The organism is Acinetobacter sp. YH12102, assembly GCF_013419125.1.
GTDB classification, from domain to species: domain Bacteria; phylum Pseudomonadota; class Gammaproteobacteria; order Pseudomonadales; family Moraxellaceae; genus Acinetobacter; species Acinetobacter pseudolwoffii.
Map to the genome: position 1 here is coordinate 57,672 of NZ_VPAS01000004.1, position 57,671 is coordinate 115,342.

Consider the following 57,671-nt stretch of genomic DNA (forward strand, 5'->3'; position numbering starts at 1 on the left):
GTTGCTGGGTCTGCGATACACGGCTAAATGACAATGCCCGAACCAGTCCCACATAAAAGCGTTCCAGGTAGTCAAAATTGAGAATGTCATAAATTCCTTTATGAATATACTGGGCATAGTGTTCAGCCTGATAGTCATCCGGTTTAAGCAAAATCATCGGCAGATGAGACTGCTGGGAAAGACGCACCAGACTTAAGGCCTGTTCATATTTCAGATCATAAGCACGGCCAAAGATAATCAGATCCCAGTTAAAATTTAACTGTTTTTCAAAAGATTGCAAATCATCAAGCAGGACAGCATCGACCTGATAGTCATTGCTGGTCAGAAGATCACGGATTTGATTATATCTAATTTGATTATCATCAATAATCAGTAAACGTGTTTCGGTACGTTTTAACTTTTTAGACAATAATGGATTTCTCACTTCAATGCTTCCCATAAATCATGATTTCTGCTTTCATTCATGTGCTGACCGATAAAGTTTTCTATCATTTCTTCTTCTTGATCATTCAATAATTCATAATCAAAACGGATAAAACTCTGCGTAATCAGTTGTGCTTTGGTCAGATAGATTTTTAATTCTTTCTGACCGAGGCGTAAATGAATGGTTTGTTTTTCCCTAAACATCTGTGAACCAGAGACAATCACACTGGTCGTGACCTGATCCAGTTGCGTCATTTTTACCAGCAGTGCAGGCTGATAATTGACATGATGGCGTTCGGTACGGCTATAAGCCGCGCAAGGGAATAATTCCTGAGCCAGAACTTCCAGACCAATTTCCAGACTCTTGTCGGTCGATTGCTTGATCCAGCGAATCACACCACCACGCCACTGACGCTGTGATTTTTCCTGAACCAGAATAAATTCACCGGTTTTTAGATTGGCAGGGGTAATACCAGTCCATTTAATCCGGTAACCATTGACACTAATATCCAGAACTTCAGCACTATGAATCTGTTTGGTTTCGCGATCGAGGGCCTTGATGCTGCTAAAACCACTTGGAATGGCATTTTCCATTGAGCTGACAAAACTGCTTTCACTCTGGAAATTATAATTGGCCTCAAGTTCCAGGGTCTCGTTAAAGTTTTTACCTTTGGATAGATAAAAATGTGCCACCGTCAAGCCAAAGCAGATATTGATCTGGGCTGAATATTCATAACGTTCGTGACGGCGTTCGATATTATTCGAGAGCAGATTATAGATATGAAAATGTAGTGCAGGGGTCAGGAACAGTTTTTCATTACGCGACAGATACTGGGCATTTTTGCTTTGAGTATGGGTCAAATGTTCCATCAGATTCTGGGTGGAAATATAGAAGCTTGGCTGAAAATTTTCACCCTGATGCGAATTAAAGATCGGGGGGTGATCTTTGCTGGCATCCACCACATAGCGGGACAGTGTGGTTTCTTTCGGTAGAATCTGCACCAGTTTGGCCCAGTCAAAACTGCATAGGTACAGCCCCTGAATTTCTGCAGGGCGAATCTGATGGGTATTAAAAATATCCAGTAAAATTAGTTGAGCATAAGCATGTGCAATATTCTGGATCTCGTGCTGGGTGCCTAAAACCTGATTGATATTGCTTTGGTAGAAATTATTTTCGATTGCACATTCAAGCAGTTGATGTGCAGCCAACCATTGCCCCATATCCGGTGTGCTGTATAACATATGCTGTTGATATAACAGCAGGCTGAGCTGTTGCAAAGCATAATAAATCGACACCATACGCGCGGTTTGAATGCTTTTCTTTTTACCCAGAGAAAACAGGGAAAATTTTTGATGGGTCAGTTGATGATTACAGCGTTTGACGATATCAATATAAATTTTGGCAAAATGGCTACGCAGCAGCATGGCCAGTTCAATGATTTGGTCGTTACGATCTGAAGTAATCAGCCCCTGATTGACAAAATGCTTTTCCAGACTGGTCAGAACATTTTCAAGGGTCGGATGCAAGACCTGAATCAGGTCAAAGCGCAGGGTTTCTGTGCATTTCAGCTCAGAAATTTCTAATAAGGCATTAAACAGGGATTTGGATGAATTTCCCAGTTGCAAAATTGAAATACCGGAAACCCACTCTTGCAAAGCTTTGGCAGTCGTCGGGCAAAAGCTCAGCTGATCCCGTGTGAGTTCCGTCGGTGTCTGAAAAATGTCGGACGTATGCTTGCTCATCTTTATTATTTAACTCAAAAATGTTGAAACCCCAAAAAGCGGTGTCTTATTGTTCTCGCCCGCTATTTCTCGAACCAGTTTAGGAACCAAATACCCCGGAAGGTTCGCTAAAACTTCAGTATAAATCTCATAAATGTCATCAGGTGGTAAATCAAAATGATGTGCACCTTTTACTTTATCAAGTACATGTAAATAATACGGCATCACCCCGGCATCAAACAAGCGATAGCTTAAATCTGTCAAAACCTGAGCAGAATCATTCACACCTTTTAATAAAACTGTCTGATTCAGCACAGTAATCTGTTCTTGAACCAACTGGTTCAAACGCTTGCAGGTGAAGTCATCCAGCTCCGATGCATGGTTGGAGTGTACCACCAGAATAATACGTAGCCTACTGTTTTTTAACATGCTAAGTAGCTCTTCGTCCACCCGGTTAGGGATCACAATGGGAACTCGTGAATGTATTCTTAAAAATTTGAGCTGTGGTAGAGATTCTAGCCGCTCGATCCAGAGTTGCAATTTCCGGTTGGATAAGGTCAGTGGATCACCACCGCTCAGAATCACTTCATTAATATCAGGCTGGCTTTCCAGATATTGCTTGATATTGATCCAGTCTTCATTTTTAGGCAGGTTGTCCTGATAAGGAAAATGCCGGCGGAAACAGTAACGACAATGCACGGCACAGGCACCGGTCAGCGTCAGCAAGAAACGCGATTTATATTTATGTAATACGCCGGGCTGCTGATTGGCCTGCTCTTCGCCCAAGGGATCGGTAACAAATCCCGGATGATCTTCCAGCTCCAGATGATGCGGCAGGACTTGTAACAGTAGCGGGTCTAAAGGATTGCCTGGCTGCATTTTGCCGACAAAAGCACGTGGCACGCGTAATTTGAACTGTTCACTGGCCAAAATGGCACCTGAGAGCAGCTGCGCCGGTGCGAGTTGCAGCAGTTCAAGCAGTTCGTGCGGATCGGTAATCAGGTCGCTAAGCTGTGATTGCCAGTTTTGTTCTTGATATAAATAATTCGTCATGCTGGAAGATTAACAGTAGAAGTGGGAGGGCAAGGCCAGAGGGTTGCAGTTTAACAGTTTGTCGAGAACCAGAATAATCTGCTGTGCGATAAAATTTGTCGTCATGACTATATGTCAAAAATGATGACAGCCGGATGGCATTTTAGCGTCCAGCAAGACATGAATAAACAAAGGATTTTCATGCCTGATGCTAACTTAGGCAGTGTGAAGGGCTGAAAGCGGAATTTTTCATTGCGGCGAGCGCCATTGCTCATTTAGAATACGTAACATTAAATGAATGTGCATGTGGCAACTTAATGTTCGTGTCAGACTTGCTAAATGACATTGCAACAGCCCTTAGCATCGATAGATTAAAGTTAGTAAGTTTGGAGAGCGCCAGTCATGGCCTATTATTCTACGAATGATTTCAAGTCAGGCCTTAAGGTTATGCTTGATGGTAACCCATGTTCAATCATGGAAAACGAATACGTAAAACCAGGTAAAGGCCAAGCCTTCAACCGCGTAAAATTACGTAACCTTAAATCAGGTAAAGTTCTGGAAAAAACATTCAAATCAGGCGAGAACCTAGAAGCGGCTGATATCGTTGAAGTAGAAATGGAATACTTGTACAACGATGGCGAAATGTGGAACTTTATGGATCCTGTATCGTTTGAACAGATCGCAGCTGATAAAACAGCGATGAGCGATGCTGCAAAATGGTTAAAAGACGATTCAAATGAAAAATGTACCATTATGCTGTTCAATGGCGTGCCGTTAAACGTGACTCCACCGAACTTCGTGGTACTTAAAATCGTTGAAACTGATCCAGGCGTTCGTGGTGATACTTCTGGCGGTGGCGGTAAGCCGGCGAAACTTGAAACAGGTGCTGTGGTACGTGTTCCATTATTTGTACAGCAAGAAGAAAGCGTTCGTGTAGATACCCGTACTGGTGATTATTTAGAACGTGCATAATGGTTTTAAAATAGACTATTATCGAGAGGGATGATCTAGATCATCCCTTTTTTTATGCCAAAGTCTTAGAGGAAAGTGAAAAGAACAGGCGTAAAGTCGCAAGGGAAAACAGCAGTACTTCGAACAACAACAACCGCGCTGATTTGTATGCATCACAATATGAGGGATTGAATGGAAACTTTACAAAAGAAGTCCACGCTGACTTCGAAAATAATTTGGCTTTTGGTAGCCATAGTGGGTGCAGTCTCCTTTGGAGTGCTGGCCCTGAGTCGGGGTGAGCATGTCAATGCAGTCTGGCTGGTACTGGCAGCTGCCTGTGTCTATAGCATTGCTTACCGTTTCTATAGCTTGTTTATTGCGACCAAAGTATTTGAGCTGAATGAACGCCGTTTAACCCCTGCGCATCGTCTGGCCGATGGTCTGGACTATGTGCCAACCAATAAAAGTGTTTTGTTTGGCCATCACTTTGCTGCAATTGCCGGTGCAGGCCCGCTGGTCGGTCCGATCCTGGCCGCGCAAATGGGTTATTTGCCCGGAACCATCTGGCTCTTGGTCGGTGTAGTACTGGCCGGTGCGGTACAGGATTTTCTGGTGCTGTTTATTTCGACCCGTCGTGACGGTCGTTCACTCGGTGAAATGGCCAAGCAGGAACTCGGCACCTTTGCCGGTATTATCGTCATGCTGGGTGCCTTGGGTGTAATGATTATCATCCTGGCTGTACTGGCACTGGTGGTCGTCAAAGCCTTGACCAATAGTCCGTGGGGTGTGTTCAGTATTGCTGCCACGATTCCGATTGCGATCTTTATGGGCGTGTATATGCGTTTTATCCGTCCGGGTAAAATTGCAGAAGTCTCGATTATTGGTTTTGTATTGATGATGCTCGGGATCATCTACGGTGAAAACATCGCGCAACATCCGTACTGGGGGCCGTTCTTCACACTATCGGGAACTGAGCTGACCTGGGCATTGATTATCTATGGATTTATTGCATCAGTATTGCCGGTGTGGCTGTTGCTTGCACCACGTGACTATCTATCCACTTTCTTGAAAATTGGTGTAATTGCGGGTCTGGCGATTGGTATTCTGTTTGCCATGCCTGAAATGAAACTGCCAGCGGTGACCAAGTTTATTGATGGTACAGGCCCGGTATTTGCAGGCTCCATGTTCCCATTCCTGTTTATTACCATTGCCTGTGGTGCTATTTCCGGTTTCCACGCCTTGGTCTCTTCGGGAACGACACCGAAACTGGTCAATAACGAACGCGATATCCGTGTGATCGGTTATGGCGGTATGTTGATGGAATCTTTTGTGGCGATCATGGCTTTGATCTGTGCCGCAGTTCTGGATCCGGGAATTTATTTTGCGATTAACTCGCCAGCCGCCTTACTCGGGACTACCGCAGAAAGTGCGGCAGAAGCAGTGCGTACCCTTGGTTTTGTGGTAACTCCTGAAGCCTTGACTTTATTGGCTCAAGAAGTCGGTGAAAACTCGATTCTGTCACGTACAGGTGGTGCACCGACTTTTGCGATTGGTATGGCGCATATCATCACGGAAATTTTTAATAGCCGTGAAATGATGGCGTTCTGGTATCACTTTGCGATTCTGTTTGAAGCTCTATTCATTCTGACAGCGGTAGATGCCGGTACGCGTGCCTGTCGCTTTATGGTGCAGGATACAGTCGGCATCGTGATTCCTGCGGTGAAAAACTCGCATAATTTCTTTGGTAACTTGCTGGGTACTGCGGTTGCAGTCGCAGGTTGGGGCTTCTTCGTCTATCAGGGCGTGGTCGATCCACTCGGCGGCATTAACAGCTTATGGCCGCTATTTGGTATTGGTAACCAGATTCTGGCTGCGATGGCGCTCATTCTCGGTACAGTCATTCTGTTCAAAATGAAAAAACAGAAATATGTCTGGGTCACCATTATCCCGACCGTTTTCCTGTTCATTACTTCCATGACTGCCGGCTGGCAGAAGATTTTCCACGAAAATCCGAAGATTGGTTTCCTGGCACAAGCTGATCGTTTCAATACGGCCATTGCCAATAATGAAATCCTGGCGCCGGCTAAAAGTATTGCAGAAATGCAGACTGTGGCCATGTCGAATCAGATTAATGCCGCACTTTGTGCCTTCTTTATGATCGTTGCTTTTGTGATGCTGTTCGCCGCGATTCGCGTGATTCGTCGTGCTTTAGCAGATCCGAATCCTTCTGTGCATGAAGCGGAAGCCATCTATCGCGATCCTGAAGACATTCAGCCAGCGAAAGGTCATTAAGGAGAGTCTTATGAATCTGAAATTTGCCAAAAGCGGAAAAACCATGATTTATAAAATCATCAAAATGACCGTGATGTCACAAAAGGATTTGATTCTGAATCCGAAAAACTGGTCACGTATTGCGACCTTGTGGCAACGCTTGCAGCAAAGTTTCCGCCTGATGGTTGGGGTGCCAGATTACCAGACCTATGTGGAGCATATGCGCAAGCATCATCCAGACCTGGAAGCGATGGACCCGAAAACATTTTATCGTCACTGTGTGGATTCGCGTTATCCATCGGCAGGCGGCGGGATGAAAAAGTGTCCGTGTTAATCATTGAGTAAAACAAGCGCCTTTCGGGGCGCTTTTTTATGCCTAAATATCGGTCTTAAAAATGGCCGAGCGAATGACCTCTCATTTCATTCACTCAGTTGTTTCAGAATATTCTTGATTCAAATCCAGGATAAAAATAAATCTGCATACCTTTTAAGTATGGTGTTTTAACTATCATAAATAAAATGTATACGAGGTATTAATACTCGCACTCGAAGAAAAAATGATTTCTTCTTGAACCGGTTTTTTTGCCTGTTTTCTATGTTGCCATTTTCTCCGTACTTGATAAAACCCACCTATTTTTATTTGAATTTTCGCCATTTTGTCGCGGGTATTCTCATTCAGTTACACAGATAGAGAATTGATCTTTTGGGGAAATTAAAATTTCAGTGTATGTTAATCCTAGACCGTGTTTTATTAGGAAAATTAGTGTGATCTGGGGCATGAAACAAAAGGAAAATAACGATACTGCACATCTCAATACTGTGCTTGAACAAAAGATTGCAAGTTATGCGCCCAAGATCCAGCATTTTTTTGAAGAGGTCAATGCCATCGTACTGGACAAGCAGGCCCAGACCAAGTTGGCGCTGTGCTGTCTGATTGCAGGTGGTCATGTTCTATTTGAGGATTTACCGGGTCTGGGGAAAACCACATTGGCGAGTAGTCTGGCACATCTGGCAGGGTTGAAGTTCCAGCGGATTCAATTTACCAACGATATGCTGGCCAGCGATGTCATCGGTATTAATATGTTTAACCAGAAAGAACATCAGTTCGAGTTTAAACAAGGCCCGATTTTCACCCAGATTTTACTGGCAGATGAAATTAACCGTTGTAGCCCCAAAACCCAGAGTGCCTTACTTGAAGCCATGGAAGAGGGTTATGCCACCATTGATGGCGTACGCTATGCCTTGCCAAAACCATTCTGGGTGATTGCCACACAGAACCCGCTGTTTCAAAGCGGCACTTATGCCTTGCCGGAATCGCAGCTGGATCGTTTTCTGATGCGTTTGTCTTTGGGTTATCCATCGCGTCATGCCGAGAAGCTGTTATTACAGCAGGAATCCCGTTTTGCCCTGATTGCCAGTCTGGCGCATATTTTTACTGAAGATGAAATTCTGGATCTGCAAAGTCTGGCGCATCAGGTCTTTATGAGTGAAGCGATTCAGGAATATCTGCTGGATCTGGCGGAAGAAACCCGCAAGAACCGTCATGGCCTGTCCACCCGTGGTTTATTGGCACTCAAGCGTGCAGCACAAGCGCATGCGCTGATTCAGCAACGTGTCTTTGTCACAGCGGATGACGTACAGGCCGTATTTGTGGCGGTGACTTCACATCGTCTGGGTTTGAGTGAAGCAGAAACTTTGAATGTCATGCAACAGGTTGCGGTCAGCTAAAGGAGTTCTCTCTTGGATAAAACCTGGCAAAAATGGCTGGCCAAACGCTTTCAATTTTCTCAGCAGAAACAGCTCTCGCAGAAAGACGTCTTGGTATTTATTTATCAGCAGGGCTATCTGTATCTGGTGTTGATCTTGATCACCTTTGTGGCAGGGGTAAATTATGCCAACAACCTGATTTTAGGTTTCTGCTTTTTAATCAGTGCTGTGCTGTGTATCAGTTTTTATCTGACGTTTAAGCAGCTGCATGGCTTGAAGATTGAATTGATCGCAGATGATGTGGGGCAGGTCGGTCATAGCGTGAATCTGCATCTTTATTTTCAACAACAGCAACTTCGCCCGCGTTATTTGTATATCAAAGCAGGGAATCAGCTAGCGAAAGTTTATCTGAATGCGCAAAAACAGCAATTTATTCTGCCATTTTATGCAGAGCAACGTGGCAAGTTTGATTACCCGGTGATTCAGATTTATTCAGTCTATCCCTTTGGTTTAGTTCGGGCCTGGACCTATCTTTATCATCAGCATTCGGCCTGGATCGCGCCCAAAGCTGAAGTTTTTAGCACAGAAAATAAATATCATCTCAACCGATTTGAACCAGATATGGATGAGTTCCGTGAATTACGCAATTACCAGTCAGGTGATTCCTTGCAGGCGGTGTCCTGGAAGCAGTTTGCTCGTGGACAAGGCCTGTATGTCAAAGTTTTTGAGCAATATCAGGATGAACACAATATCGAGATTCATTATGCGCATATGCCGAGTCAGTCACATGAAGAAAAACTTGAATTTGTGATGGGGCTGGTCGAGCAATGCGAGCAGCAGCAATGTGCGTATAGTCTGCATTTGCCACAGGCCGAATTGCCTCAGGGCGCAGGTGAAGAACAACTGCGGAAAGCCAAACAATTGTTGGCGCAGGCCTAAGGCGGGTAAATTCATGATCAATGCAAAAATCCGTACCTCGATTGTGCTGACTTTGGGCCTGATTCTCATCGCCCAGATGGCATTTATTCCGGTTCTACTCAGTATTATTTTTGCGATTAGTATTGTATGTATCTGGAATTTCCTGAAACGTCAGCAGCCATTTCCTAAAATTGGCACCTTCTTGCTCACAGTTTTGGCACTGGGCAGTATTTATTTAAGTTATCAGAGCTTTATTGGTGTTGAAGCTGGAGTGGCAGTTTTATCGACATTTTTATTTGCCAAATCACTGGAAAGTAAAAACAGGCGTGACTTAATTATTTTGTTTAATTTTGCCCTATTTGTCGCTGCCAGTTCATTTTTATACAGTCAGTCATTTGGCATGGCGATCGTGATTGTGCTGTGTTTAATCAGCTGTCTGATTGGCCTGTACCGGATTCAGACCAGCGAGTTTGAGCAGGAGCCGACCACCCAGCGTGCCGCCTTACAACAGGATGCCAAGCATGTAGCGAAGTTTATCCTGTACGCCATTCCATTTTTCCTGCTGCTGTTTATTTTCTTCCCGCGTTTGCCACCACTTTGGCATATTCCCATCCCAGAAAATAAAGGCGTGACCGGTATTAGCGACAGCATGTCGCCTGGTGATATTGCTGAATTATCGCAGTCTAGTGCATTGGCTTTCCGGATTATCGGTGATGTCAGCAAACTCCCACCGCGTTCAGAGCTGTATTGGCGCGCCTTGGTACTGGATGAATATGATGGTCAACGCTGGACCAGCAGCTTCGTCAATCAGCAACCTTTAATGCGACAGCCCATGGATAGCTCGCCAGTGCCGGTTGGATGGAACTATCAATATCTGGCTGCGGATCCTTCGGTGTTCTGGATCATGGGGCTGGAAAAATCGATACCTGTAGAGCGCCGTTATTATAACCGTCAGGACTGGAGTATTGTACCGCGACGACTCACGCAACGCGTTGAACCGATTCCGCTGCAGTGGATTGGGACACAATATGATCCTCAGGCTGTAGGTCAATATCTCGCGCGAATCAATAGCCAGGTACAGCGCAGATTCGACCCTCGAGCGCAGCAGCTGGCACAACGCCTATATACGCAAAGTGCTGAAGATCCACGCCGTTATGTGCAGAACGTTCTCAACTGGTATCAGCAGAATAACTTTGTTTATACCCTGAAACCGGGCCAGTTGGGACAAAACCGGATTGATGAATTTCTATTTAATTCGCGGCAAGGGTTTTGTGAGCATTATGCATCGAGTTTCGTCATGCTGATGCGTTATGTCGGGATTCCTGCACGTGTGGTGACTGGTTATCAGGGTGGAGAACTGGCACCGGATCGTAAGAGTTGGGAGGTCCGGCAACTGGATGCTCATGCCTGGACAGAAGTCTGGTTAGATCAGAAATGGCAGCGCTTTGATCCGACTGCCATGATTGCGCCACAACGTATAGATAGCGGAATGCAAAACCTGATGTCTCAAGATGAAAGAGTTTGGTCAAATAATTCGACCTGGACATCGCAGAATAATCAGTGGATGACCAAGATGCGGGTCTGGAGCGATTATGCCAGCTACCAGTGGCAAAGCAAGGTGGTGGGTTATAATGCAGAATCGCAACAGAACTGGCTATCAAAATTAGGTCTGAGTTCGGCTTATTCGAGTATTATCGTTTTGCTCGGCAGTATTGCACTACTGATTCTAGCCTATGGACTCAGAATTTATCTAAAAGCCCGACAGGCTCAATCCCCATTTGATCGTGCTATCCAACAGTTGAATCAATCTTTAGCTGACGATCTCAAAAAACAGCCTGCTGAAACTTTTCATCACTGGATGCAGCGTTTATCCCAACAGGTTAAGGTCGAAAATCAGTCTGCATTTATAGAGGCAATCCGGATTTTTGAAAAATATCTTTATTCAGGAGCAGAACTTACTGATCAAGAATTGAAAAAATTCAAGTATTTGCTTAAAACTTGTGCTGATAGTTTAAAAATCAAATGAAAAGACTTGTCTTCAGTCAGAAAAATTTATAATATGCCATGCATTCTAGGTGTATAGCTCAGTTGGTTAGAGCGCTACGTTGACATCGTAGAGGTCTCCAGTTCGAGTCTGGATATACCTACCAAAATTATGAATTAGTATAAAGTAATATGACTGTATACTAAAAAAAAGCCTCAAAATTCAATGTTTTGAGGCTTTTTTATTGCGTTTAATAACGATATATAACGCTATATACCGCTGGTATTTTTGTATCACAGTACGTATCATTAAAATAAATCGAACTCGTGATACAAAATTATATGAAAAGAAGTGAAATAAAAAAGATACCTTTATCGGATACCGCATTGGCTAATCTAGAACCTGAGAGTGTTGATTACAGGATTAGAGATAGTGGCAAGTTATATTTTTTTGTGAAGAAAGATGGAAGTAAGTCTTGGCAATATCGCTCTAAAAATGAATTGGGAAAGGACGGTTATCAGGGGTTAGGTAGCTACCCAAACGTAAGTGGACAATATGCTAGAAAAAAAGCTAGTGAATTAGCACTTAAAGAATCAAATGGTGAGATTGTTAGATTTAGCAAACATTATAAAAAACATATTGATAGTAAAAAAAACTTAACATTTGAAGTCATTATCAATGATTGGCTTGAAACTAAAAAAAATACTTGGGATGAAGAAACGTTTTATAAAGCTAAAAAATCAATCCAAAAACATGTGATAAAGGAATTTGGTTATAGAGAATGTATATCAATTAAAAAGAAAGAATGGTTTGATTTCTTTCAAAGATTAAGAACAGTTAATAAAATTAATAATCAAGTTGATAAACTAATCTCATATTGTACAAATGCCTATGATTTAGCAAATATCAAAGGACTAATTGAGGAGAATCCACTAGTAAGAATGTCTAGGCATATTACTCGGTTTACACAGGGGAATATGAGTCATGTTGAATTACATGAATTGCCTGAGTTAATAAATAAAGTAAGAAATTATCCAAGTAGGAGAATGGTTATCGGAATTGAATTAGCTATTTTACTCTCTCCAAGACCTTCTGAATTACGTTGTGCCACTTGGGAGCAGTTCGATTTTAAAAAGAAATTATGGAATAGACCAGCTGAGGTTATGAAAGGGGGTATAGCACATACAATCCCTTTACCTAAACAAGCAATTACACTTTTGAAAGAGTTAGAGACATATAAAACTGAATCACCATATCTATTTCCTAGTCGTACGACTTATCAAAAGCCTATATCAGATGGGACGTTTAATGCCGTGCTAAACCGTTGTGGTTACAAAGGAAAGCAAACTATGCATGGATTTAGGCATATAGCGAGTACGGCGCTAAATAACCAATTCAGCGATAAAGAACAAGTGATTGAGGTATGTTTAGCACATAAGAAAAAAGGTGTTAAAGCTGTATATGACAAAAGTAATCATCTAGAGGAAAGAAAGTTAATCATGCAATGGTGGGCAGATCACATAGAGCATATATCAAAATGAAATTACTATCATATTATAAAGATAAGGACTCGAATGAATTTGGATTAAGGGTCTTAAGTCTTGAATATAGCGCTGAATTTGAAGATCAGATGAATGAGTTTGAACCACAAGTGTTAGTTGCAGAACTAGAATCTGAAAATTTACGAGTTATTAAATTAGCAGAAAAAAATTGGTATGGATTTGGATTGTATCAACCAAAGGATGAAATTATAGGTGATCTGGAAAAGTTAAAAGATATACCAAAGGTTATTTTTCTAAGTACAAATAGTGACTTAAAATCCAAGTGGAAAGAGAATGGATGTTTAGTTTGTACTGATGAAGAATATTATAAAGAATGTAGAAATATGCTATTTAACTCATTACTATGAATTTGATTTTTTGGTAATAAAGTGTTATAATAAGATATATTATATGTTAAGACCACATTTGTATAAAAAATATAATTTATAAATTAAAAATAATATTTAAATTTTTTTCATCTAACTATTTTGATGAATTTATTTTTTTCATAAGTCTAAAAGATCATTTTATTTTCTATTTTTTGAAAAAATTTTTTTTTAAAATTTTTATGTATTTTATTTTACCTTTTTTATTTCCTTTATATAAATGTTTTCTTAGATATTTTTTTATTAAAAATTTAAAAAAGGGGAAATTATGTTAGAGAAAAATTTTGAAATTGATATGCTTGAGGTGAATTTATATGTAGATCATGATGCAGAAAAACTTTCAAATGGAACTTATATTTATTCAAAAAATTATTTAAAAAATTTGAATGAATTAAAAAATATTTCAGATAATGATGTTGTGCTTAAAAATAAGCCAAAATGGTTAAGCTCTGAAGATGGAAAAAATATTAAAATCACATCATTAAGTAGTAGTTGTATTAATGTAAGTGGTAATATTTATAAGTGGTTGAAAAATGAGAATATTCTTGGTGAAACAGACTTAATTAAATTGGTTTATGAGTTTGTACAAGTTTTACAAACTATGAATTTAGTTCATCCTACATCAGCACAAATTCAGAGAATCATTAAAGGTGATTATAGAGTTTATAAAGCTGATGTTAAAAGGGATTTGATATTTGAAAACAAGGATCGTTCATTAAGATATTTAGACCACATTCAACGTATTGGTTATTTTCCCAATAAGGCTAAAGAGAAGTATCCAAATGGCGTATATTTCGGTAAAAAAAGTAAAACAAGATGGTCGATTTGCTACTATCATAAATCTACTGAATTAAAAGCCAAATTACAAAGGTTTAACACAGAACCAAAGCTCTTTGAATTAGCAGAAAGAATGATCAGAGCAGAGGCTAGTGTTTATAATGATCAACTTAAAGAATGGAAGTTATCATATGGATATCAATGGGGAAACAAATCGTATGTAAATAATTTGTTTAAGGAAAAATTTTCAAGACTACGCTTACCTGATCAAGATAAAAGAGACAAAGTTCTTGATATTATAGATAAAAATGACAGAAAATTTTATACATTATTAAAAGAGGGGTGTATAGAAGATTATTATAGTAGATCAACAATACATAATAAAAGAATGAAATTTTATACAGAGTATGGTGTAGATATTGATTTAATTAAGAAGTATAAAAATGTATAAAAAAATCAATAATAAAAACAAATTTGAAAATAAAAATAATTCGACACATGCAGTAATAAAGGAAATGCATTTTATGAAAAATTTAGATATTAGGGGGAATAATAAGAATGAAAAAATTAAGATTAACAAAAAAAGAAGTATGCCATATTTTGTCTATAAAGAGTGATAAACTAGATAAGTTGATTAAAACTGATATTTTATTTCCTAAGCCATATAAAGAGGGAAATCAAAGGCAGTCACCAGTATATTTTGACGCTGTTGCAATAGAAACATGGTGGAATCAAAAAATAAATTTTAATTAGATATGACATTCAAAGCGATACTTTATGTATCACTTTTTTTTATCTATTTTTTAACACTCTATAGACTGTTGCAATTCCACACCCAACAGCTTTAGCAATTTCTTCTTTTGTTAATCCTTTAATATTTAGTTCTTTTATTCTTTGGTGTTTAGTTAAGTCTGCTTTTTTGCCTGTTGGGATATATCCACTTCTTTCTAAACCTTGTTTGATACGTTCTCTACGTTTGTCATTGTCTAGTCGTGCCATAGTAGCAAGAAGATCAATCAACATGTTATTAATCAAATTTAAAATAGAGCTAGTTATGCTTTGATCTTCATCAAATTTCATATGTGTTGTGGGTAAATCAGCCACAACTAATCTTAAACCTTTTTCTTTAATACGATTTTTCAGAATTTCAAAATCATTTTGTGATAAGCGTGACAAACGATCTACACTTTCAACAAGCAAGGTGTCTCCGTTCTCAGATTCTTCTAATAGTTTGTTTAGGATAGGGCGATTTAGTTTTGTACCTGATTCATTCTCTATGTATTCCACATGTTCATGATCATTGTAATTTTTTGAGAACAATTTTAAGTCATCTAATGCACGCTCGGCATCCTGATCTTTAGTACTAGCTCTTACATAAATTCGAATAGTCATTATCGTATACCTATATACTTTTAAGTCTTATGATAAATCTATCTTTTAGTTATTACCAGAGCTTAAATGAGAGAAAATTCATGATGATAAGAAATTATTTTGTAGGTATAGTTAAAAGATAAACTTTAAAGTTAAAGTATTTGGAAAAGTTCTAAAAGAATACTAGTAATAGATTTTTAAGAGGGAATGATGGATTACATCGAGAAACAAGTCTTACAAGGGAAAGCTGTATTATTTTTAGGTGCGGGTGCTTCTTATAATTGTACTAATAGTAAAAAAGAGAGAATAGGTTTTACTGGAAATGAGTTATTAAAAAAAATAAATGAAGAGTTTCTAGGAAACACTGATGAACCATTGACATTAGATTTTGCATCAACAATGGCTATACAGATTTCTGGTAGAGAAAACTTTGATCATTTTATTAAAAGCCTTGTCAGTGATTTTGAACCTACTGATGAACATAGACTAGTCACAGAGTTCAAATGGAAAGCAATTTTTACTACAAATTATGATGAAGCAATTGAAACAGCATTTAAAGAAAACAAATCTTCATTGCAAAAAGTTGAAAAAATTATTAGTGATAATGACTCTATACAAAGAGTGATAGTCAATCCTGAAAAGTTGCCAGTAATCAAAATTCATGGTTGTATTTCGAGAATTAACGATAACAGAGTTCCATTAGTAATCTCAAATAGTGACTATAGAAGGCATTTAGAAAATAGATCAAGTCTTTATCAGTATTTGAGAGAATGCCTAACAAGTGATTTAGTAATTTTTTATGGTTATGGGCTAGCTGATGCAAATATAGTAGGTATTTTGGATGATTTAGAAAAAGAAGGTATAAGTCGAACACGTCATATATGGTTAGATCCTTATATGAAAGAATTACAAAAGGGTTTTTGGCAAACTAAAAATTTAGAATGTAAAATTAATAACTTGTATGACTTTCTAAGTGATATTAAAAGTAAGCAAGATAGTAACTTATTGTCATTGAGTAGCGTTTTAAAAAATGACTCAATCATTTCAAAATTAATACCATCGAATGATAGACCAAATGAGGCGTTGGAATCCTATCTTTTAAAGCAGTTAGTTTATGCTGAAATGACTGATGAAATTCAAAAAGAGATAGAGAATTATAACGATGAGATTTTTTATAGAGGAAATGCTCATGGCTTTAGTTGGGTTGCTAAAAAACTAGACTTTCAAAGAGCTATAGAAAGAACATTAGAAGAGGAATTATTCCAAAATTTTGAAATATCAAATCATTTTTTTAACTTCTTAATTGTAAATGGTTATGCGGGTAGTGGAAAAAGTGTTCTTTTAAAAAGATTGGCATGGAATGGGGTTTCAAAGTTTAATAGTAACTGTTTTTATCTTAATGAAGGAGCTACATTAAATACAAAATTAATTTTTGATTTAATGAGATTGGTTAAAGACCCTATAATAATTTTTGTTGATGATATTTTAGAACACCAAAATGAAATATTAGAAATAAGAAACTATGCTATTAAAGATTGTGCAAAAATATTTATTGTTGGTACAGCTAGGACTAATGAGTGGAATAATAGTGAAAATATATTAGATAAGCTAAATCCAAAATTCTTTGGCTTAAAAGATTTAAACGATTTTGAGGTTAAAAATCTAGTAAATAAATTAAAGGAATTTAAAGCAGAAGGGAATTTAAAGGATTTAAATGATTTAGAGAAATATAAGTTTATTAAAGAGAAAAGTAATAATCAACTTCTTGTAACATTATTAGAAGCTACTCATTATGGTCAAGAATTTTCAGAGATTATCAAGGATGAGTATGAAGGTATTTATGATAGATCTGCAAAAGACCTTTATTTAAGTATCTGTTGTTTTCACCGTCATGGTCTCGAATTAAGAGCAGGGATGATTAAAAGACTAAGTGGGATAGATTTTGAACAGTTTAAAGAGAAATTTTTGCAACCTCTTGAACTTTTAGTTGTTAGTTATTTTAGTTATAAAGTTAATGATATTGTATATACAACTAGGCATTCGCATATAGCTCAACATGTTTTTAAACAAGCATTTTTATCAGAGATGGATAAAGCACAGCAATTAATAAAAGTAATTAGATATTTAAATATAGGTTTTGACACAGATTCAAAAGCTTTAGATTTTATTTTAAAAGGGAAAGTTTTAGCTGAAGAATTTAGTAATAAAGAGTTAGCACATTCTATCTTCAATGTTGCTCAAGATATTGGTGTTAACAATGCATTTATATTACATCAAAGAGCTATTTTTGAGATTAACCATCAAAATCCAAATTATGAGCTAGCTTTAGATTATTTAAAGCGTATTAATAGCATTGAAGGATATTATGATATGCGTACTGTAGAGCATACAAAAGCAAATGCCTATAGAAAGATTGCATTAAATTCATCATCTAAACAAGATAAAATAAAATATAGAAATTTAAGTTTAAAATTATTAAATGAAAATATTAGAACATCTAATAGAACATCAATGCCTTATCATACAAAAGGTTTAGTTTTACTTGATGAAATTAGAGATTGTGATAATGAAAATGATCTTGTAGATATTATAAAAGATTTTGAAAATAATTTATCCGCTGGATTTAAAAAATTTCCATATGATGAAAGTTTGACTGTACTAGAACATGATTTTTCTGATGAAATCGATAATTCACCTAGAGCGATTGAAAAGATTAAAGAAGCTCTGAGAAAAAATAGTGATAATATTTACATTGTACAAAGGTATGCAAAATTTTATATTAAAAAGAAAAATTTTTCTGAAGCTAGAGCCTGTATGCTAAATTTTTTAAGAAATGATGTTAACAATCGTGCTATCAATTACCTGATGGCTTCCTCTTATGTTAAAGAAAATGAAAGCTTAAATTTTCAACATGCTATTAAATATTTAAAAAAATGCTATTCACCAAAAGATACTAATTATGAACCTAAATTTTTACATGCTTGCCTTGAATATATATATCAAAGTGAAGAAAAAGCGCTGAAAATATTTGTAGATCTAAATCAATCAAATGTAAGTCCAAAAATTAAGAACAAACCTACACATGTAATTCGAGATTCAGAAGGTAATGAAAAGTTCTTTGATGCCATAATCGTAACTATTAATGATCAGTTTGGATTCGTGAAAACGACCAAATACACTGAAAACATTTACGTACATAAATCGACTATATCTGATGAGGAGGATTGGGAGGCTTTAAGACCTGGCGATCCTCTAAAAATATCGATTTGGTTTAGTTTTAGAGGTCCTAGAGCTAAGACAGCTATCATATAGTAATTTTTAAGGTGCTTTTATACAGCACCTTATTTTTTATTCAATTTCTCATTTAATATCATATTATTTGTTATCGCTTCATCTAGCGCTTTTTTTCGTCTGTAATCTAATTCATTTACTTCAACATTTCTTACATTGATACTTATACTCGGATACAGCTTTTTCAGTTTTGGCTCTACATGGTTTAGGAATTTTTGAGCTAAATTTTTATCTGCAATAAACTCACATTTACTTTTTTTAAGTTTTCCGTTTAGGCTGATATAGGCATGAGCTTTGTCTTCATCTTTAATGCCATATTTGCCTTGTTCAAGCCCAAAACTTGGTGTCCAATCATCACGCATAGTTTTAGGTAGATCGCCATGTTTCAAAAAAGCTTCAATGGTATAAAGTTTTTTTAATTCTTCGTCTTTCATCATTACTCCATGATCATTAGACTGATTTAATGATGTAATCTACACCTAGTACCATTTCTCTAGACCAATATTCTGCTGTTTCTTTTGCTTCTTCATATTCATCAAATTGCCCATCAGAAATTGCTTCTTTTCTTGAGGATGTAGTGACGATTTCTCCTCCATCACCAACAAAATAATTTCCTGATTCTAATAGTTTTACAATGTACCCCATGATTACACCGTTAAAGCTAGACTATAATTTTAAATTACAATAATTTAAAAGCTATCACCATTAAAAAATACGATTTTTCAGATTTATATAACTCAATATTATTAGACAAGGAAACACAATGAAGTTAAAAGATGCGGTTGACTATATGCTTGATACAAATAATACGCTAAGTGATTTCGATGCATATATGATAGGGGTAGCATATGAAGGTAATGATTCTTTCTTATTCGTAAATCTCACCATAGATGATGAAATAGAAAATAATGCTCTGTATTACCATGCCCATGTTACAAGTGGAAAAGTTGGGAGTTCAGAGGGGGAGGAGGATTTTTATAGTGCAGACACTATCGAAGATTTACTTGATCAATTGCCTCTGATTGCTTCTGATTTGAGCTATCATGTCTATAAGCTAGATGAAGATGTGTTAGGATTGAGTAGTGAATATGCATTAAAAGCACTATTTCCAAGATTACCAAACCCTGATGTATGTGATCTTAAAGAGTTCAAGCAAGAAGCGATTAAGCTTATTACTATGTTGAATAAGTAACAAAAACTTATTTAGGACGTTTTATTTTGTATCACAGTATGTATCACAAAATAAATATTTATATATAAATTTAATAAAAACAATTATTTGATTAAATTTTTGGTAGTGGATATACCTACCAAGATTCAAAAAAGCCCATTCAAAGAATGGGCTTTTTTATGACTTAATTTTAATGTAATAAATTTAATTGTTTCATAAAGTCCAGCCTGCCCTCAAAAATACAAAAAATAGCAGGACTAAACTCTTAAAGCATATAAGGATTATGTCTGGTATTTTTTAGGTCATTTTAAAATCAAGATAAAATATATTTTATAAAAAATCTTTATTTAAACCTGACATATTTTAACTGAACTATTTAAAGTATCTAGTGTTCTGTATTCCGATCTAAACAAATTTAAAGCATACTCCAAGGATGTTCATCTGGCTTCATTTTAACTCAGGATGCATAAGTGAAATATTCATTTATACAACAGGCTTTCACTGGCCCCGTGGATATCGTTGGGGATATTCATGGCGAGATTGCAGCACTGGAACAACTGATTCATGTGTTGGGTTATGACCGACACGGTCGTCATCCTGAGCAGCGTAAACTGATTTTTGTTGGTGATCTGTGTGATCGGGGGCAAGACAGTGTTGCGGTGATTAAACGGGTCAAACAACTGGTAGATGAAGGCTATGCACAATGTGTGATGGGTAATCATGAATTGAACCTGTTGATCGATACTTTTCGGGAAGGCAATGGCTGGTTTTTTGGTTCACCGCATCAGGATGATCTGAAACCTTTTGATTCCATACAGGCTTCAGCCACAGACCATAAGTGGATTCTGGATTTTTTAAATCGCTTGCCGGTGGCGCTCGAGTCTGAGCAGCTGCGTGTGGTACATGCCTGCTGGCATCAGCAATCCATTGATCGATTACGTGATTCTCATTTCAATTCGCTCAGAGAAGCCTATGCTAAATTCGTTGAGCATACAGCGCTGGATTTGCAAGCCTTAGGTATTAATGAATTAATACAGAATGAACAGCAACAATACCAACACCAGTTCAAAGACCCAGCTGCAACTTTACCTTTATTGCAACACCTCGCAGAAAAAGAGCTGCGTGAGCAGATGCATAATCCAATTCGGGTCATCACTTCAGGTGCAGAACAGATCGCGGTGCAACCCATTTACGCCGGTGGCCGATGGCGCATGATCGATCGTTTGCCATGGTGGGACAGCTATACCGATCAAATTCCAGTGATTACTGGGCATTATTGGCGAAACTTTAAAACTACTGAAGAAAAGGCCGGACTATTTAAATCGATCGATGCATTGCAATGGTATGGACAGCAACAAAATGTATTTTGTGTAGACTATTCAGTGGGCAAACGCTATCTCGATCGTCAGCAGGGCGTCGCGTTCAGACATCGACTTGGCGCTTTAAGATTTCCAGACAATATTCTGATCTTTGAAGATGGCACCCATTACCTGGTTCAAGGGACTTAATCAGATAGAGTCTTCAGAAGTTTTGCTCGGCAATTTGTTGGGATAAAAAAGCAGCCATTCAGGCTGCTATTTTTAGAAGATTTCAGGTTTATTCTGCTTCGATAATGTCATAATCATGGGTAATTTCAACGCCGCCATCCGAAAGCATTTTGCTGGCAGAGCAATACTTTTCTGCAGAAAGTTCTACGGCTTTTGCCACCTGTTTCTCTTTAATGGCTTTGCCTGTCACGACAAAATGTAAGTGAATTTTCGTGAAAACTGCCGGAATTGTATCCGCACGTTCAGCCTTTAACTCACAACGTACATCGCTAATATCCTGACGGGCTTTCTTCAAAATGGTCACAATATCAAAAGATGCACAGCCACCCAGACCGGTTAAAAGCAGTTCCATTGGACGGGGACCACGGTTTTCACCACCATATTCCGCTGAACCATCCATAATGATGGTATGACCACTTTGAGTTTTTGCTTCAAAAGCAACATTCTCTAACCAATGAACGCTTGTTTGCATTGCAACTACCTAAAAAAAGCTATAAATTTGTCAAGTAACTGTACACTAACATAAATTGGGTTGATACGGAATTTCAATCCCACTGTGTGACAAGTTCACATTAGGTCTTGTGCGATCTATACATTATCCATATTCGGAACCGTAAGCATGACTTCAAACTTTTCACAATTGAGCACAGATGCGCTTTCTCCGGGGCAATTACCAGAATCCGTGAAAGCACTGTTAAAACGTGCATATATTAATCGTTATCCAAAACGTACTACGATCATTGATGCAGGATCAGAATCTAAATCTTTGTATTTGATTTTGAAGGGGTCTGTATCCATCATTCTTCGTGAAGATGATGATCGTGAGATTGTCGTGGCATATTTAAATCCAGGTGACTTTTTTGGGGAAATGGGTTTATTTGAGGTAAATCCACAACGTACTGCAGAAGTTCGTACACGTGATGTGTGTGAAATTGCTGAAATCACCTATGAAAATTTTCATGAAATCAGCAAGCAATATCCTGATCTGAGCTATGCGGTATTTGCTCAGCTGGTACGCCGTCTGAAAAATACCACACGTAAAGTGACTGATCTGGCATTCATTGATGTTTCAGGCCGTATTGCACGTTGCCTGATCGACTTGTCTTCTCAGCCTGAGGCGATGATTTTACCAAATGGCCGTCAGATTCGTATTACCCGTCAGGAAATTGGCCGTATTGTCGGTTGTTCCCGCGAAATGGTCGGCCGTGTACTGAAGACACTTGAAGAACAGGGTATGATTGAAACTGATGGTAAAGCCATTCTGATTTTCGATGTTTCTCTGGAGGAGCCAGAAACGGTCAGTGCCGGTGAGCTCGAAGACGAATAAGTCAAAAATAAAAAAAAGCAAATCTTCTGATTTGCTTTTTTTATCCCTACTTTAAAAGCACAAATTCATTCGAACATAACAATTTGGCACAAGCTTTTTAGAAAAGATAATTTAAGTCCCCTTATCATTCCGATAGGCTATAGCGCATGTGATCGCAATAAACGACCGATAAATTTTAAGGATATTTTTTTATGCAGTTCAGACCATTGGCAGATACAGGCATTCTTTTGCCGGAAATTTGTTTGGGCACCATGACATTTGGTGAGCAAAACACACAGGAAGAGGCTTTTCAGCAACTGGATTATGCTTTGGATCAGGGACTGTATTTCTGGGATACTGCTGAAATGTACCCGGTACCGCCAAAACCTGAAACGCAAGGTGCAACCGAGCGTATGATTGGTAACTGGATTGCCTCTCGCGGTGGCCGTGACCAACTTTTTCTGGCCTCAAAAATTGCCGGTCCTTCACAAGGCGGCAGTCATATCCGGGATGGCAGAACCCGTTTCGTTGCAGATGAAATTGCATCAGCGATTGACCAGTCCTTGGCACGTCTGCAAACCGATTATATCGATTTATATCAGCTGCACTGGCCGCAACGTCCAACCAATTTCTTTGGCAAGCTGGGCTATGGTAATGTAGAAGCGGCAGAAGATCGTGCAGTAACAGGTCTGGAAGAAACCTTAACCGCTTTACATCAAGAGATTCAAAAAGGCCGCATTCGTTATATCGGCCTGTCCAATGAAACCCCATGGGGCACCATGAAATTTTTACATCTGGCTGAAAAACTTGGTTTATCTAAGTTTGTCAGTGTGCAAAATCCCTATAGCTTATTGAATCGTACTTATGAAATGGGCATGTCAGAAATTGCCAAATACGAAGGTGTAGGCCTGTTGGCTTATTCACCTTTGGCATTCGGTTATCTGACCGGTAAATTCCGTCATGGTGCGCGTCCTGCCAATGCTCGGGTTACTTTATATTCGCGCTTTAGCCGCTATAGCAATCCGGAAAGTGAATGGGCGACCGAACAATATGCACAACTGGCCGAGCAGCATGGTCTGACTTTGACGCAATTGGCTTTGGCCTTTATCAAACAGCAGTTCTTTGTAACCAGTACTATTATTGGGGCCACCAATCTGGATCAGTTAAAAGAAAATATTCAGGCCTTTGAAATCAATTTATCTGAAGACGTACTGAAAGGTATTGAAGCGATTCACTGTCAGCAGCCAAATCCGGCTCCATAATTTTTATCGTTATTTAGACGCACCCTTGATTGAGGGTGTTTTTTTATTGTTGATTACACGCTTATTTTAATGAAAAAGAGTATGGGAAAGGATCGTCAAATCCGCATAATTAAAACATCATCCATAAAAGATGCTCTTATAAAAATGAATCATGAAACTACTTTGTCCCAAACAAAAGTATGAGCGAAAGCCATACGGAAGTTGCTGAACTAATTTTTCTTTATCAGTGATAAGGCCATTAATCACCTCGAGTATTGATTCAAACTGAACAGAAACTCTCTGAAGTTCTTCATTTGGTAGAAGGGTTAGGACAGCATATGTAAGCCAATTTTGTTTTAAATTATCCCGATACAACTAAATAGCTTAATCAAGATGATGAGTTAGCGCTAGTCTTGGGGTCTCATTAAAAATTCTCTTTCGCTTACTTGAAATATGATTTGACTACACCAATATTATAATTGAAATCTGTATATTTTTTGATAATAAGTTTTTGAAAAATATACAAAAATAATTTGAAATCTGATTAATCGCACCCATATATCCATCAAGTAGAAAATTTGTTGTGAGGAATAACAAAAATGCGTTTTGAGAAATTTACCAATCGCCTGCAGCAAACCCTTTCCGATGCACAATCATTGGCCATGACTAAAGACCATAGCTCGATTGATGGGATTCATATTCTGGCCACCTTGATGGATGAAGCATCCAATGTCAGCTTGCTGCAGCAGGCCGGCGCCAATCTGCGTGAATTGCAAACCAAGCTGCAAACGGCCCTAAGTAATGCAGCAACCCTGAGCAATCCCTCCGCGGATATCAATCTCAGCCCTGAAGCGGCAAAAGTATTACATCTGGCAGACAGCTTCGCACAAAAAGCTGGAGATGAGTTTCTATCTACAGATTGGGTACTGTTGGCGCTGGCAGAAACAGGTAACACAAAAACCTTATTAAACAGTGTTGGCCTAAAGGCAGAAACCTTAGGCCAGATCATTAATCAATTTCGAGGCGATGAAAAAGTCATGAGCAATAATCATGAAGATCAGCGTGATTCACTGAATAAGTACACCATTGATTTAACTGAACGTGCTTTGGCAGGCAAGCTTGATCCTGTGATTGGCCGTGATGATGAAATCCGCCGTACCATTCAGGTTCTGTCACGCCGCACCAAAAATAACCCGGTACTGATTGGTGAGCCGGGTGTGGGTAAAACGGCAATCGTCGAAGGTCTGGCACAGCGGATTATTAATGGTGAAGTACCTGAAGGACTGAAAGGTAAACGTGTTTTATCGCTGGACCTGGGATCTTTACTGGCCGGTGCCAAATACCGTGGTGAGTTTGAAGAACGCTTAAAAGCCGTTCTGAAAGATATTGCCAAACACGAAGGCGAAATCATCTTATTCATCGATGAGCTGCATACCTTGGTGGGTGCCGGTAAGGGTGATGGTGCGATGGACGCCGGTAACATGCTGAAACCGGCGCTGGCACGTGGCGAGCTGCGCTGTGTCGGTGCGACCACACTGGATGAATATCGTCAGTATATTGAAAAAGATGCAGCGCTCGAGCGTCGTTTCCAGAAAGTCTTGGTGGATGAACCGAGTGTGGAAGACACCATTGCGATTCTGCGTGGTCTGAAAGACCGCTATGCAACGCATCACGGGGTACAGATTCTGGACTCTGCGATTATTGCTGCAGCGAAAATGTCACATCGTTATATCACCGATCGCCAGTTGCCGGATAAAGCCATCGACCTGATTGATGAAGCAGCATCACGCATTAAAATGGAACTCGATTCCAAACCAGAAGCTTTGGATAAACTGGAGCGCCGTCTGATTCAGTTAAAAATGCAGCTGGAAGCGGTGAAAAAAGATGAAGACTCAGGTGCCAAAGCTGAGATTCAATATCTGTCTGACCAGATCGCCACGGTTGAAAAAGAGTATCAGGACCTAGAAGAAATCTGGCGTGCAGACAAAGCCTTGGTTGCTGGTAATAAAGACATTCAGGTCAAACTGGATCAGGCCCGTATTGCACTGGACAAAGCGCAACGTGAAGGTGATCTGGCTGAAGCAGCACGGTATCAATATGGCGTCATTCCAGAGTTGCAAAAACAGCTGGAACGTATTGAAGCAGCTGAAGAAAGTGAAGCACCGAAACTGCTGCGTGACAAAGTCACCGACAATGAAATTGCCGAGGTGGTCAGTGCGGCCACCGGTATTCCTGTGGCGAAAATGTTGCAAGGTGAACGTGACAAACTGCTGCATATGGAAGAGTTCCTGCATAACCGTGTGGTGGGGCAAGAAGAAGCTGTGGTTGCGGTGTCGAATGCAGTGCGCCGTTCACGTGCAGGCCTATCAGATCCGAACCGTCCAAGTGGCTCCTTCCTGTTCCTGGGTCCAACGGGTGTGGGTAAAACAGAATTGACCAAAGCATTAGCCAACTTCTTGTTTGATAGTGACGATGCCATGATTCGTATTGATATGTCTGAATTCATGGAAAAACATTCGGTCAGTCGTTTGGTCGGTGCGCCTCCGGGCTATGTGGGTTATGAAGAAGGCGGGGTGCTGACGGAAGCGGTACGTCGTAAACCCTATAGCGTGATCTTGTTCGATGAAGTCGAAAAAGCGCATCCGGATGTGTTTAACATCTTGCTACAGGTGCTGGATGATGGACGTTTGACTGACTCGCAAGGCCGGGTAGTGGACTTTAAAAACAGCGTGATCGTTATGACGTCGAACCTGGGTTCACAGGATGTACGTGAACTGGGCGCTAATGCAACACGTGATGAAGTTCGTACAGTAGTGATGAATGCGGTCTCGGAACATTTCCGTCCGGAGTTTATTAACCGTATTGATGAACTGGTGGTCTTCCATGCGCTGGAAAAAGACCAGATTCGCGGTATTGCCGATATCCAGTTGAATCGCTTGCGTCAGCGCCTGGCAGAGCGTGATATGCGTCTGTCGGTAGATGATAGTGCTTTCGATCAGTTAATTGATGCCGGTTTCGATCCGCTGTATGGTGCGCGTCCGTTAAAACGTGCGATCCAGCAACGTATTGAAAATGGTCTGGCTCAAAAAATCCTTGCAGGGGAATTCCAGCCGGGTGATACGATTCTGGTCCAGGCCGAAGCGGGTGATTTAATCTTCGAGAAAATGAAACTTAGCTAATATTGCCTGTCCTTTTAATTTTCAGAAAACCTAGCTTCGGCTAGGTTTTTTGATGGCTGACAATTCAGGTCATATCAGTAAAAAAATTGCTTAAAAGTGACAGCTATTTTTAATATTTTGTGATGAATATTATGTTTAAGTGATTTATTTGCAAAACAATTATCTTTATTTTTTAAGATTAACTATAATTTATGTTCAATAAAAATAGATAAATTCTGAGCAAAAACTATGTCGAAAATAGTATGGGGTGGAATTGGTGTCGTGGTGTTGGCGGGGGCTGTAAGCACGGGTAATTTATATGCAGATAAGAGCTTGAAAGCGCATTATCAACAAAATTTAAAACCAGCGCCGAACATTAGTGTGCAATATACTGACTACGCTATGGGGGCTCTACAAGGCACGGCCAAGTGGAGCATGAGCATTGTGCCAGACGCGTGTAATGCCAAAGAAAAATTAGTATTTAATGGTCAAGACCAAATTCAGCGTACCTGGAAAGGCTATACCATTCATTCTCAACTCGATTTAGCACAAGGACAGGGCGCATATGCTGAATTTTTTCAGCAACCTTTAAAAGTGATGACGCAAGTCAACTGGTTGGGTGTATCGACCACACAATTACAAACCCCTGTCATCGAAAAAAAAGAAGCAGGTTTATATACCAGAATTGACCCTATACAGATCAAGTTTCAGGCAAAACAGAGTCAGGGACAACATAAAATTTTAAATATGAGTTTTGATGTGCCAGAACTGTCTATTCGTGATCAGTCTGGAAATACACAACTCAAGGGTGTGCATTTTAAAACCAATCAGGCCCTGAATGCGCAGTATTTAGAACCGGGTTATTTCGAGTTCAATATTGTCAAAATGCAGCGCCAGGATGCTAAGGCAGAAGGCTCAGGACAACTGAAAGACCTGAGCTGGCGTATGGATACCCAACTGCATGAGCGTACAGTAGATGTTCAATCAAAATTTAAAATTGCCGAAATGGGCTTAAATAATGTCCCTGCGATGCAAGACTTAGAACTCAATTGGGAGCTCAAAGACTTACAGCGTCAAAAAATGCAGATATTATTTGATATTCTGCAAAAGCAAAATAACTCTTGTCTGGAAGCAGGAAATTTTGAAAAAGATGCGATACAAGCCATGCTGGCGGTGATTAATGATGGCTTCAAGTTTGAATCGAAGCAGAATCAGTTAAAGTTAGGCACAGGCAGTATTCAGGCAGATTTAGTCGGAAAAGTAATGCCAGGCCATCAAACCACCTTGGAAAGCTTGGCAAAAATGTTCCCAAATCTGTTAGAAGTGCAAACCAATATCAGTTTCAATAAACAGGTAGTAAAAACCTTCACTCATCATTATATGCGTGCCGCAGGTAAAAATATGTCCGATCAAGAGCTGGAGCAAATGCTGAGTGCGATGCAAGCTAATCAGCAAATTCAGCGAGATGGTGATGTGTTTAAACTATCCATGCATTATCTGTATGGTGAAAAGAAGTTCTTAACTGCACAATAATTTGTAAGTCGCTTTTTAACAGCGAATCTAAGAAGGAAAAGCCTGTTCAACTGAACAGGCTTTTGTTTTATCGCAAGCTAATACCAGTGATTACACTTTAGGATGGCCGATTTTCCAGGCACGGTGAATCTTCTGGTTACGCTTGAAATCAGGCCCAATGGTTTCTTGAGTAATTTCTTCGACATCATAGAACGCCAGAATTTCTTCATCCATCTCGAAACCACGATAGTTGTTCGAGAAGTACAGGGTACCATCGCTGGTTAAACGGTTCATGGCGCGTTTCAGCAAGGATAGATGGTCGCGCTGTACGTCAAACGTCCCGTAGAATTTTTTCGAGTTTGAGAAAGTGGGTGGATCAATAAAGATCAGCTCATATTGCTCATGACCTTCTTTGAGCCATTCAAAACAGTCAGATGCAAAGAACTGATGTTGTTCATCGGCGTGATCTACGGTTAAACCGTTCAGCACGAAGTTTTCCTTCGACCAGTTCAAATAGGTATTGGAAAGATCGACACTGGTGGTACTTGCAGCACCACCCAAGGCAGCATGTAGGCTCGCCGTAGAGGTATAGCTGTAGAGGTTCAGGAAGTGTTTGCCTTTGGCCTCACGGGCAATACGCAAACGCATTTGACGATGATCCAGGAACAGACCGGTATCCAGATAATCGGTCAGGTTAACCAGAATCTTGGCCTTACCTTCCTGTACGATAAAACGCTTCGATGCGGTACTTTGTTTGGTGTACTGGTTTTTACCTTCCTGACGTGCGCGGGTCTTGATAAAGATCGCATCACGGCCCAGACCGGTCACAGCGCGAATGGCTTGCAGTGCCAGGTTAAAGCGTTTCTTGGCTTTTTCAGGGTCAATCGTTTTAGGTGGAGCATATTCTTGCACATGCAGGCGCTCACCATACAGATCCACCGCGACATTAAAGTCTGGTAAATCGGCATCATACAGACGTAAACAGTGTACGCCTTCTTTGACTGCCCATTTTTTCAGGGCTTGCATATTTTTGGTCAGACGGTTGGCAAACTCCATCGCACCTTCGATTGGTTCGAATTGTTGCGGCTGCCAACCTTCCAGAAACGGACGCACCACAGCCGCAGGTTTAACCGTACCAAAGCGGATATAGATCGGCAATTTACCATTCATCAAACGCAGGATTTGCGGATCATTCAAGGCCAGCACGTCAGCCTGTTCGACTTGAGAGGCAATCACCGCCGCTTTTTGATTCGGGAAATTCTTTTGCAGTAAAGCCGATAAACCAAGATATAAAGAACGGTTCTGCGCTTTATCACCGAGACGCTCACCATAAGGCGGGTTGGTTACGAAGAAGACTTTCTTGCCTTCAGCCTGAAAATCCGGCCAGTCATTTAAAGTACGCTCTTCGATCATGATATTGTCGAGAGCAGCTTCAAAACCTGCCGCGATGATATTTTGACGTGTCGCTTTTACAGCTTCCCAATCTGCATCGAAGGCATAGAATTGCGGTAATGGATTTTCCATTGCCGCTTGGTGGCGTTCAGCTGCTTCAGCTTTAATGCCCATCCAGAGTTCATGGTCATGGCCATTCCAGCCATTAAAACCGAAACGACGCACCAGACCCGGCGCACGGTCGGTCAGGATCATCAGTGATTCAATAATAAAGGTACCTGAACCACACATTGGATCGACAATGATGTCCGGATTAATCTGTTTAAGCTGACCTTTTTGCAAAATCGCAGCAGCCAGATTTTCCTTGATTGGTGCATCGGTCATAAAGTGGCGATAACCACGTTTATGTAATGAATCGCCGGACAAGTCCAGACAATAGGTATGTTCTTTCTTGCCTGCCAGAATATACATGGTAATTTCTGGCTGTTTGGTATCGATACTTGGGCGTTTACCCACAGCTTCCATGAAGGAATCTACGACACCATCTTTGGCACGCAAAGTTGCGAACTGGGTATTGACCTTGATGTCACGCTCGACATGCAAGCGAATCGCAAAGGTACTTTGTGGTGCAAAAATGAGCGACCAGTCAAAGCTGATTGCACCTTCATATAGCTCTTCTGCCACATCACGGGCATCGTGAGAAAATTCAATTTCATGGGTATGAATTGGCATGAGCACACGTGAAGCCAGACGTGACCACATACAAATCCGATAAGCATTTTCCAGACTGCCTTTAAAGATTAAACGACCGGGAAAACGCTCAATATTCTGAACACCTAAGCCTTGTAGTTCTTCTTCTAATAAGGTTTCCAGACCATCGGCACAGGTGACCCAATAATTGCTTAAACGTGGAGAGGTATTCATATAATAGAGAGACCAAAAAAGATAAATAAAAAACTGCGCCAAGTTTACCGTATTTTTATATTGAAAGCTTTTTAAATTCTCTGAAAGGCCTTGCCGTGTACGAGTGAAAAATAATATTCACATGATAAATTGATGAACTGGTACGCATTTTGCTCTATACACAGCAAATCAGGCAGTCAGTCGGAGGAGAGCGATGGCTGCCTGATTTTTCAATTTTATAATGGGGGTTAAAATGTTAGAGAATCAGTTACGCAACCATGACGCTTTTTCAGTGGCCACTTTAATTTATACACGTTTGAGACGTGTGTCAGGCCGGGTCGTGGATGCGCTTTATCTGGCAGAAAATCTGGACTATGCACGGCATGTGATTGAACTGGTAGAACAGACCCAAGATCCAGAGTTGCAGCGTTTAATCGAGCGTTTAAAACAGGTTTGGGATCTGCCTGTGGTTCGGCAGCAACAGTTTGAAAAATCTGCACATCTGCCACAGCAGGAGAAATTGGTCTCGGTTGAACCCGATCAGGACGATATTTACCGTGCACAGGTTGCACATCATTATATCGGTGCGCTGCGATAAAACGATGGGTGTGAATGTGCCAGACTGAAGCACCCATAATTTTGTACTGAAAGTCAGCAGGATGGAAAATGGTTAAATTATCTTATTGAAAAAATACATAGGAATTTCAATTTCTATTTTTATTATCGAGGTGGTTTTTGTACAAGTAGTCACATTGCCAACTACTCAGACTGGCCAATCTCTGTATAATATGTTGACTTAACGCATAAGGAATCTCTCATGCACTTGGCGGCATTGCATACACCGAGCCAGATTCAACTCAATAAAGAAGGTAATCTAAAACACTTCTTGACCATCGAAGGTCTTTCCAAAGAAACCCTGACAAAAATATTGGACACTGCGCAGTCCTTTTTTAATGACCAAAATCAGCTCATTACCAATAATTTGCTGGAAGGCAAAACGGTGATGAACCTGTTTTTCGAGAACTCTACCCGTACCCGCACTACTTTTGAAGCCGCTGCCAAGCGCCTTTCTGCCAACGTTCTGAATATCGATATTGCTCGTTCGAGTACCTCTAAAGGTGAAACCTTGCGTGACACCTTATGGAACCTTGAAGCGATGGCCGCCGATATTTTCGTGGTGCGTCATTCATCTTCAGGTGCGGCGCATTTTATTGCCAAAGATATCTGCCCAACAGTGGCGATTATTAATGCCGGTGATGGCCGTCATGCCCATCCAACCCAGGCGATGCTGGACATGCTCACCATTCGCCGGGAAACCCATAAAAAATTTGAAGAGATGTCGATTGCCATTATTGGTGATATCAAACATTCACGTGTCGCGCGTTCAGATGTAGCTGCCTTGCAAACCTTAGGCTGCGAAGATATTCGGGTGATTGCACCAAATACCTTGCTGCCATACGGTTTTGAAGAATATGGTGATGGTGTTCGTCTATTTAATAACATGGAAGATGGCATCAAAGATTGCGACGTGATCATTACCCTGCGTATTCAAAATGAGCGGATTGATTCTCCGGCACTGGCATCGCAAGCTGAATTCTACAAGATGTATGGCCTGAACAAAGAACGTTTAGCGATGGCCAAACCGGATTGTATCGTGATGCATCCGGGTCCAATGAACCGTGGGGTGGAGATTGACTCCAGTATTGCCGATGGACCGCAGTCGGTGATTCTGAATCAGGTGACCAATGGTATTGCGGTACGTATGGCGGTGTTGGCTTTGTCAATGCAAGGCCAGCTTCAGGAACAGGGTTTGATTGCAGCGATTGCGGGTTAAGGAATAAGTCATGACTATTGTAAAAATTGAAAATGTTCGTGTGCTCGATCCGATCCAAAACACTGATTCTGTTCAGACCGTGTATCTGGAAAATGGTAAGTTCGTTGCGGAAACGGCTGCTTTTTCTGAAACCATTGATGGTCAGGGCAAATGGTTGATGCCCACCATGGTCGATCTGTGTGCACGTTTACGTGAACCGGGTCAGCAACAGCACGGCACACTAAAATCTGAAGGTAAAGCAGCACGTGAAAATGGGATTTTGCACGTGTTTACGCCACCAGATTCAAAGCCGATCGTGCAGGACAATGGCGCACTGATTCATGGTCTGGTTGAGAAAGCCATGCTGGACGGTGGTATCTATCTTGAAGTGATTGGTGCTCAAACCCAAGGCTTGCAAGGCCAGCAACCTGCCAATATGGCCGGCTTGAAAAAAGGCGGATGTACTGCGGTGTCCAATGCCAGTGCGCCTTTTGCCAATGATGACGTGGTATTACGTACCCTGGAATATGCTGCAGGTTTAGATCTGACTGTGGTGTTCTATGCAGAAGAGCCGCAAATTGCCAAAGATGGCTGTGTGCATGAAGGCTTTATTGCCTCACGTCAGGGCTTGCCGATGATTCCAGCACTTGCTGAAACCGTGGCAATTGCCAAATACCTGTTAATGATTGAAGTGACCAAAGTTCGTGCGCATTTCGGTTTATTATCTTGTGGTGCGTCAGTAGAGCTAATCCGGATTGCCAAAGAAAAAGGCTTGCCTGTCACCTGTGATGTGGCCATGCACCAATTACATCTGACCGATGCCTTAATTGACGGTTTTAATTCGCTGGCACATGTACGTCCGCCATTGCGTGCTGAACAAGACAAAGAATTGCTACGCCAAGGAGTAAAATCTGGGGTGATTGATGCGATTTGTACCCATCATGAACCGCTGAGCAGCTCTGCGAAAATGGCGCCATTTGCTGAAACCCAGCCTGGCTTTAGCGCTTTTGATACTTATGTACCTTTTGGAATTCAACTGGTCAATGAAGGTTTGTTTACACCACTGGAATGGGTAGAAAAAGTGACTTTGGCTCCGGCACGTGTTGCACAAATGGCAGATCGCTGGGCAGACGAAGCGGGCTGGGTACTTGTAGATCCAGAGCTAGAATGGACGCTGAACAAAGAAAGCATCGTGTCGCAAGGTAAAAATACACCGCTGATCAATCAAAAAGTGCGAGCTAAAGTTTTAAAAACGTTCCTCGCTTAATAGATCCAGCTTTTATAAAAGTCAGCTTCGGCTGGCTTTTTTTGTTTTTGAATTCTGTGTCAGTAAAATGAGTACTCAACAAAAACAGTGAAACTTTATGATATTCATACAATTATTTACATTTTCAAAAAACTGGCATCGTTACACTGATTGAATATTAAACATTAGAAAAATCAAAAGAATGGTGACAATATGAATGTAGATCTGATGGAACGCTTAAAAAGCGATGTTACAGCGATTGTGCTACAAGGTGAAACCGAACATCTATTTGCCAAAGATCAGGCACTGAGTCAGTTCTATCCCATATTCTTAAGTATATTGCGTGCACGTCCTGCATGGATTGAAAGTTTAAGCCAGCAACTCAATCCAAAAATCCATGAACTGTTTAATGGAAATTCGGCACTCAAGCAGCAGTTTCTGGATCAACTTGATCAGAGCGCGCCACAAGATCAAATAGAGCAGACCCTGAATCGGGCCATTGTACCGACCCTCAATTTTTTACAGACCGAAGCCGGTGCTTCAAGTCCAGAAGCGATTAGTCATTTGCTGGAAACCCACGCCGACTCGATCCAGCGTGCATTACCTGTTTGGGCCGGATCAATTTTAGCGGCATTAGGTGTTTCTCCATTGGCAGGGCAGCATTTGAATCAGGCGCCTGAACTAGAACCAGAACATGCTGTTGTGGTACAGCAGCAGAAAAAAACCGGCTTTTTATGGCCGTTTATTATTTTTCTGATTCTGGCAGCTTTAATCCTGTTTTTTGTTCGTAGCTGTATGCAGGATGATGCTGAGGATTTGGCAAACCCCCAAACGACCCGTGCAGTTGCTGCAGCCCAACCCGCTTCTTTACAGTTGAGTACCGGCACTAATGGTGAAATTATCAGTTGTCAGTTACAGCTGAATAATCCCCAATATATGCAAATTTTGCAAACCGAGATTAAACAGATCTTTAATTATAATATTGGTTGTGGCGCGCTCAGCAGTGAGGTTTATCATTCGGAATTTATTGATCAGGATAGCATTCCTTCCGTTTTGAAACTGATTCAAGGCATGCCAAATGTCTCACTGGACTGGATTGGTAATCAGGTTGCTATACGTGCAGCGAGTAATGCAGAAGCAGAACGTCTGGCAACACAAATTCGTAATCTGGCCAAAAATGTCACTGTTGTGACTCAACAGCCGGTCAATAGGAGTGAGGCGATTCAGGCTGCCAATAGCGATGCAGAACAAGCATTGGCGAGTATCAAAACTGATCATGTTCAGGCCTTAGATGTTGCGACTGCACTGAATTTGCAGATTATTAATTTTGATAGCGCATCGACTGCCGTACCGGAAGTGAATAAATCGGTACTGGATCAGGCTGCTGCATTATTGCAGCGTGCACCGCATGTCATTCTTAAAGTCAAAGGACATACCGATGCGCAAGGAAGTGAGGCCGAGAATAAAGTGCTGTCTGTGCAACGCGCGCAAGCAATTGTGGGTTATCTGATTGAAAAGGGTGTTGATCCTGCTCAGTTGCAAGCTGTAGGCGTGGGAGAAGACCAGCCTGTTGAACCAAATGCAACATCTGCGGGACAGTTTCAGAACCGCCGCGTAGCTTTTGAAGTGGTTAATACTGAAACAGGTATTGTGCGTGAAGTGGATAGCGAGGGTGTTGTAGAAAAGAAAGCCAGCTGAAATAATTTTCCAGATGAAAAAGGACGAATGATTCGTCCTTTTTATATGGCTTAAATTAAGAAAAGACCGGTGGACTATAGGTCAAAGTTCGGCCGAGGAACCAGAGTAAAAACAGCACCAGCGGGATATGAAAAACCAGTTGGGTCACGGTAAAACCGATCACATCTTTGGCCTTTAACTTCAGGATGCCCAGCATCGGCAACATAAAGAAAGGATTGATCAGATTAGGCAAGGCTTCGGCAGCATTATAAATCTGCACTGACCAGCCCAGATGAACTTTCAGATCATGCGCAGCCTGCATTACATAAGGGGCTTCAATAATCCATTTACCTCCACCGGAAGGAATGAAGAAACCCAGGATTGCCGAATAGAGACCCATCACGATAGCAAAGGTTTCCTGTGAAGCAATCGAAACGAAAAATTCGGCAATATAGTGTGATAGGGACAGATCGGCAGAATTCAGCGCATTGGTCATCATAAAGGCAATGCTGCCATATAAAGGAAACTGGATCAGCACACCCGAAATTGCTGGCACAGCCTTGGAAACGGCATTGAGAAAATTCCGTGGTGTGCCATGTAGTGCGACACCCAAAATCAGGAAGATAAAGTTATAGGTATTTAAACTGGAGATGGCCAGAATAGGATTGCTTTCGGAAAATTCGTTAAACATCCATACAGCACCTAGCACCACAATCAGAATACTTAAAATAGGTGAGTTTTCCAGCCAGTCGCCCGGACGTTTTGATGAAGATTCTTCCGGTTTTCCTTCTTCAATCTGAACCGGAAAATGTTCAATGGTTTTAATATGACTGCCTTTCGGCGCTGACCAGTAGGCAATGGCAATCGAGGCAATAATTAGAACCGCCGTCATGATCATGGATTGCGGCAGGAAAATCGTTTCGGTAAATGGAATGACACCGGTCAGATTGTAAATCGGTTCAGGCAGGCTGCTTTTATTGGCCTGTAATTGTGCAGCAGAGGAACTGATGCCGAGTGCCCAGGTGGCTCCCATCCCGATAATCGCTGCTGCGGCTGCAGCGCGGTAATCCATATTAAGTTCTTTACGTTGTACCAGTGCAATCACGAGTAATGCAGTTAGAACTGTGCTCATGGCCCAGTTAATCAGGGAAATGAGCAGGCTGACTGTCGCGACCAATACAATCGCACCACGCCCTGAATGGGGCAGACATGCCATTTTTCGGATCAGAAGCTGCATTGGTTTTGAAACCGAAACCACATAACCGACCACGATCAGCATGCACATCTGCAAGGTAAAGGGAATCAGGCTCCAGAACCCGTCACCAAAGGAAATGGCAACGTCCTGTGCCGGCGCGCCAATTCCGATAGCGGCAATTGCGACAATGATGACACCGAGCAGGGCAAAAATATAAGAATCGGGAAACCATTTTTCTGACCAGTCACTGACGCGCAGGGCGAAGCGTTGTAAGATATTTTGTTCTGTTTGCATGATTAAAATTCATTTATTCTGCATTCATTTTTAAAATTAGAGTTTTCTTTGGTCGAAAAGAAACCCTTAAAATTTTTCATTTTAAGGGCCGGGAAAATCAAGCTGCTATTTTTTGTAAAGCCACACCCGTGACTTTCTGAATCTCCTCAAAACTGACCTCTGGTGCCAGCTCAACAAGTTGAATACCATCTGGAGTGACATCCAGCACACCTAAATCGGTAATGATCCGGTTGACCACAGCCTGTCCGGTAAGGGGCAGACTGCATTGCGCAACAATTTTAGGCGTGCCATCTTTGGCGCAGTGTTCCATCAACACCACGACTTTTTGTACCCCTGCGACCAGATCCATGGCACCGCCCATACCTTTGACTTTTTTGCCCGGAATCATCCAGTTGGCCAGATCGCCAGTTTCGGACACTTCCATGGCACCTAAAATGGCGATATTGACATGACCGCCACGGATCATGGCAAAGGAATCGGCACTTGAGAAAAATGAAGCACCTTTACGCGCGGTAACCGTCTGTTTACCGGCATTGATCAGGTCGGCATCCACTGTCTCCTCGGTTGGAAATTCGCCAATCCCCAGCAGGCCATTTTCCGACTGCAGCCAGACATTGATATTTTCCGGAATATAGTTCGCGACTAGCGTCGGCAGGCCAATCCCTAGATTGACGTAGAAACCATCTTCAAGCTCTTGTGCCGCGCGCTGCGCCATTTCATTACGTGTCCAAGCCATGATCAAGCCTCCGCCTTTAAAGTCATCTGTTCAATACGTTTTTCCGGTTGAGCATTCAGGACTATCCGGTTCACATAAATTCCCGGAAGATGGATTTCGTCCGGATCCAGCATGCCAATTTCGACAATCTCTTCGACTTCAGCAATGGTAATTTTGCCAGCCATGGCACAGACCGGATTAAAGTTCTGGGCGGTTTTACGGAAAATCAGGTTGCCGGCTTTATCGGCCTTATAGGCTTTAACCAGAGCAACATCAGCTGTTAAAGATTCTTCCAGAATGTAAGACTTGCCATTAAATTCACGGACATCCTTACCTTCAGCGATCACGGTTCCGACACCCGTCGCCGTATAAAAAGCCGGAATACCGGCACCGCCAGCACGTAATTTTTCTGCCAGTGTACCCTGTGGGGTCAGCTCAACTTCCAGTTCGCCATTTAAATATTGACGTTCGAATTCCTTGTTTTCACCGACATAAGAGGAGATCATTTTTTTAATCTGTTTTGTTTCCAGTAAAAGCCCTAGACCGAAGCCGTCTACACCGGCATTATTGGAAATACAGGTCAGATTTTTGGCACCAGTTTCTTTTAGGGCCGTGATCAAAGCTTCTGGAATACCACATAGGCCGAAACCACCGACAGCCAGAGTATGACCATCTTGCACCACATCCTTTAAGGCGGATTGAGCGCTGTCATAAACCTTGTTTGACATCTTGTCACCTCTATTGTTATTACAGCAGACTTAAATCTGCTGTTTATATCCTTATGGGTTGCTTAAGTTTATTTTGTTCAAGCATGATTATTGTTAAGCACAGGCTTTTTGCCAGTAGGCATTGGCATAATTGGATGGATTATTGCGCTGCAAGACTTCACTGATATTACGACTGGCCTGCATCAGTGCATCCAGCTGAATACCGGTTTCAAAGCCCATATTCGAGAGCAGGTAATACAGGTCTTCGGTCGAGACATTGCCAGATGCACCTTGGGCATAAGGACAGCCACCCAGTCCAGCAATGGAGGAGTCAAAGACCCGAATGCCTTGCAACAGTGACTGATAAATATTGGCAATCGCCATGCCGTAGGTATTATGGAAATGACCGGCCAGCACTTTGGCATCAAGTTCAGCCAAACAAGCTTCCCAGACGTATTTAACCCGGTCTGGGGTGGCCGTGCCAATGGTTTCACCCAACGACACTTCATAGCAGCCCATCTCCAGCAAACGCTGCGTGACTTTCACCACCTGCTTGGGATCAATCGCACCTTCATAAGGACAGTCCACCATACAGGAGACATAACCGCGTACCTTGATGTCATTGGCTTTGGCGGCTGACATCACATCGGCAAACTTTTCAAAGCTTTCATCAATCGAGCAATTGATATTTTTTCGGGTAAAGCTTTCGGACGCTGCGGTAAAGACCGCAACTTCCTTGCAACCCACCGCCAGCGCTGCTTCAAAGCCCTTCAGGTTTGGGGTGAGTAAACTGAACTGAATATTTGGGTCTTTGGGCAAGCCGGCAAATAGCTGATCGCTGTCTGCCATTTGTGGCACCCATTTGGCTGAAACACAGGAACCGACTTCAATCGCCTGTAAACCGGTTTTCATCAGATCCAGAATCAGATTTTTCCGGTCATCCAGGGTTAATGGCGTTTTTTCATTTTGCAGGCCATCGCGTGGCCCGACTTCTACAATTTTGACAAATTCGGTCATGCAACATCCTCCGTCAGTGGCTGGAACTCAAGCAGTTCATCACCGGCTTTGACCTGATCACCTTTCTGGAAATATGAACTGGCGATGATGCCGTCGTGTGGTGCACGAATCGAATATTCAATTTTCATGGCTTCGAGCGTCATCAAGACATCGTCTTTTTTGACCTTGTCATTGGCAGTGACCAGTACTTGCGTGATCACACCTGGCATTGGTGCAGTGAGGTTGTTTTCTGTCCCTTGATCATCATGCTGATCATAATCCGGCTTGATAGACTCGAATTTATGTGTCTGACCATTCTGGAACAGGGTAATGCCATGTTCAGTCTGGCTAAAGGCCAGTTTTTGCTGTTTGCCTGCCAGTTGTAGCGCTAAAGTATGTGTATCAATCAACTGACCTTGTAGCTGAATCTGCTGACCGTTATAAGTGGCGATAAAACCTTGATCTTGCGTACTGAACTGAACTTTAAGCATAATGCCATTGCGTTGTAATTGCACTGTATATGCATTTTGCTGATTCAGGCGCCAGAAAGTGTGCTGTTGCCAGACTGAGTTATTCGCAACTGGGTTTTGAGCTTGGCGTGATAATAATTCGATGAATGCAGCACTAACGATCAGTTCAGCATTGATCTCAGTAGAAGGCTTTAATAAGAACTCTTCTTCACGTTGAATCAGGCCGGTATCCAGATGGGCATTTTTAAACGAATCACATAGCACCAAACGGTCGAGGAATGCAATATTATTGCCCAAGCCATCCACATGGAAATGGCCCAGGGCATGATGCATTTGCGTTAAAGCAGCTTCGCGGTTTTTGCCCCAGACAATCAGTTTGGCAATCATTGGATCATAATAGGTGCTGATTTCATCACCTTCGACAATGCCACTATCCACACGTACACAGTCATTTTGCTCTGGATAGTGTAAATAGCTGATCTGGCCAATCGCAGGAATAAAGCCTTTCTCTGGTTCTTCGGCATAGACACGTGCTTCTAATGCATGCCCGTGGATCTGTAATTCATGCTGCTGTTTAGGTAAAGGCTCACCAAAAGCTACGCGCAGTTGCCATTCCACCAGATCCTGTCCGGTAATCATTTCAGTGACAGGATGTTCAACCTGAAGACGGGTGTTCATTTCCATGAAGTAAGCTGTGCCGTCTTGCTCCACGATAAACTCGACTGTACCGGCACCGACATAATTTACTGCACGCGCAGCATCGATTGCCGCCTGACGCATCGCCTCCAGTTTGTCTTCCGGCATTTTCGGTGCAGGCGCTTCTTCCAACACTTTCTGATGGCGACGCTGTACCGAGCAATCGCGTTCGAACAGATGCACATAATTGCCGTGGGTATCGCCAAAAACCTGTACTTCAATATGACGTGGCTGAATTACATAGCGTTCAATCAGAACGTCTTCATTGCCAAAACTTGAACGTGCTTCGCTTTTACATGAAGCCAGTGAACTCAGGAAATCTTCGCTGCGTTCCACTAGACGCATGCCTTTACCGCCACCGCCAGCACTGGCCTTGATCAGTACCGGATAGCCAATGCTGTCGGCCTGCTGTTTCAGAAAGTCGGCATCCTGATTGCTACCGTGATAGCCCGGGGTTAAAGGCACACCAGCTTTTTCCATCAACGCTTTAGAGGTGGCTTTGAGACCCATCGCCAAAATGGCATCGACAGGCGGGCCAATAAAGACAATATTATTGTCCTGACAGGCCAGGGCAAACTGGTCATTTTCCGACAAAAAGCCATAACCTGGGTGAATTGCTTGCGCACCGGTGTTTTTGGCCGCCTGAATAATACGTTCGATCTGTAAATAGCTTTGTGCTGCTGGAGATTCACCAATATAGATCGCTTCATCCGCCAGTTTGACATGCTGTGCCTGTGCATCGGCATCGGAGTATACGGCAACGGTGGCAATACCGAGTTTTTTTGCTGTACGAATCACACGGCAGGCAATTTCACCACGGTTGGCAATTAAAATCTTTTCAAACATCGTAGCATCCTTCTTGTTGTTATGCCGTGGTCTTGATCCAGGCCGGGCTTTGTTTGTTTAAAAATGCATTTAGTCCATTTTTCGCCTCATCTCCCTGGCGAATATAGGCAATATGCTGTGCAGTCTTGAGCAGTAAATCTTCGGTCAAAACCTGTTGGTCGACCAGTTGAATCAGTTGTTTTGAGGAATTTTGTGCAGCAGGGCCACCGAGTAACAGGGCTTCAACAATTTCATCAATTTTGCTGTCGAGCTGTTCCGGTGGAGTGACTTCATGCGCCAGTCCAATGGTTTTGGCCTGTTCCGCAGAAATTCGCTCGGCAGTCAGGAAGTAACGTGAAGCCTGACGCGCACCAATCGCACGAATCACATACGGGCTGATGGTCGAAGGCGCCAGACCTAGGCGTACTTCCGACGTCGCAAACTTGGCATCGGTACTGGCCACGCAAATATCACAAGCTGATGCCAGACCCATACCACCGCCAAAAGCAATGCCATGCACCCGGGCGATGGTTGGCTGCTTTAAAGTCGCTAGGCTTTGCAGCATTTTCGCCAGTTTTAATGCATCTGCTTCGTTGTCTGCTTGAGAAGCCTGACCGGCCTGTTTCATCCAGTTCAGATCGGCACCAGCCGAAAAGCTTTTGCCGCGCCCTGCCAGAATCACCACACGTACATCATCACGGCTATTTAAAGATTGAAAGCAGCGATACAATTCTTCAATGACCTGAGTATTAAAGGCATTGTGCAGTTCAGCGCGATTAATCCAGACAGTTGCCACTTGATTTTGCTGTTCGAGCTGTAAAAATTGATATGTCATTTTTTTCACCTCTTACATGCGGAACACGCCAAACTTGGTCGGCTGGATTGGCGCATTCAGTGCCGCAGCTAAACTAAGACCTAACACTTCACGAGATTGGGCAGGGTCAATGACACCGTCATCCCATAAACGTGCAGAGGCATAATAAGGATGACCTTGGCGTTCGTACTGATCACGAATTGGCTGTTTAAACTGATCTTCTTCTTCCGCAGACCAGTTAGCGCCTTTGACTTCAATCTGATCACGTTTTAAGGTCGACAATACGCTGGAGGCCTGTTCACCGCCCATCACTGAAATACGTGAGTTTGGCCAAGTCCACATAAAGCGTGGTGAATACGCGCGGCCACACATACCATAGTTGCCGGCACCAAATGAGCCGCCAATCACCATGGTCAGTTTAGGCACATTGGCATTGGCCACAGCCATCACCAGTTTGGCGCCATTTTTGGCAATGCCTTCATTTTCATACTGGCGGCCAACCATAAAGCCAGTGATATTCTGGATAAATAGCAGGGGAATATTGCGCTGACAGCACAGCTCAATAAAATGTGCACCTTTTTGTGCTGACTCGGAAAACAGAATGCCGTTATTGGCAATAATCCCGACTGGCATACCGTATAGGCTGGCAAATCCGGTAATCAAGGTAGTACCAAATCGAGCCTTGAATTCATCAAAACGCGAACCATCGACAATCCGGGCAATCACTTCACGGACATCAAAAGGTTTACGCGAATCTGTTGGCACGATACCGTATAGCTCTGAAGCATCAAACAAAGGCGCTTCCACATGTTCAGGCAACGGATTTGGTTTTTTATTTAAATTGGCCACAATATTGCGGGCAATTTCCAGGGCATGCTGGTCATTTTCAGCCAGATGATCGGCTACACCGGAGAGGCGGGTATGCACATCACCACCACCAAGGTCTTCACTGGAAACAACTTCACCGGTTGCAGCTTTGACCAGTGGCGGGCCACCGAGGAAAATGGTTCCCTGATTGCGTACAATAATAGTTTCATCCGACATGGCAGGCACATAGGCACCACCCGCCGTACAACTGCCCATTACCACGGCAATCTGGGCAATGCCTTGGCTCGACATACGCGCCTGATTATAGAAAATACGTCCGAAGTGATCACGATCCGGGAAGACTTCATCTTGTAGCGGCAAATAGGCACCGCCAGAATCGACCAGATAAATACAGGTCAAATGATTCTGCTCGGCAATTTCCTGAGCACGCAAATGTTTTTTTACGGTCAGTGGATAATAAGTGCCCCCTTTAACAGTCGCATCATTGGCAATGATCATGCAGGTTACGCCATTGACCTGACCAACGCCAGCGACCACGCCCGCAGCAGGCACATCGTCCTGATAGACCTGATAGGCAGCCAGTTGTCCAATTTCAATAAATGCCGTGCCAGGATCAATCAGATGATCAATACGTTCTCTGGCTAGTAATTTACCGCGATCCAAATGTTTTTGACGGGCAGTTTCACCCCCACCCAAGGCAATTTTTTGGACTTTCTGTTTCAGGTCTTCGACCAGATTTTGCATCGCCGTCTGGTTGTTTTTAAATTCGTCGCTGCGAATATTAATTTTGCTCTTTAATTGATTCATGCCGAACATCCTTGTCTATTCTTGTGATTTATTTTTTAGGCAGTTTCATTAAACAGTTCGCGGCCAATCAGCATGCGGCGAATTTCTGAGGTGCCTGCGCCAATTTCATACAGTTTGGCATCGCGCCATAGACGTCCCGCAGCAAACTCGTTGATATAACCGTTGCCACCCAAGGTTTGAATGGTTTCGCCCGCCATCCAGGTGGCTTTTTCAGCTGCATATAAAATCGCACTGGCGGCATCTTTACGCAGGCTACGGCTATGCTCTGCCTTGTCACATTCTGCGCCAACTGCATAGACCAGGGCTTTACAGGCCAGCCAGGTGGAATACATGTCAGCAATTTTGCCCTGCATCAACTGGAATTCACCCAGCGCCTGACCAAACTGTTTACGATCATGAATATACGGAATCACGGTATCCATACAGGCATCCATAATGCCGAGTGGGCCTGCACTTAAAACAGCACGTTCATAGTCCAGACCGCTCATCAGCACTTTGGTGCCATTGCCGACACCGCCGAGCACGTTTTCTTTTGGCACTGCGACATTGTCAAAAAATAGTGGATAAGTGTTTGAGCCACGCATGCCGAGTTTGTCTAGGTGCGTACCGTGACTAAACCCCGGCATATTTTTTTCAACCAGAAAAGCGGTCATGCCTTTGGCACCGGCTTGTAAATCGGTTTTTGCGTAGACCACCAGTACATCGGCATCGCCGCCATTGGTGATCCACATTTTCGAACCATTCAGCAGGTAATGATCACCTTTGTCTTCCGCTTTGAGTTTCATGCTGACCACATCGGATCCGGCATTGGGTTCGGACATGGCCAAGGCACCGACATAATCACCAGATACCAGTTTGGGCAGATAGCGCTGCTTTTGTTCTTCGCTGCCATTACGCTTAATCTGGTTTACACATAGGTTAGAATGTGCGCCATAGGACAAACCAATCGATGCTGAAGCACGGGAAATTTCCTGCATGGCAATGATGTGCGCCAGATAACCGAAATTTGAACCGCCATATTCCTCACTGACCGTCAGACCGAGCAGGCCCATCTCGCCAAATTTTTTCCAAAGGTGAGCAGGGAATTCATTGTCAAGGTCCACTTGTTGAGCAATTGGAGCAATTTCCTTGGCGCAAAATGCAGCCACTGAATCACGAAGTGCAATAAGTGTTTCGTCCAAACCGAAATCCAAGCTTTGTAAATTCATTGTTCATCCATCCTGTGGTTCTATTTGTTGTATCCAAAAAAGCATTTTTGTTGTGCTTGTTATTTAACATACATCGAAAATTTAAAAAAGTGAATCAATATTCACAAAATGATTTACAATTCATTTTATCTTGTTGAGATTAATTTTATGAGTTATAAAAGATCATCATTGATGCAGGAACGAATGGAGCAAAATCGCTTGGCGATCTTGCAATCTGCTCGTGAGCTGATTACTCAAGGGGGCTTTAAAGAGGCGTCGATTCAGGCGATTGCAGAACGTGCAGGCGTTTCTACAGGCTTGGTATATCGATATTTCGAAAACAAGAATCAGATTTTGATTCAGGTTTTGTCAGAAGCAATTCGGCTTGAGATTGAGATTTTAAATCACATTGCTGCCTCGGATTTATCGCCAAAACAGAAATTGCAAAAATCTGTTACAACTTTTGTGAAGCGAGCCATGAACAGCCCACAGTTGGCGTATTCGCTGATGTTCGAACCGGTCGATCCGGAAATGGAACATGAGCGTTTTCACAGTAAACAGCTAATCAAGCAAAGCATTAAGGAAATTTTGGCTGAAGGAAAAGTCAATGGCGAGTTTGAATTTGAAGATTTAAATACCGCAGCGCTGGGTGTGGTTGGTTCCATGACCTTTGTGGTAATTGAACCTTTGAATCCATCTCGGAATATCAGGTTTGATCAAAATTATAAGGATCACTTTGTCAAACAGATTGCCGATTTTTGTGTCAACGCAGTACGTCGACAGGAGGGAGTAGCAGGAGCATAAAACACAAAAAACAGGCAGGAAGACAGGGTTGTCGTGGTCAAAAACAATTAATAGAGTTGAAAATCAGAATTACAAAGAATCAAGGAGATCGATTCAATGACACAAGTACGGTTAAGCTATGCCTACGGAACAAGCAGCCAACCCTTATTGGGCATGACAATTGGCGAAAAATTTGATCAGGCATGCGAACAGTATGCACATTCTGATGCAATCGTCAGCTTGCACCAGAATGTGCGTCTGAGCTATCAGCAGTTGCAGCAGCAAGTGAATGCTTTTGCCTGTAGTTTGCAAAAACTGGGCCTGAAAAAAGGTGACCGTCTGGCCATCTGGTCGCCGAACTGTGTGGAATGGACCATTACCCAGTTTGCTGCATTTAAGGCGGGAATTATTCTGGTGAACTTGAATCCAGCTTATAAAAGTAATGAACTGGAATATGTCTTAAACAAGGTCTCCTGTAAGGGACTGGTGATTGCAGCGCAGTTTAAAACCACTGACTATCAGGAAATTCTGACTAAAATTGCACCTGAGCTGATGCAGACTGAAAGTAAATTCCTCAATGCAGAGCGCTTGCCGCATTTAAAGCATGTGATTAAAATTGATGATCAGCAGCATACCGGTATCCACCGTTTTCAGGATTTACTAAGCTCGCCAAGCGCCCAAGAGCTGGAACAACTGCAACAGATCTCCAGTGAATTGCAGTTCGATGAAACGATTAATATCCAGTTTACTTCGGGCACTACGGGTAATCCGAAAGGCACCATGCTGACCCATAATAATATTTTAAATAACGGGTACTTTGTCGGTGAAGCGATTCATTTAGGTCCAGAAGACCGCGTCTGTATTTCAGTTCCTTTATTTCACTGCTTTGGTATGGTGATGGGTAATCTGGCCTGTATTACCCATGGTTCTGCCATGATCTATCCATCAGCTGTATTTAATCCGCTGGAAACCTTGAAAGCCATTCAGCAGGAAAAATGTACCGCGGCTTATGGGGTGCCGACCATGTTTATTGCCATTCTTGAGCATGAACAGTTTGATGAATTTGATCTGAGCAGTTTACGTACCGGCATTATGGCCGGCAGTCCATGTCCACAGGAAATCATGCAGCGTGTGATTGAGCGGATGCATATGTCAGATATCACCATTTGCTATGGCATGACTGAAACCGCACCGGTCAGTGCGCAAAGCTCTACCGCAGACTCCATTGAACAGCGTGTTACGACAGTCGGCCGGGTACATCCGCATCTGGAAGTGAAAATTGTCGATGAAGATGGCAAGGTGGTGCCGCGCGGACAACTCGGTGAACTCTGTGTGCGTGGTTATTCGGTGATGCTCGGTTATTGGGAAGATCAGGATAAAACTGCAGAAGTAATTGATAATGCGCGCTGGATGCATACGGGTGATATTGCTGAAATGGATGATGAAGGCTTTGTCAAAATCAAGGGGCGAATCAAGGATGTCGTCATTCGTGGCGGTGAAAACCTGTTCCCCAAAGAAATTGAAGACTTCCTTTATACCCATCCTGCGGTTTCAGATGTTCAGGTGATTGGTGTGCCAGATCATAAGTATGGTGAAGAACTCTGTGCCTGCATCATTTTGCATGAAAACGATCCGTGTACTGAAGAAACTATTCGCCAGTATTGTGCCGAGCATATCTCACACAATAAAGTGCCGCGCTATGTGCGTTTCTTCCATGAGTTCCCGATGACAGCTTCCGGTAAGGCGCAGAAGTTTAAATTACGTGAATTTATGCGTGAAGAGTTGAACTTAAAGGAAATAGCTTAAGTATTGTTTAGTTTTTGAGATTGGTGAATTCTTCAACCTTTTTATCATTAAAAAAAGTTGAAGAGAAACTATTAAGAAAAAGCGAAAGATCTGCACAGCCTCACTTAGAAAGAAAGATTTTAATTTTAACGTGTAGGCCATGCTTTGCCTTTCGATGGGCTAAAAGTAAACAAAAGCCCTTTATTTTGCTGAAGGGACATCCATGTCCCTTCAGCAAAATGGCGACATTCATGTCGCCTGTCATGTGATTAGATTTAGGATAATGGTCGAAAATTTAAAACCTTTAGATGGAATCTTTATCAATATTGTAATAACTGATAAACCGAATGCTCTTTAGTCTGTTGAATGGTGTGAGGTAAAGTGAAAATATGGCAAAAAACTTTCATAGTGAACTCGTCGTCGCTAATTATGATGAGCACATCCGTAAACTGATTCCCGGCTATGAACTGGTACATCAGCAAATTGATGCCATCCTAACCACTCATTTACCCGAAATTGCCCATATATTGGTCGTTGGTTGCGGGACAGGCTATGAGCTATCTTATCTGTTGCAACGCCACCCAAACTGGATATTTACTGCAATTGATCCATCGGCGACTATGCTGGAACAGGCGCAGAAAAATATTGGGTTAGGCCTGGAATCGCAGCGGATTCGTTTTATTCAGACAGATACACAAAGCTTAAATCAAGATAATCAGTTTGATGCGGCTCTAGCAATTTTGGTGGCACATTTTATTCCATCAGAAAATAAAACTGAATTTTTTCAGGATATATCCGATAGTCTTAAGACCGATGGAATCCTGTTAACCTATGACTTGATGCAACCTGAAAATAAAACTGAATTAAAAATCTTGCAAAAAATGGCACAGCAGACAGGACTCAGTATTCAACAAAGCGAAAAAATGATTGAACGGTTACAGCAGGATTTTCATTTAATCTCTGCCCAAGATTTAGCAGCGCTTTTAACCAAAGTCGGATTTAAACATAGCAAAATTTACTGTCAAATCATGAATTATTATGCTTTTTTTATACAGAAATAAGCATAGCTAACTGAAACAGTTAACTAGAAATTTAAATATAAGATTCAAGGAAGTGTAAAAACAATGTCAGCCTACTATCGTTTCATCAACCGCGAACAGCATGCCGATGGCAGCAGCACTGCTTATTATGAATCTAATATTCATGCGCAAGGTGCATGGAATCCGCATGAGCAGCATATGGCGCCCGCGACTGGCATTATTTGTGCAGAACTGGAACAGTTTCAGCCACGTGCAGAGATGCGCATTGGCCGGGTGAGTCTGGATATCTTTGGACTGATTGCTTTTGGTGAATTTTCCATTACTACGCGCATGATTCGTCCGGGTAAAACCATCGAGCTTATTGAAGCAGAAATGTGTGCCAACGGGAAAACCTGTATTGTGGCACGTGCCTGGAAAATGATGACTTCGGATACCCGTGCGATCGCCGGTCTGGAAGATTTTCCGGTTCAGCACCCTGAAGACCTGCCGGTGTGGGAAGGGATGCGCTGCTGGCCAGGTGGTTATATTCAAAGTATTAATACCCGTGCCCATGTCGATCATCGTGCGGGCAAAGGTATTGTCTGGTTATCCAATGCCCTGGAAATGGTAGAAGGTCAGACGACCAGCGACTTTAGCCGTTTGATGGGAATGGTGGATACAGCCAATGGCGTGGTGCCGCGTCAGGATCCAAATGCGGGATGGGGTTTCCCAAATCTGGATTTGCAGATTCATTTGCATCGTTTACCTAAAGGCACATGGCTAGGACTAGAAGTGCTACAGCAATATGGTGAAGATGGCATTGGTTTAACCAGTGGAATTTTACATGATCTTCATGGGCCTTTTGGTCGCAGTGAGCAGATTTTAACCTTACGTAAATTTTAAAATCTGATTTACACAAAAGGACGAATTGCTTCGTCCTTTTTTTATTGGCATGCTGTGCGCAATTATTCAGGAAGATCAGCAGATGCGGATTAGTATTATTGGGGCAGGTCGAGTTGCCTTTCATCTTGCCCAAGGCTTAAATGGACAGCATGAGCTTGTACAAATCTATAGCCGCAGTTTTGCCAAGGCAGAACAGCTGGCATCTAAATTTAAGGCTCAGGCGATCAACGCTCCTGAATTACTGCATTCCGAAATTGATCTTTTAATCATTGCCGTCAGTGACCAATTCATTCGATCTGTCATCGAGCAGGTACATGCCTATCTTCCTGATGTGTTGATCGTACATACTTCTGGCAGTACCCACTTAAACGTTTTGCAGGATGTTCACCCACGTTCAGGTGTATTTTACCCTTTACAGACTTTTAGTCTGGAACGTGACATCGACTGGTCGAATACGCCTTTATTTATTGAAGCGGATAATGCTGAAGATCAAGAAAAACTGCATGATCTAGCGAATAGCCTAAGCAATAGAGTCTATCACTATAGCTCTGAACAACGCTTAAGTTTGCATCTGGCCGCAGTATTTGCCTGTAATTTCAGTAATTATTGTTATGATATGGCCAAACAGATTGTAGATGCTGAGCAGGTCGATTTCAGTCTGCTGTATCCCTTAATACTAGAAACTGCCCATAAAGCTACCGAAAATGATCCAAGGCAAATGCAGACTGGCCCCGCCATGCGTGGTGATCAAAATATCCTAAATATGCATCAGCAGATGCTGGCGAATCGGCAGCGAGCAGATTTACAAAATGTCTATCAGTTGTTGAGCCAGCAGATTCTCACGCGTCATCAGAAATGAAGAAGCTAATGATTTATCTACAGAGCAGGGTTCAAAGACAAATTTTCTCTATAAAAAAGCGCTGAATAATCAGCGCTTTTGTGAGTCTTAGATTAAGAAATTTTCTTGAAGATAAAGTCATTAATCTTGTGACCGGCTTCAATGCCGCGACGCTCAAACTTGGTTTGTGGACGCCAGTCAGGACGAGGATAGCTGTTGCCTTTACCTGCGAGGTTTTCCAGACGTGGACGTTCTTCCAAAACTTCAAGCATCCATTCTGCATATGGTTCCCAATCTGTTGCAGCATGGAAGGTGCCGCCCAGATCCAGCTTTTGCTCAACCAGTGGCATACGTTCATGTGAAACAAAACGGCGTTTAAAATGACGTTTTTTCTGCCATGGATCAGGGAAGTAAAGCTGAACCGTATTGATACTATTGTCCGGCATTTCACGCAGCACTTGAATCGCATCAGCATCCAGTACACGTAAGTTGGTTACGCCGGCCATACCTGCTTCATAGATACACTGCGCAATGCCTGGTACATGAACTTCAATCCCGACAAAGTTACGCTCGGGATTGGCCTTGGCCATCAGCACCAGAGAACGGCCCATACCAAAACCGATTTCTACCGTTAAAGGACGCTCAGGATGTTCAAAGTGTTGACGTAAATCGCCCACCGGATATTCCAAAATTAAGTGACCATATTGTTCAAGCGCAGTACGTTGAGAGGTGTTCAGCGGCATTGAGCGGCGCATAAACGTCACGATTTCACGGTGCTCGCTTAAATTGTCCAGCTCCACGACTTGCTGGTCTAATTGATCGTTCGACATAACTTTGGCAAATCTAAAAATTCAGAATGCGGTATTTTAAGTCCTGAGCCGAGCAAGTCAAACTTTTCTCGGTATTTCTCCATAAAAATCGGCAAGATCTCCCAGATACAATAAAAGAGCCAAGCGAGGCTCTTTTATTAATCATCATGCCTCAGCTCCTAAAACGGTCAATCAAGGTGCTGCTGGCTTCATTTAAACCAATCACGGTCACCTCTATACCTTGAGCTTTAAATTTCTGGATGACGTTATTCAGCATATTGACTGAAGTCACATCCCAGATATGTGCATGGGTCAGATCCAGCTCGACATGTGCAAGCTTTTCTTTAAAGTCAAAGAACTGATAGAATTTTTCTGAACTACTGAAAAAAATCTGTCCGGAAATAATATAGCTGCGGGAGTGAGCTGAATTTAAATGGGTAGATACATGCACGGTTCTTTCCAGTTTATTAATAAAGAACAGGGCAGAAAGTAGCACGCCAACAAATACACCCAGTGCCAGATTATGGGTGGCTAAAACCACCAGCACCACCGCAATCATAACCACATTAAATTCCAGCGGATGTTTATTGAATTGTTTGACTGAACCCCACTGGAAAGTGGTAAAGGCGACCATCACCATAATCGCCACCAAAGCCGCCATCGGAATATAAGCCAGCCAGTCTTTCAGAAACACCACCAGGCACAGCAAAAATACACCGGCAATCAGCGTCGATAAACGGGTTCGTGCACCGGAAGACACATTAATAATCGATTGACCGATCATGGCACAACCGGCCATGCCACCCATAAAACCACTGACAATATTGGCCATACCCTGACCACGACATTCCTGATGACGGTCACCTTCAGTTCCGGTGACTTCATCAATTACAGTCGTGGTCATCATGCTTTCCAGCAAACCGACAGTCGCCAGCGTCAATGAATAAGGCAGTACAATTTGTAGGGTTTCCAGATTGAGCGGAATCTCCGGCAGCAGGAACACTGGTAAGGTGTCCGGAAATTGCCCCAGATCACTCACGGTTCGCATATCTGTACCCAAGAACAGCGCCAGTCCACTCAGCACGATGATGCAAATTAGCGGAGAAGGAATGGCTTTACCAATTTTAGGCAGATAAGGAAATAGATAGATAATCGCCAGACCCATGGCAATAAACAGATAGCCCATCCCATTCATTTTTTGCATCTCGGGAAGCTGTGCGACAAAAATCAGAATTGCCAATGCATTCAAAAATCCATACACCACAGCTTGCGAAACAAAGCGCATCAACTTGGCCACTTTAAAATAACCGGCAATGACCTGAATAATTCCGGTCAGAATAGTCGCTACCAGCAGATATTGCAGTCCATGGTCTTTTACCAGCGTAATCATCAGCAGTGCCATCGCACCCGTAGCCGCTGAGATCATGGCAGGGCGGCCGCCAAAAAAAGCAATCGTCACAGCAATACAAAACGAAGCATAGAGACCGACCTGCGGATCGACGCCAGCAATTGCAGAGAAGGCAATCGACTCGGGAATTAAGGCCAGTCCAACCACCAAACCTGCGAGTACATCAGTCCGGACATTGGAAAACCATTCTTCTTTTTTAAGGCTAATCACGAAATATCATCTAAATTTGGAAAACCTGGGTATCTTAAACAGATGCGGTCAAAAATCTACAGAGATGGGCTTGAAAAAGCCGTTAATTTCCTGAATATTGAATGAGTAAATGTCCTGAGGGGCAGTTACGCTTTTTTGCAATTTACAGGTTTGATCACTTGAAAGTTTGACAGAAGCGATTTAAAACATAGAGAAGTGTATAACAAGGATCAGAAATGAAGCTTTACTATTCGCCGGGTGCATGCTCACTGGCAGCTCATATTATTTTAAATGAAATTAATGTCGATTTTGATTTGGAACGTGTTGATTTAAAAACACATAAAACAGAGAAAGGTACGGATTATTACGAAATTAATCCTAAAGGCTATGTACCAGCCTTAGAAATTAATCCTGGTCTGATCCTGACAGAAAACGTAGCCATTTTACCTTTTCTGGCTCAACACGATCCAAAACAAGATCTGATTCCACCATCTGGAATGGGACGTGCCAAAGTTCTGGAATGGCTGGGTTATCTCAATTCAGAATTGCATGATGCTTATGCGGTGTTCTTTGGTGGCAAGTTATCCGATGATGAAAAGAAAAAAGCCTATGCAGAAGTCGATCGTCTATTAAGTTATATCGATAAAGCGATTGCTGAATCAGACAATGACTATCTGGTTGATGATAACTTTGGCCCAGCCGATGCTTATCTGTTTGTGTTGACCAATTGGTCGAATCATATTGAGCATGATTTAAGTCCGTATAAGAATATTATTCATATCCGCAATAAAGTCGCAGAGCGTCAGTCTGTACAGATTGCAATGCGAGATGAAGGTCTAATTCCATAAAATTTAAAAAAAAGCATAATTATTATGCTTTTTTTTTGACTTTCATTTAATAATTGCTATTGGAATAAATAAGATGAAGAGAATACTGAATTTAGTATTAAGTTTCGGTTTAACGGGAATGCTGGTTGCATGTAGTAGTGTTAAAAATCCAGAAAATGTAGCTCAAGAATATGTTACAGCAGCCTATAAAGGCGATTCAGAAAAAATGCTCTCTTATATTTATATACCTGAAAATGTTAAAGCCCAAGCAGGTTCTGAAGAAATGATTCAAGGCAAAATAAAAGCTGGCGCGGCAAAGGCTAAAGAGCAAGCTGAACGTAAAGGCGGAGTCAAAGAAATTAGTGTGGTAGACAAAAATATCGATGAAGCAAATGGAAAAGGACGGGTGACTATCGGAGTCAGCTTTAAAAATGAAGGCTCTAATTCTGTAACAGATCGAGTAAAACTTATCAAAAATGAAGATAAATGGAAAGTTGATTTATAATCGGTTTAGTTTGATTTTGGGCAGATTAGTTATTCTAATCTGCCTTTTTATTGGGTTTCCCCCCCAAGATACTATAAAGCAAGATAAACAGATTTATATGCCCGAGCACGCATTTCAAGTGGGTGATTGGATTGTTCGGGAAGGGGTGGGTTACGAAAGTTTTTTAATCAAAAAACTGAGTGGGAGTGAATACTCACATATTGGCGTGATTGCAGAAACTCAACCGAATATTTTGGTGGTGCATGCGACCACAGATGATGATCCCTCACATGTAAATCAAGTGATTCAATCAGATATCAGTGATTTTATTGACTCAAAACGAGCAAAAAAGTGGGCAGTTTATAGAGAAAGCAGTTTAGAGCCATATAAAAGAAAAGATATTGCTAGGGCCGTGACAAGGCAGGTAGGAGAGCAATTTATTTTAGGATCAAGAGGTGAGACGCATCGTTATTGCACTACGATTATTGCAGAGAAACTTCCATTGTCTTTACGTAATAAACTGGTCTGGAGCAAGATTGAATTGCCAGGCTTGCAGGGGGAGCTGCTTTTTCCTGATGCTTTATTAAAGCTTGAATCCGTCGAGCTGATTTATAAAAATAGATAATTTAGGATGAGTAAAAGCTAAATGATAGTCAAAGAATCATACAATCCTTTGACTACGATGAGATTTATTTAAAGAAATAACCAGTTTCCGGCGAGCTGGCATTGGCCATACGTTTGCGTGGCATACGGCCGGCCAGAAAAGCTTCACGGCCAGCTTCGACTGCTTTTTTCATGGCTGAGGCCATGAGTACCGGATTCTGTGCAGCCGCAATCGCCGTATTCATCAGTACACCATCACAGCCCAGTTCCATCGCAATTGCGGCATCACTTGCAGTACCAACACCGGCATCGACCAGTACAGGCACTTTGGCATTTTCTTTAATAATCGACAGGGTATGTGGATTGAGAATTCCCAAGCCCGAACCAATCAGGCTGCCCAAAGGCATAATTGCCACACAGCCCATGCTTTCCAGTTCTTGCGCCACGATTGGATCATCCGAAGTATAGACCATGATCTCAAAGCCATCGTCAATCAAGGTACGTGCAGCTTTCAGGGTTTCGGTCACATTCGGATATAAGGTCTTTTCATCGCCTAAAACTTCAAGCTTGACCAGATTATGGCCATCAAGGAGTTCGCGTGCCAGCATACAGGTGCGAACGGCACTATTGGCATCGAAACAACCTGCGGTATTTGGCAAAATGGTATATTTTTCCGGAGGAATGACTGACAGCAGATTCGGCTGATCTGGATGCTGTCCAATATTGACCCGACGAATCGCGACAGTAACAATCTCTGCGCCACTGGTTTGAATGGCTTGCTGAGTTTCATTTAAATCTTTATATTTGCCTGTGCCTACCAAAAGGCGAGACTGGAATTGGCGTGAACCAATCTGTAATAAATCTTGCATAATTGTCCCGAGTATTAGCCGCCACCGACCGCGTGAATAATTTCTATTTTGTCTGTATCGCAAATCGGCGTATCGCCTAATCTGCTTTTAGGAATAATCATTTCATTGACTTCAACTGCAAAACGCTTACCCTCAAGCGCCATACTCTGAATCAGTTCCAGCAGATTCTTGCAGTGAGTTTCCTGTTGTTCGCCATTGATATAAATCATCATTCTAGCTACCCTCCATGATTAAGTGATTTTCAGACTTATCTGGCGTATTTTAAAGCATTCCAAGCCAGAATTAACCATCCTGCAATCATTAAAGCACCACCAATTGGCGTAATTGCGCCTAATCCACGTGGTAAACCCAAGGCCATGATATACAGTGAACCAGAAAATAATAAAATACCGACCTGAATTAGCCAAAAACTCCATTGAATCGGGAGTGTCGGAATGACTTTCGCGAGCAAGGCCAGAATAAGCAAACCTAAGGCATGATAGAAAAAATAATCCGTTGCCGTTTGCCACCAGCCGAGCTGGGCTTCAGTCGCGCGCGCTTTTAAACCATGTGCACCAAAGGCACCGAGCATCACTGCAAGCGCCAAGTTGAGTGCTGAAATCGCAATCCACATTTGAATTGATCTTCGTGATAAAGTTTGCGCCCAACCTTAGCATAAATTCAAAATTCGGACATAAAAAAGCCTTCTTTGATGAAGGCTTTTTCAGATTAAATCAATAACAGAATTTGGTATTAATTGGAGGACATCGCCACTTTAATTTTTTCCATGGCATTTTTTTCGAGTTGGCGAATACGTTCCGCGGAAACGTTATATTCGGCGGCCAGCTCATGCAGGGTTGATTTCTCGTCATCTAGCCAGCGGCGCTGCAAGATATTACGTGAACGATCATCGAGCTGATCCATGGCTTCGTGCAGGGCAGAGGTACTTTGTTCCTCATAATCCTCATTTTCAATCAGACGGGCCGGATCATAACGGTTATCTTCAAGATATAAAGCCGGTGCAACATAAGTTGAACCTTCATCATCGTCATCGCCGGAAGCATCAAAAGCAGCATCATATGCCGTCAAACGGCCTTCCATCTCCAGAACTTGTTCTGGTGTGACATTTAAATCATTGGCAATCGACTGTGCTTCTGCGAGGGTCAACTTTTTCGATGATTTTTTCAGGCTACGCAGATTAAAAAATAGTTTACGTTGCGCTTTGGTGGTGGCGATTTTAACAATACGCCAGTTACGGATCACATATTCATGAATTTCCGCCTTAATCCAGTGCACAGCAAATGACACCAAACGTACGCCCATATTCGGGTCAAAACGTTTTACAGCTTTCATCAGACCCAGGTTGCCTTCCTGAATCAGGTCGCCTTGTGGCAGACCATAACCTGCATAACTGCGTGCAATATGCACCACAAAACGCAAATGTGACATGACCAGCATTTTTGCTGCATCTAAATCCTGGTCATAGTAATAGCGTTCAGCCAACTCTTTTTCTTGTTCGGCCGTTAAAATCGGAATCTGATTGACAGTGCTGATATAAGCACCGAGGTTGACCCCTGGCGCCGATAATGACAGGGGCATCAACTGATTGCGGCTGTCACTCATGTGTTCTCCTTGAAGTGCGGGATAACCCTAAACATAGGTTTTATCTTAATCCAATCTCTCCGCAAATAATGGATATTTGGGTAGAGAAATGTAAAAAAGTATACGAAACTAAGATAAACAGTTTAATTGAAAATTTTTAAGATTCAATCAAGTAGTGAAACTCTGAATCAGAAATTTTTCTTGATTCAAGCTTGAGTTGATGAATCTGGCAATAACGGCTGATATCCGTCTGACTATGTGGATCAGAGGATTTCAGCAAGAAAGTTTTCTGATTACCGGCCTTTAGTGCCCGTTTTAACATTAATAGCGGCATCGGGCAGGGTTTTCCCATGGCATCGATAAGACAATATTGCTCTGGATCTTGCGACATTAGGGTTTCATTCATATAGCAAAAAAATGACAATAAATAGTAACAAAGAAGCGCATGGAACCAAACTGCTTTAATAAAGATCACAATCTAAAAGAAGATATAAAGTCTTTTGACAATTTTCATGAAAAAAATAACTAAATCAAACAGAACATGCTAAAAAAAATCTATTAATTGTGATAAACCCATGTTAAGCTCGTTGCGTATTTGGGACTTTGAATAAACAAAGTGATTGTTTTTCACCCTATTACATAAATGGATGTAACCGGGATTTTGTTGATAGTTTTACAGAATGATTACAAGCTTAAAAA

52 protein-coding genes and 1 tRNA gene (1 of these 53 only partly in view) are annotated in these 57,671 nt (G+C 41.9%); 30 read left to right on the forward strand and 23 right to left on the reverse strand.

The features are described 5' to 3' along the window. The 3 genes in view from FTU42_RS04745 to epmB are tightly spaced (at most 9 nt apart) and all read right to left on the reverse strand, a layout consistent with a single transcriptional unit that may run on beyond the window. Positions 1 to 439, reverse strand: the beginning of a protein-coding gene (locus FTU42_RS04745; protein WP_180083099.1) for an EAL domain-containing protein. Its footprint begins 1,727 nt before the window's first position; the window shows 439 of its 2,166 coding nt (coding positions 1-439); its start codon is at positions 437 to 439; the stop codon falls past the left edge of the window. Further along, a complete protein-coding gene (locus FTU42_RS04750; RefSeq protein WP_180000251.1) occupies positions 421 to 2,166 on the reverse strand; it encodes a GTPase in 1,746 nt (581 codons plus the stop codon). The genes FTU42_RS04745 and FTU42_RS04750 overlap by 19 nt, the downstream gene beginning before the upstream one ends. 9 nt (positions 2,167 to 2,175) lie before the next feature. After that, positions 2,176 to 3,198, reverse strand: a complete 1,023-nt coding sequence (epmB, locus tag FTU42_RS04755) for an EF-P beta-lysylation protein EpmB (RefSeq protein ID WP_180075215.1) — start codon at positions 3,196 to 3,198, stop codon at positions 2,176 to 2,178. Positions 3,199 to 3,579: 381 nt separating this feature from the next. On the opposite strand from epmB, the gene efp reads away from it, so the two are divergent. The 11 genes from efp (at position 3,580) to FTU42_RS04810 (ending at position 14,465) form a co-directional block, all read left to right on the forward strand. Continuing rightward, positions 3,580 to 4,149: an elongation factor P gene (gene efp, locus FTU42_RS04760; RefSeq protein ID WP_005171644.1), complete on the forward strand. Its 570-nt coding sequence runs from the start codon at positions 3,580 to 3,582 to the stop codon at positions 4,147 to 4,149. Between the two features lie 171 nt (positions 4,150 to 4,320). Next, positions 4,321 to 6,420, forward strand: a complete 2,100-nt coding sequence (locus FTU42_RS04765) for a carbon starvation CstA family protein (protein WP_005171642.1) — start codon at positions 4,321 to 4,323, stop codon at positions 6,418 to 6,420. Positions 6,421 to 6,430: 10 nt separating this feature from the next. Further along, on the forward strand, positions 6,431 to 6,733 hold the full coding sequence (locus FTU42_RS04770; RefSeq protein WP_005096505.1) for a YbdD/YjiX family protein: 303 nt from the start codon (positions 6,431 to 6,433) through the stop codon (positions 6,731 to 6,733). A gap of 431 nt (positions 6,734 to 7,164) precedes the next feature. Next, a complete protein-coding gene (locus FTU42_RS04775) occupies positions 7,165 to 8,127 on the forward strand; it encodes an AAA family ATPase (RefSeq protein ID WP_180075216.1) in 963 nt (320 codons plus the stop codon). 12 nt (positions 8,128 to 8,139) lie between these two features. Continuing rightward, complete coding sequence (locus tag FTU42_RS04780) at positions 8,140 to 9,045, forward strand: DUF58 domain-containing protein (protein WP_180075217.1); 906 nt, start codon at positions 8,140 to 8,142, stop codon at positions 9,043 to 9,045. 13 nt (positions 9,046 to 9,058) lie between these two features. Next, positions 9,059 to 11,050, forward strand: a complete 1,992-nt coding sequence (locus FTU42_RS04785) for a DUF3488 and transglutaminase-like domain-containing protein (protein WP_180083100.1) — start codon at positions 9,059 to 9,061, stop codon at positions 11,048 to 11,050. A 47-nt stretch (positions 11,051 to 11,097) separates the two neighbouring features. Further along, a tRNA-Val gene (locus tag FTU42_RS04790) sits at positions 11,098 to 11,174 on the forward strand. Positions 11,175 to 11,349: 175 nt separating this feature from the next. Continuing rightward, the gene (locus FTU42_RS04795; RefSeq protein WP_159515925.1) at positions 11,350 to 12,549 is read left to right on the forward strand and encodes a tyrosine-type recombinase/integrase; all 1,200 of its coding nucleotides are present in this window, start codon (positions 11,350 to 11,352) and stop codon (positions 12,547 to 12,549) included. Then, entirely contained in the window at positions 12,546 to 12,917 is a 372-nt protein-coding gene (locus tag FTU42_RS04800; protein ID WP_180083101.1) for a hypothetical protein, read from the forward strand. The genes FTU42_RS04795 and FTU42_RS04800 overlap by 4 nt, the downstream gene beginning before the upstream one ends. 286 nt (positions 12,918 to 13,203) lie before the next feature. After that, entirely contained in the window at positions 13,204 to 14,163 is a 960-nt protein-coding gene (locus FTU42_RS04805) for a phage/plasmid replication protein, II/X family (protein WP_180083102.1), read from the forward strand. A 107-nt stretch (positions 14,164 to 14,270) separates the two neighbouring features. After that, positions 14,271 to 14,465: an AlpA family transcriptional regulator gene (locus tag FTU42_RS04810; protein WP_009386867.1), complete on the forward strand. Its 195-nt coding sequence runs from the start codon at positions 14,271 to 14,273 to the stop codon at positions 14,463 to 14,465. 39 nt (positions 14,466 to 14,504) lie between these two features. Here FTU42_RS04810 and FTU42_RS04815 read toward each other — a convergent pair whose 3' ends face one another. Beyond that, a complete protein-coding gene (locus tag FTU42_RS04815; protein WP_159515922.1) occupies positions 14,505 to 15,104 on the reverse strand; it encodes a recombinase family protein in 600 nt (199 codons plus the stop codon). Between the two features lie 189 nt (positions 15,105 to 15,293). Here FTU42_RS04815 and FTU42_RS04820 point away from each other — a divergent pair, with 189 nt between their 5' ends. Next, on the forward strand, positions 15,294 to 18,395 hold the full coding sequence (locus FTU42_RS04820) for an SIR2 family protein (protein ID WP_180083103.1): 3,102 nt from the start codon (positions 15,294 to 15,296) through the stop codon (positions 18,393 to 18,395). 29 nt (positions 18,396 to 18,424) lie between these two features. Here the strand turns inward: FTU42_RS04820 and FTU42_RS04825 are convergent, their stop codons facing one another. Both FTU42_RS04825 and FTU42_RS04830 read right to left on the reverse strand, forming a co-directional pair. Continuing rightward, on the reverse strand, positions 18,425 to 18,808 hold the full coding sequence (locus FTU42_RS04825) for a hypothetical protein (RefSeq protein ID WP_180083104.1): 384 nt from the start codon (positions 18,806 to 18,808) through the stop codon (positions 18,425 to 18,427). Positions 18,809 to 18,824: 16 nt separating this feature from the next. Further along, on the reverse strand, positions 18,825 to 19,019 hold the full coding sequence (locus FTU42_RS04830) for a hypothetical protein (protein WP_180083105.1): 195 nt from the start codon (positions 19,017 to 19,019) through the stop codon (positions 18,825 to 18,827). 118 nt (positions 19,020 to 19,137) lie between these two features. Between FTU42_RS04830 and FTU42_RS04835 the strand changes: the two genes are divergently transcribed. Then, complete coding sequence (locus FTU42_RS04835; RefSeq protein WP_180083106.1) at positions 19,138 to 19,566, forward strand: hypothetical protein; 429 nt, start codon at positions 19,138 to 19,140, stop codon at positions 19,564 to 19,566. A 449-nt stretch (positions 19,567 to 20,015) separates the two neighbouring features. Next, a complete protein-coding gene (locus FTU42_RS04840) occupies positions 20,016 to 21,053 on the forward strand; it encodes a metallophosphoesterase (RefSeq protein WP_180075548.1) in 1,038 nt (345 codons plus the stop codon). A gap of 88 nt (positions 21,054 to 21,141) precedes the next feature. Here FTU42_RS04840 and FTU42_RS04845 read toward each other — a convergent pair whose 3' ends face one another. Then, a complete protein-coding gene (locus FTU42_RS04845; RefSeq protein ID WP_180075547.1) occupies positions 21,142 to 21,564 on the reverse strand; it encodes an OsmC family protein in 423 nt (140 codons plus the stop codon). 147 nt (positions 21,565 to 21,711) lie between these two features. Between FTU42_RS04845 and crp the strand changes: the two genes are divergently transcribed. The 4 genes from crp (at position 21,712) to FTU42_RS04865 (ending at position 28,330) form a co-directional block, all read left to right on the forward strand. Next, positions 21,712 to 22,419: a cAMP-activated global transcriptional regulator CRP gene (gene crp / locus FTU42_RS04850; RefSeq protein WP_005171629.1), complete on the forward strand. Its 708-nt coding sequence runs from the start codon at positions 21,712 to 21,714 to the stop codon at positions 22,417 to 22,419. Between the two features lie 191 nt (positions 22,420 to 22,610). Then, positions 22,611 to 23,660, forward strand: coding sequence for an NADP(H)-dependent aldo-keto reductase (locus FTU42_RS04855; protein ID WP_180083107.1), 1,050 nt, complete (start codon positions 22,611 to 22,613; stop codon positions 23,658 to 23,660). 578 nt (positions 23,661 to 24,238) lie between these two features. Continuing rightward, positions 24,239 to 26,818 carry an ATP-dependent chaperone ClpB gene (clpB, locus tag FTU42_RS04860; protein WP_180083108.1) on the forward strand — a complete coding sequence of 860 codons (2,580 nt, stop codon included), beginning with the start codon at positions 24,239 to 24,241 and terminating at the stop codon, positions 26,816 to 26,818. A 228-nt stretch (positions 26,819 to 27,046) separates the two neighbouring features. After that, on the forward strand, positions 27,047 to 28,330 hold the full coding sequence (locus tag FTU42_RS04865) for a DUF945 family protein (RefSeq protein WP_180083109.1): 1,284 nt from the start codon (positions 27,047 to 27,049) through the stop codon (positions 28,328 to 28,330). A 90-nt stretch (positions 28,331 to 28,420) separates the two neighbouring features. Here the strand turns inward: FTU42_RS04865 and rlmKL are convergent, their stop codons facing one another. Next, positions 28,421 to 30,625, reverse strand: a complete 2,205-nt coding sequence (gene rlmKL, locus FTU42_RS04870; RefSeq protein ID WP_100329802.1) for a bifunctional 23S rRNA (guanine(2069)-N(7))-methyltransferase RlmK/23S rRNA (guanine(2445)-N(2))-methyltransferase RlmL — start codon at positions 30,623 to 30,625, stop codon at positions 28,421 to 28,423. 232 nt (positions 30,626 to 30,857) lie between these two features. Here rlmKL and FTU42_RS04875 point away from each other — a divergent pair, with 232 nt between their 5' ends. The 4 genes from FTU42_RS04875 (at position 30,858) to FTU42_RS04890 (ending at position 35,361) form a co-directional block, all read left to right on the forward strand. After that, entirely contained in the window at positions 30,858 to 31,202 is a 345-nt protein-coding gene (locus tag FTU42_RS04875; RefSeq protein ID WP_005096530.1) for a hypothetical protein, read from the forward strand. A gap of 219 nt (positions 31,203 to 31,421) precedes the next feature. Then, complete coding sequence (locus tag FTU42_RS04880) at positions 31,422 to 32,438, forward strand: aspartate carbamoyltransferase catalytic subunit (RefSeq protein WP_180083110.1); 1,017 nt, start codon at positions 31,422 to 31,424, stop codon at positions 32,436 to 32,438. A 10-nt stretch (positions 32,439 to 32,448) separates the two neighbouring features. Further along, positions 32,449 to 33,684, forward strand: coding sequence for a dihydroorotase (locus FTU42_RS04885; protein ID WP_180083111.1), 1,236 nt, complete (start codon positions 32,449 to 32,451; stop codon positions 33,682 to 33,684). Positions 33,685 to 33,876: 192 nt separating this feature from the next. Continuing rightward, positions 33,877 to 35,361 carry an OmpA family protein gene (locus FTU42_RS04890; protein WP_180083112.1) on the forward strand — a complete coding sequence of 495 codons (1,485 nt, stop codon included), beginning with the start codon at positions 33,877 to 33,879 and terminating at the stop codon, positions 35,359 to 35,361. A 55-nt stretch (positions 35,362 to 35,416) separates the two neighbouring features. On the opposite strand, the gene FTU42_RS04895 is transcribed toward FTU42_RS04890, so the two are convergent. The 8 genes from FTU42_RS04895 to FTU42_RS04930 form a co-directional block, all read right to left on the reverse strand. Further along, positions 35,417 to 36,829 carry a short-chain fatty acid transporter gene (locus FTU42_RS04895; RefSeq protein ID WP_180083113.1) on the reverse strand — a complete coding sequence of 471 codons (1,413 nt, stop codon included), beginning with the start codon at positions 36,827 to 36,829 and terminating at the stop codon, positions 35,417 to 35,419. A 97-nt stretch (positions 36,830 to 36,926) separates the two neighbouring features. Continuing rightward, complete coding sequence (locus tag FTU42_RS04900) at positions 36,927 to 37,565, reverse strand: CoA transferase subunit B (protein ID WP_180083114.1); 639 nt, start codon at positions 37,563 to 37,565, stop codon at positions 36,927 to 36,929. A gap of 2 nt (positions 37,566 to 37,567) precedes the next feature. Next, entirely contained in the window at positions 37,568 to 38,272 is a 705-nt protein-coding gene (locus FTU42_RS04905) for a CoA transferase subunit A (RefSeq protein ID WP_180083115.1), read from the reverse strand. A gap of 93 nt (positions 38,273 to 38,365) precedes the next feature. Beyond that, entirely contained in the window at positions 38,366 to 39,268 is a 903-nt protein-coding gene (locus FTU42_RS04910; protein ID WP_180083116.1) for a hydroxymethylglutaryl-CoA lyase, read from the reverse strand. Beyond that, the gene (locus tag FTU42_RS04915; protein WP_180083117.1) at positions 39,265 to 41,259 is read right to left on the reverse strand and encodes an acetyl/propionyl/methylcrotonyl-CoA carboxylase subunit alpha; all 1,995 of its coding nucleotides are present in this window, start codon (positions 41,257 to 41,259) and stop codon (positions 39,265 to 39,267) included. Before FTU42_RS04915 ends, FTU42_RS04910 begins: the two co-directional genes overlap by 4 nt. A gap of 19 nt (positions 41,260 to 41,278) precedes the next feature. Beyond that, complete coding sequence (locus FTU42_RS04920) at positions 41,279 to 42,073, reverse strand: enoyl-CoA hydratase/isomerase family protein (protein ID WP_005096542.1); 795 nt, start codon at positions 42,071 to 42,073, stop codon at positions 41,279 to 41,281. A 12-nt stretch (positions 42,074 to 42,085) separates the two neighbouring features. Next, a complete protein-coding gene (locus FTU42_RS04925; RefSeq protein WP_100535526.1) occupies positions 42,086 to 43,687 on the reverse strand; it encodes a carboxyl transferase domain-containing protein in 1,602 nt (533 codons plus the stop codon). A gap of 35 nt (positions 43,688 to 43,722) precedes the next feature. Further along, positions 43,723 to 44,895 (reverse strand): isovaleryl-CoA dehydrogenase, encoded by a 1,173-nt coding sequence (locus FTU42_RS04930; protein WP_180083118.1) that lies wholly within the window; start codon positions 44,893 to 44,895, stop codon positions 43,723 to 43,725. Positions 44,896 to 45,042: 147 nt separating this feature from the next. Between FTU42_RS04930 and FTU42_RS04935 the strand changes: the two genes are divergently transcribed. From FTU42_RS04935 to FTU42_RS04955, 5 genes are all read left to right on the forward strand, one after another. Beyond that, positions 45,043 to 45,678, forward strand: coding sequence for a TetR/AcrR family transcriptional regulator (locus FTU42_RS04935; protein ID WP_035337915.1), 636 nt, complete (start codon positions 45,043 to 45,045; stop codon positions 45,676 to 45,678). A gap of 96 nt (positions 45,679 to 45,774) precedes the next feature. Then, the gene (locus tag FTU42_RS04940) at positions 45,775 to 47,463 is read left to right on the forward strand and encodes an AMP-binding protein (protein WP_180077329.1); all 1,689 of its coding nucleotides are present in this window, start codon (positions 45,775 to 45,777) and stop codon (positions 47,461 to 47,463) included. Between the two features lie 368 nt (positions 47,464 to 47,831). Next, on the forward strand, positions 47,832 to 48,503 hold the full coding sequence (locus FTU42_RS04945; protein ID WP_005096551.1) for a class I SAM-dependent methyltransferase: 672 nt from the start codon (positions 47,832 to 47,834) through the stop codon (positions 48,501 to 48,503). 63 nt (positions 48,504 to 48,566) lie between these two features. Further along, positions 48,567 to 49,364 carry a thioesterase family protein gene (locus tag FTU42_RS04950; RefSeq protein ID WP_005096553.1) on the forward strand — a complete coding sequence of 266 codons (798 nt, stop codon included), beginning with the start codon at positions 48,567 to 48,569 and terminating at the stop codon, positions 49,362 to 49,364. Positions 49,365 to 49,446: 82 nt separating this feature from the next. Continuing rightward, on the forward strand, positions 49,447 to 50,223 hold the full coding sequence (locus FTU42_RS04955; protein WP_159138064.1) for a Rossmann-like and DUF2520 domain-containing protein: 777 nt from the start codon (positions 49,447 to 49,449) through the stop codon (positions 50,221 to 50,223). Between the two features lie 92 nt (positions 50,224 to 50,315). On the opposite strand, the gene trmB is transcribed toward FTU42_RS04955, so the two are convergent. Together trmB and FTU42_RS04965 are read right to left on the reverse strand one after the other, a co-directional pair. Beyond that, on the reverse strand, positions 50,316 to 51,032 hold the full coding sequence (trmB, locus tag FTU42_RS04960; RefSeq protein ID WP_180083119.1) for a tRNA (guanosine(46)-N7)-methyltransferase TrmB: 717 nt from the start codon (positions 51,030 to 51,032) through the stop codon (positions 50,316 to 50,318). 151 nt (positions 51,033 to 51,183) lie between these two features. Further along, positions 51,184 to 52,629, reverse strand: coding sequence for a SulP family inorganic anion transporter (locus FTU42_RS04965; RefSeq protein ID WP_180083120.1), 1,446 nt, complete (start codon positions 52,627 to 52,629; stop codon positions 51,184 to 51,186). 215 nt (positions 52,630 to 52,844) lie between these two features. Here FTU42_RS04965 and FTU42_RS04970 point away from each other — a divergent pair, with 215 nt between their 5' ends. From FTU42_RS04970 to FTU42_RS04980, 3 genes are all read left to right on the forward strand, one after another. Continuing rightward, the gene (locus FTU42_RS04970; protein ID WP_005171574.1) at positions 52,845 to 53,456 is read left to right on the forward strand and encodes a glutathione binding-like protein; all 612 of its coding nucleotides are present in this window, start codon (positions 52,845 to 52,847) and stop codon (positions 53,454 to 53,456) included. 73 nt (positions 53,457 to 53,529) lie between these two features. Then, positions 53,530 to 53,940: a DUF4878 domain-containing protein gene (locus FTU42_RS04975; protein ID WP_100329791.1), complete on the forward strand. Its 411-nt coding sequence runs from the start codon at positions 53,530 to 53,532 to the stop codon at positions 53,938 to 53,940. Then, the gene (locus tag FTU42_RS04980; RefSeq protein WP_100329790.1) at positions 53,912 to 54,544 is read left to right on the forward strand and encodes a YiiX/YebB-like N1pC/P60 family cysteine hydrolase; all 633 of its coding nucleotides are present in this window, start codon (positions 53,912 to 53,914) and stop codon (positions 54,542 to 54,544) included. Before FTU42_RS04975 ends, FTU42_RS04980 begins: the two co-directional genes overlap by 29 nt. Before the next feature lie 64 nt (positions 54,545 to 54,608). Here FTU42_RS04980 and FTU42_RS04985 read toward each other — a convergent pair whose 3' ends face one another. The 5 genes from FTU42_RS04985 to FTU42_RS05005 all read right to left on the reverse strand — a co-directional run bounded on the left by FTU42_RS04985 (position 54,609) and on the right by FTU42_RS05005 (position 57,363). After that, on the reverse strand, positions 54,609 to 55,391 hold the full coding sequence (locus tag FTU42_RS04985; RefSeq protein WP_100329789.1) for a thiazole synthase: 783 nt from the start codon (positions 55,389 to 55,391) through the stop codon (positions 54,609 to 54,611). A 14-nt stretch (positions 55,392 to 55,405) separates the two neighbouring features. Beyond that, complete coding sequence (thiS, locus tag FTU42_RS04990) at positions 55,406 to 55,603, reverse strand: sulfur carrier protein ThiS (protein WP_004280105.1); 198 nt, start codon at positions 55,601 to 55,603, stop codon at positions 55,406 to 55,408. A gap of 35 nt (positions 55,604 to 55,638) precedes the next feature. Continuing rightward, positions 55,639 to 56,004 carry a DUF423 domain-containing protein gene (locus FTU42_RS04995; protein ID WP_005096565.1) on the reverse strand — a complete coding sequence of 122 codons (366 nt, stop codon included), beginning with the start codon at positions 56,002 to 56,004 and terminating at the stop codon, positions 55,639 to 55,641. 119 nt (positions 56,005 to 56,123) lie between these two features. Then, positions 56,124 to 56,993 carry an RNA polymerase sigma factor RpoH gene (gene rpoH, locus FTU42_RS05000; protein ID WP_005096567.1) on the reverse strand — a complete coding sequence of 290 codons (870 nt, stop codon included), beginning with the start codon at positions 56,991 to 56,993 and terminating at the stop codon, positions 56,124 to 56,126. Between the two features lie 136 nt (positions 56,994 to 57,129). Continuing rightward, positions 57,130 to 57,363, reverse strand: coding sequence for a sulfurtransferase TusA family protein (locus FTU42_RS05005; protein ID WP_227523968.1), 234 nt, complete (start codon positions 57,361 to 57,363; stop codon positions 57,130 to 57,132). Positions 57,364 to 57,671 lie beyond the last annotated feature (308 nt).

What these genes read in the sequence shown, in the direction of transcription:
- rpoH (WP_005096567.1), bottom strand. Translation starts at nt 56,993, where the DNA reads ATGAGTGACAGCCGCAATCAGTTGATGCCCCTGTCATTATCGGCGCCA.
- FTU42_RS04940 (WP_180077329.1), top strand. Translation starts at nt 45,775, where the DNA reads ATGACACAAGTACGGTTAAGCTATGCCTACGGAACAAGCAGCCAACCC.
- FTU42_RS04970 (WP_005171574.1), top strand. Translation starts at nt 52,845, where the DNA reads ATGAAGCTTTACTATTCGCCGGGTGCATGCTCACTGGCAGCTCATATT.
- FTU42_RS05005 (WP_227523968.1), bottom strand. Translation starts at nt 57,363, where the DNA reads ATGTCGCAAGATCCAGAGCAATATTGTCTTATCGATGCCATGGGAAAA.
- FTU42_RS04930 (WP_180083118.1), bottom strand. Translation starts at nt 44,895, where the DNA reads ATGAATTTACAAAGCTTGGATTTCGGTTTGGACGAAACACTTATTGCA.
- FTU42_RS04785 (WP_180083100.1), top strand. Translation starts at nt 9,059, where the DNA reads ATGATCAATGCAAAAATCCGTACCTCGATTGTGCTGACTTTGGGCCTG.
- FTU42_RS04820 (WP_180083103.1), top strand. Translation starts at nt 15,294, where the DNA reads ATGGATTACATCGAGAAACAAGTCTTACAAGGGAAAGCTGTATTATTT.
- FTU42_RS04895 (WP_180083113.1), bottom strand. Translation starts at nt 36,829, where the DNA reads ATGCAAACAGAACAAAATATCTTACAACGCTTCGCCCTGCGCGTCAGT.
- FTU42_RS04765 (WP_005171642.1), top strand. Translation starts at nt 4,321, where the DNA reads ATGGAAACTTTACAAAAGAAGTCCACGCTGACTTCGAAAATAATTTGG.
- FTU42_RS04830 (WP_180083105.1), bottom strand. Translation starts at nt 19,019, where the DNA reads ATGGGGTACATTGTAAAACTATTAGAATCAGGAAATTATTTTGTTGGT.
- FTU42_RS04810 (WP_009386867.1), top strand. Translation starts at nt 14,271, where the DNA reads ATGAAAAAATTAAGATTAACAAAAAAAGAAGTATGCCATATTTTGTCT.
- FTU42_RS04975 (WP_100329791.1), top strand. Translation starts at nt 53,530, where the DNA reads ATGAAGAGAATACTGAATTTAGTATTAAGTTTCGGTTTAACGGGAATG.
- FTU42_RS04865 (WP_180083109.1), top strand. Translation starts at nt 27,047, where the DNA reads ATGTCGAAAATAGTATGGGGTGGAATTGGTGTCGTGGTGTTGGCGGGG.
- FTU42_RS04890 (WP_180083112.1), top strand. Translation starts at nt 33,877, where the DNA reads ATGAATGTAGATCTGATGGAACGCTTAAAAAGCGATGTTACAGCGATT.
- FTU42_RS04925 (WP_100535526.1), bottom strand. Translation starts at nt 43,687, where the DNA reads ATGAATCAATTAAAGAGCAAAATTAATATTCGCAGCGACGAATTTAAA.
- FTU42_RS04900 (WP_180083114.1), bottom strand. Translation starts at nt 37,565, where the DNA reads ATGGCTTGGACACGTAATGAAATGGCGCAGCGCGCGGCACAAGAGCTT.
- FTU42_RS04935 (WP_035337915.1), top strand. Translation starts at nt 45,043, where the DNA reads ATGAGTTATAAAAGATCATCATTGATGCAGGAACGAATGGAGCAAAAT.
- rlmKL (WP_100329802.1), bottom strand. Translation starts at nt 30,625, where the DNA reads ATGAATACCTCTCCACGTTTAAGCAATTATTGGGTCACCTGTGCCGAT.
- FTU42_RS04875 (WP_005096530.1), top strand. Translation starts at nt 30,858, where the DNA reads ATGTTAGAGAATCAGTTACGCAACCATGACGCTTTTTCAGTGGCCACT.
- FTU42_RS04825 (WP_180083104.1), bottom strand. Translation starts at nt 18,808, where the DNA reads ATGAAAGACGAAGAATTAAAAAAACTTTATACCATTGAAGCTTTTTTG.
- FTU42_RS04950 (WP_005096553.1), top strand. Translation starts at nt 48,567, where the DNA reads ATGTCAGCCTACTATCGTTTCATCAACCGCGAACAGCATGCCGATGGC.
- FTU42_RS04915 (WP_180083117.1), bottom strand. Translation starts at nt 41,259, where the DNA reads ATGTTTGAAAAGATTTTAATTGCCAACCGTGGTGAAATTGCCTGCCGT.
- FTU42_RS04770 (WP_005096505.1), top strand. Translation starts at nt 6,431, where the DNA reads ATGAATCTGAAATTTGCCAAAAGCGGAAAAACCATGATTTATAAAATC.
- crp (WP_005171629.1), top strand. Translation starts at nt 21,712, where the DNA reads ATGACTTCAAACTTTTCACAATTGAGCACAGATGCGCTTTCTCCGGGG.
- FTU42_RS04945 (WP_005096551.1), top strand. Translation starts at nt 47,832, where the DNA reads ATGGCAAAAAACTTTCATAGTGAACTCGTCGTCGCTAATTATGATGAG.
- FTU42_RS04750 (WP_180000251.1), bottom strand. Translation starts at nt 2,166, where the DNA reads ATGAGCAAGCATACGTCCGACATTTTTCAGACACCGACGGAACTCACA.
- efp (WP_005171644.1), top strand. Translation starts at nt 3,580, where the DNA reads ATGGCCTATTATTCTACGAATGATTTCAAGTCAGGCCTTAAGGTTATG.
- thiS (WP_004280105.1), bottom strand. Translation starts at nt 55,603, where the DNA reads ATGATGATTTATATCAATGGCGAACAACAGGAAACTCACTGCAAGAAT.
- FTU42_RS04815 (WP_159515922.1), bottom strand. Translation starts at nt 15,104, where the DNA reads ATGACTATTCGAATTTATGTAAGAGCTAGTACTAAAGATCAGGATGCC.
- FTU42_RS04995 (WP_005096565.1), bottom strand. Translation starts at nt 56,004, where the DNA reads ATGTGGATTGCGATTTCAGCACTCAACTTGGCGCTTGCAGTGATGCTC.
- clpB (WP_180083108.1), top strand. Translation starts at nt 24,239, where the DNA reads ATGCGTTTTGAGAAATTTACCAATCGCCTGCAGCAAACCCTTTCCGAT.
- FTU42_RS04980 (WP_100329790.1), top strand. Translation starts at nt 53,912, where the DNA reads ATGAAGATAAATGGAAAGTTGATTTATAATCGGTTTAGTTTGATTTTG.
- FTU42_RS04880 (WP_180083110.1), top strand. Translation starts at nt 31,422, where the DNA reads ATGCACTTGGCGGCATTGCATACACCGAGCCAGATTCAACTCAATAAA.
- FTU42_RS04855 (WP_180083107.1), top strand. Translation starts at nt 22,611, where the DNA reads ATGCAGTTCAGACCATTGGCAGATACAGGCATTCTTTTGCCGGAAATT.
- FTU42_RS04795 (WP_159515925.1), top strand. Translation starts at nt 11,350, where the DNA reads ATGAAAAGAAGTGAAATAAAAAAGATACCTTTATCGGATACCGCATTG.
- FTU42_RS04920 (WP_005096542.1), bottom strand. Translation starts at nt 42,073, where the DNA reads ATGACATATCAATTTTTACAGCTCGAACAGCAAAATCAAGTGGCAACT.
- FTU42_RS04885 (WP_180083111.1), top strand. Translation starts at nt 32,449, where the DNA reads ATGACTATTGTAAAAATTGAAAATGTTCGTGTGCTCGATCCGATCCAA.
- FTU42_RS04905 (WP_180083115.1), bottom strand. Translation starts at nt 38,272, where the DNA reads ATGTCAAACAAGGTTTATGACAGCGCTCAATCCGCCTTAAAGGATGTG.
- FTU42_RS04845 (WP_180075547.1), bottom strand. Translation starts at nt 21,564, where the DNA reads ATGCAAACAAGCGTTCATTGGTTAGAGAATGTTGCTTTTGAAGCAAAA.
- trmB (WP_180083119.1), bottom strand. Translation starts at nt 51,032, where the DNA reads ATGTCGAACGATCAATTAGACCAGCAAGTCGTGGAGCTGGACAATTTA.
- epmB (WP_180075215.1), bottom strand. Translation starts at nt 3,198, where the DNA reads ATGACGAATTATTTATATCAAGAACAAAACTGGCAATCACAGCTTAGC.
- FTU42_RS04955 (WP_159138064.1), top strand. Translation starts at nt 49,447, where the DNA reads ATGCGGATTAGTATTATTGGGGCAGGTCGAGTTGCCTTTCATCTTGCC.
- FTU42_RS04835 (WP_180083106.1), top strand. Translation starts at nt 19,138, where the DNA reads ATGAAGTTAAAAGATGCGGTTGACTATATGCTTGATACAAATAATACG.
- FTU42_RS04910 (WP_180083116.1), bottom strand. Translation starts at nt 39,268, where the DNA reads ATGACCGAATTTGTCAAAATTGTAGAAGTCGGGCCACGCGATGGCCTG.
- FTU42_RS04800 (WP_180083101.1), top strand. Translation starts at nt 12,546, where the DNA reads ATGAAATTACTATCATATTATAAAGATAAGGACTCGAATGAATTTGGA.
- FTU42_RS04985 (WP_100329789.1), bottom strand. Translation starts at nt 55,391, where the DNA reads ATGCAAGATTTATTACAGATTGGTTCACGCCAATTCCAGTCTCGCCTT.
- FTU42_RS04805 (WP_180083102.1), top strand. Translation starts at nt 13,204, where the DNA reads ATGTTAGAGAAAAATTTTGAAATTGATATGCTTGAGGTGAATTTATAT.